This is a genomic window from Tatumella citrea (assembly GCF_002163585.1).
Lineage (GTDB): Bacteria > Pseudomonadota > Gammaproteobacteria > Enterobacterales > Enterobacteriaceae > Tatumella > Tatumella citrea.
This window is the reverse complement of record NZ_CP015579.1, coordinates 111785-169455: the sequence shown is the minus strand read 5'-3', so window position 1 is coordinate 169455 and position 57671 is coordinate 111785. Positions and strand designations below refer to the sequence as shown.

Below are 57671 nucleotides of genomic sequence, written 5' to 3'. Positions count from 1 at the left end.
AGTAATATCCACCTGGCCGCCACCAAAGTTAGGGGCATACAGGCCAAACTCCACACTTTCAATAATATCCTGTGGCGTGGATTGCCCTGCCAGCATATAAGTGTTGGTCATACGCGGCATCGGCAAATGAGCATATGATTCACGACGCCCGTTACCGGTTGGCGCAACGCCCATCAGGCGGGCATTGAGCTTATCCTGCATATAACCTTTAAGAATGCCGTTCTCTATCAATACATTATACTGACCTGGCACACCTTCATCATCGATTGCCAGCGAACCCCGGCGGCCAGACATCGTTCCGTCATCAACCACAGTACATAGTTCTGAGGCTACCAGTTGCCCGACTTTGCCGCTAAATACTGACGTTCCACGCCGGTTAAAATCACCTTCAAGTCCGTGACCCACCGCTTCATGTAACAGGACTCCTGGCCAGCCAGCACCCAGAACTACCGGCAATGCTCCGGCAGGCGCAGCAACCGCAGATAAATTCACCAGTGCCATACGCACCGCTTCTTTAGCCCAGGCATCGGCACGAACTTCGCCTGATTCATCAGCAAGGAAAAATTCATATCCGGTACGGGCACCGCCACCACTGGCGCCGCGTTCACGTTTACCCTGATCTTCCACCTGAACACTGACAGAGAGTCTGACGAGCGGACGAATATCTGCTGCCAGCGTGCCATCAGTGGCCGCAACCAGAATTTGCTCGTAAACCCCGCTCAGGCTGACACTGACTTCCTGTACCCGGGAATCTGCAGCACGCGCAGTTTTATCCACACGGTGCAGCAGCGCAATTTTGTCTTCACGGGTCAGGCTGTCTAACGGATTTAACGCCGGATACAAAGGTGTATGGGAGACTTCTGCCAGTGTTTTCACTTTCCCGTTACCGGATTCGCGAACAATACTGCGCGCGGCTTCGGCACTCTGATGCAGAGCTTTCAAAGTCAGCTGATCAGCATAAGCAAAGCCGGTTTTCTCACCGCTGATCGCCCGGATACCCACACCCTGATCAATATTCCACGAACCGTCTTTAATGATGCCATCTTCCAGGCCCCAGGATTCGTGGTAACTTGACTGGAAATAAAGGTCGGCATAATCCAGGCGGCGTTCTGAAAGCTGGCCTAACAGGGAAAATAAATCCTGCTGTTTAATATTATTAGCAGTTAGCAGGTGCTCACTTACCAGATTCAGTGTCATCATTTTTCACTCGTATAATCACGTTTAGATATAGCCTGCTGCAATTCTGCTCTGCCGTCAAATTTGTGTCATTCGGCGGTCCGCGGCTTGCGTAAAACCTCATGAATCTGCGGATCGTCCATGGTACCGTCGATGTGATAGCGCAGGAGGGAAATTTTATTCCACAGTGGCGCTAAAACCTTACTGGCAGCGAATACCGCCGCCCCGACTACCGGATTAATAACAAAAGCTGTCGCGACCCCTACTGATGCAGAAAGCTCAGGAGCCACTACTGCTTCAAAATCCAACCGGCGCCGGACGAAGTCGGCCTGTCCCTGCATAGCAATATCAGCTTCCAGCCCGTCAATCAGTAAATTATCTGTATGCAGGACGCCATTCTCTATCCAGGCGGTACCGTTTACAGAGTCAAAATAGAAACCTTTGTTACTAAAAGTATCTTTAAAATCAAAGCTTAACTTACGTAACAGCGCATCAACACTGACCAGCCGCAGCAGTTGCCCGGCCCGACCGGTACTGACATTTTCAATCACACCTTTACCAGTATGCAGTTTCAATATACCACTCAGTGTAGAGATTTCGGGCTTCCACGGCACATTTCGCCAATGCAAATCATAGTCAAGCTTTAGTGGCGCTTCTCTGACCGGAGTAGACGTACCAAACCACTGCGTCATCTGACCTATATCATCACTGATCAGTTGGCCTTTTAAGGCTGAACGTGTCGCTCCTGGAATATTATCCCATTCGCCGTTTACCTTAAGTGTGGCATGTCCGGTCTTAACCTCTCCATTAGTGAGTACTAACTTACTCCCTGACGGCGACAGATGGGCGGAGATCTTCCCAAAATTCTGTCCTGCGAACCAGCATTGCTGACAGTTCAGCTGTAATGCCGGCCACTGGTTAAAACTGAGCTTAGCAGGATCAGAAATTTGACCACTCAGTGCACTCCCCGAAGAGGATTGTGGGTTGTAATAGAGATAATCAAGATTCAGCCGCCACGGCTGATGATGATTTATATCCAGCTCACCACGAATTTCTTTGCCGGATGCAGTAACAGTAGTATTACCAGCCATCGACTCTGCCAGAGACACAGTTAAATCATTCCACTGCTGACCACCCAGGCTTAGCGAAGGTGTATGCAATTCGAAATCACCCGGCAATTGCACATGGTTCCCTGCACTACGTAACTCATTGCTGTCACTGTTATTATTACTTAACAGTCCCAGCCACTCTTCCCCGTTAATTACCGGTAAATTCACGACCATCGCGGCCTTGTCCGGAAGAGGCGGAGTCCGGGTTGTGTGGTCTTTCCAGGTCCCCCGTTCAAGTCTCAGTTGTGGCGTCAGCAACCAGCGGCTGACAAAATGCTGGTCGCCTTTAACACTGCCACTCAACATAAAGCTTTGCAGGTTACCATTTACATTGACCACAACCGGCAGATGCCCTCCGGCAGGCTTATCTAACGGAGATGGTAAGTGACTACTCACTCCACCAGCATCCCCGCTAATATTGACCTTATAACTTGCTTCGCCATGATATGGCAGGCTGATAGCCACATTACCGTTCCAGGGAAGATTACCCTTCAGACGTGAACGCAGCGCCGCAGGCAACACAGAAATAGATTCAGGATGCCATACAGATTGCAGACCGACATTCACCGCAAAATCATCTTTTTGTTCGAGCGTCGAGAAGTTAAACGTCACCGGCTGCCCATACCACTGCGCCTGAATAGGATCACTGGTCAGCGCACCATTAATGTAGCGGAAATTACCGTGAAGATTTTTTAGCGTAGTCTTTAATGGCTGGATAAACAGGTCGTTGTTATTAAAGGCAACATTCCCCGTGGCAGTCACCAACTGGCCATTCAGCGGGATATCCAGATTGAGATGCCCGCTGACCTTGCCTTTAATTTGTAACTCTGCCAGTGCCGCAGCCAGAGACTTAGCCAATGGGGTTTGTTTGAAATAATCATGAATATCAGTACCACTCCCCGTAACATCGCCATTGATAATCAGTTTTTCCTGCTGGTAGTCCGGAATGTCTGCAGTAACATTGGCGGCAGTCGCATTGCCCAGCTGTGCTACCGGCGCTTTCATCCACAATCCGTCATTCGCAAAATCCAGGTCGATATTCAGATGGTTAAGTGCAGGCCACTCTGGCTGAAAAGCATAAGTGGCATCCCGTAACGGAACACTCACCTGAAACATGCCTTCGTTATGGCGGAATGGGAAATCATGAGGATTACCGGCGAAAATCAAAGTCGCGTTACGGGTCATCCCCCCTTTAATTGCCCCGCTCAGATAATCTGTCAGGTTTTTGCCCATCAGGTGTTGCGGGAAATAGCGCCACGCATCACCGGCATCCGATACGTTAATACCAGCCAGAATATCCAACCGGGGTTTCCCGCCTTTTAGCTGCTGATAGCGAAAATCACCACGAGTATCCACGGAACGGGCACTGGCTTTCAGATTTTTACCTTCAAGGAGTAAATTACCGCCACGGGTATCCCATTCGAGATCACCGGAAAATTGTTGCATATCCAGCGGGGCCCGAAACTCATCCCCAACAGTAATATTTTGGGGTTCACCGGAGATAGTCAGCTGCCCATGATCAAAGCTACCACTCCCCGAACCAGACAAGCCCGTAATCGCCGGCACTGATTCCCAGTTTTGCCAGCTAAGATTATGCCAGTTAGCCTGGAAGCGGCTGGTTTGCGGATCCGACGGCGTAAAATCAATTGCCAGGCTGTCCACGGTACCTTGTGGCTGCAATGACTGCCAGTGATCGGCCAGTTCAGGTGCCAGTGGTGCCATAAGCGGCACCAGTGAAGCCATGCGCTGCAAATCAAGATGAGTCGCCCTGACTCTGATTTCGGAAGCATCAGCGGCACTCAGTAAATTATTCTGTTCAGGCTGCCAGTACAGTGACAATTGCCCCTGAGGCCAGCGCTGCTGATCTGTTTCGATACCGGTCTGGGGAATGGATAACGCCCATCCTTTACCTGCTTTTGAAAGATGAGCAGTTAAATTATCGACTGTTAACTGATGTTGCTGTTGACCGGCCTGCCAGCTGGCACTGCCCTTACTTAATAGCAGGTCACCTGAATCGACAGCACCGTCTTTCAGATTAATCCATGCCGTCAGGCTAAAATCAGCACTCTGCAAAGTCGTATTGTCATGTATCCAGCGACCAAGCCAGGGTTTCACATCCACCGCATCTGCCTGCAACCAGATACGACCACTGTCGATCAGCTGCTTTTCATCCTGCAGATCAAGCCGCACCTGAACAGCCCCATGCTGCCCGGTGAAACTGGTCAGCCCTACTTCACCTTCAGCCCTGTGGCGTTTCCGCTCATTAAACCAGGTCAGCTGTGGGATAGCTAACTGCACCTGCTGACCTGAAGGAGAAGGAAAGGTAATATTACTGTCGCGCAACACAAAGTGGTCAAACTGGCGGAGAAACAGACTCTGTAGCTGTTTGGGGGCCACATGCCCGTTACTGCTGGCAGAAGATTGTGGTAACGAAGGAAGGTCCAGATGCAGCTGCCAGAAAGTCAAATCGCGAAACTGCAATCGCGCGTGAAGCAAAGACTGCCAGACATCCAGCGCCAGCCGGACATGTGAAACTGTCAGGGTGGTACCGTCATCAAGTGTACTGTGCAGATCTTTAATTTCGACAGAAGGGCCAAAGGTTTCCCAACGACCTGAGAGCTCACTCGCCTGAATGTGGCTGTCAGTGGCCGACGAAACGGCCGACAGTATCTCAGTACGATACTGATTCATATAAGGCATCAGGATACGGAGGCCACTGATCAGCAACGCAACGATCACGATCAGCGTAGCAACTATCAGTGATAATATCCCCGGCAAACGCCTCACACACATCTCCTTGATTTACACTTATTACTCAGATCCGGATATACAGAACACAAAACTACCTGCGGCCGGGCCGCTGATATTGCATTATAGCCGATCGACAACTTAACATCCCTGTTAACGCGCAAGACTTTCCTCGTAAGATTCAGGAAGTCACATCATAACGACATCAAACTGTTCCTGGGTATACAATGGTTCCGCGTGTATTTTTACCGTTTTGCCAATAAAAATTTCCAGCTCTGCAAGCGCGTGCGACTCTTCACTTTTCAGAGTTTCGGCAACCCGCGGTGAAGTATAAACCAGGAAACGATCGGTATCGTATGCATGGTGGACCCGCACAATTTCTCGCATAATTTCATAGCACACTGTTTCGACGGTTCTGACTGAACCGCGTCCCTGGCAGGTAGGGCACTGGCCACATAACACATGCTCAAGACTTTCACGGGTTCGCTTGCGGGTCATTTCTACCAGCCCCAACGCAGAAAACCCATGGATTCCGGTTTTCACCCTGTCGCGGTTTAGTGCCGTTTCAAGCGAATGCAGTACCCGACGACGATGCTCTTCATCAGACATATCAATGAAATCGATAATTATGATCCCGCCAAGATTACGTAACCGCAGCTGCCGTGCAATCGCCTGGGTGGCTTCGACATTGGTATTAAAGATAGTCTCTTCAAGATTACGATGCCCGACAAACGCCCCGGTATTAATATCAATGGTGGTCATAGCTTCGGTCTGATCAATAATCAGATAACCGCCAGATTTCAGCTCAACTTTACGTTCCAGTGCCCGCTGAATTTCATTCTCAACATCGAACAAATCAAAAATCGGCTGCTTGCCGGAATAGAGTTCCAGTTTACGGGTGATTTCCGGCATATATTCAGCGGTAAAGTCCAGCAGCAACTCGTAAGTCTGCCGTGAATCAATACGAATACGATCCAGCTCTGCTTCAGCAAAATCTCTGAGTACCCGCTGGGCCAGGGCCAGCTCACCATAGAGTAACGAACGTGTCTGGTTGCGTTTTTTACGCTCAGAGACTTTACCCCATAATCGTTTCAGAAATGCGGCATCGCGGGCCAGCTCAGTTTCGCCCACGCCTTCGGCGGCAGTTCGGATAATAAAGCCACCGTTTTCGTCACAATAGTCCGCCACGACTTTTTTCAGCCGCTCTCGTTCCTGTTCACTCTCGATACGCTGGGAAACACCGACGTGGGAAGCTCCGGGCATAAAGACCAGGTAGCGGGAAGGTAGCGTGATATCGGTGGTCAGTCTTGCTCCTTTAGTCCCTAAAGGATCTTTCACCACCTGAACCATCAGGTCCTGTCCCTGGCGCACCAGCTCAGCGATATCACGGACATTGAATTTTTTCTGTTCATCACCGGCGACACATTCAGTGTGCGGCATGATGTCTGAAGCGTGGAGGAAGGCGGCTTTGTCCAGCCCGATATCGACAAATGCGGCCTGCATACCAGGTAAGACGCGGCTGACTCTGCCTTTGTAGATATTTCCGGCAATACCCCGGCGGGATTCTCTGTCAATATGGATTTCCTGCAGGATACCACCGTCGATATAAGCCACACGGGTTTCTGAAGGAGTGACATTTACAAGTAATTCAGCCGTCATGTTGATCCTTTTCCGCCGCTAAAAGTTGTAACTGATCGAGCAGCTCTTCTGTTTCCACCAGCGGCAGCCCAACAACTGCATGATAGCTGCCGTCGATAGATCTGACGAAGCGCCCACCTTTTCCCTGAATACCGTAGGCCCCCGCCTTATCCATAGGTTCCCCGCTGGCAATATATTGTGTAATGTCACGGGCATTCAGATGACGAAAAGTGACCCGGGTGGTCACACTGGTAGTAAGGCTGTGCTGGCGATTAGCAACTGTAACAGCAGTAATCACCTGGTGTGTTTTCCCCGACAGTTCGTTCAGCATCAGACGTGCATCCTCTTCACTACGGGGCTTTTCCAGCACTTTGCCTTCAGAGACAACGATAGTATCCGCACCAATAACCGGCAAGTTCCGGGGTGCCACCCTGACCCCTGCCAGGGCTTTCTCTGCTGACAGACGAGATACATATTCCTGCGGAGACTCACCTTCACGACGAAGCTCTTCAACATCGGTAATCAGACGTTCAAAAGCGAAGCCTAACAAGGCAAGTAATTCCTGACGACGCGGGGATGCAGAGGCAAGATATAAACTGTGCATGGATTCACTCACTGAACAGCAAACTGATAACGAATTTTTCGCATTAGCAGGAACAACCAGGGCCAGAGCACACCATTGACAACTCCGCCCCAGAAAATCTCTGGCCGGAAAGCCACATCACTGACCAAAAACTCCGCCCAGAACACCACAACATCCACGAATAACGATAAGACCGTCACCATGCAGGCTTGCTGCCAGAGTGCCAGATTGCGGAATAACTGAAATTTATATGCCACCAGATATGCCACCAGACTTAACGCCAGTGCCCTGACTCCCAGGGTTGAACCGACGATAAGATCCATCACCGCACCCAGAAAGAAACCGGTACCTACATTGACCCGGTGAGGTAATGCCAGTACCCAGTACAGCAGAATCAGCAATAGCCACGATGGCCGGAACATATAAATCTGTTCCGGCCAGGGCATAACTTCAAGAATCAGAGCAACAAGAAAAGATAACCAGATGACCCAGCGTCCCTGACTGCGATAACGACTACTCAAGGACGGTCTCCATGCACAGCTCCGGTCGCCGGTGGAGCTGTCGGGCCAGCTGCAGCGGCAGGGTAATCACTGGCGGGTGCTTTACCTGCTTCACCCGCCGGCGGCAATACCTGCGGCATCATTTGTAACAGCCGGTCATCGGCAGCCTGATGTACGGCTTCCGGGGTAACGGCAGCTCCGCCATTATTTCCGGTGTCCCACAGTAATAACAGGTAACGTAACCGCTGAAGTCCGGCGGTTGGTTTAGCCTGAATCACCGTCGTTGCTCGTCGGGTATCAACAGTCACAGAAGAAACCACGGCCACAGGATAACCTTCAGGGAAACGTCCTCCCAGCCCTGAGCTGACCAGAACATCTCCCACCCGGACATCCTGACTACCCGTCATGTTTTCCAGTTGCAGATCTTCTGAGCATCCGGCCCCTGAGGCAATAGCACGCACATCATTACGCAATACCTGAACTGGTAAAGCATTAGATGCATCGCATACCAGCATAACCCGGCTGCTAAATTTACCTACGGACACCACCTGACCAACGACCCCTTTATCGCTAATCACTGGCTGACCTTCATAAACACCGTTGTCACTACCACGGTCAATAATGACCTGATCACTGTACGGATCCGCTCCCGCAGAAATTACCTGGGTGATCATTTTTCGCTCACCAGGACGCAGCGGAGAACCCAGCAGCTCCCGCAGTCGAATATTTTCCTGCTTATATTGCCCCAGTAACAGCAGCTCACTGTTTTTCAGCATCAGTTCACGACGCAACGCATTATTCTGCTGTTCCAGCATTTGGCGCGACGCGAATGTCTCTGCAGCGCCATCCAGGAAACGTCTCGGGCCATCAGCCAGAAAGTAGAATGGACTCACAGAGGTATCAAGATAGCTGCGAATTTCGCGGAAAGAACCCACGCGGCTATCAGCAACGATGATCGCTATCGCAGCAATCACGGCTAAAACTAAGCGTAACTGCAGAGACGGGCCTCTGCTAAAAATCGGCTTCATAAATCCTGCGTGTTCCTCGACAAATATTAAGGGAGTGCGATTAGCCTGCACTCCCTTAGGCTGGACACGTCATCATTGGGTGTTCACAAGCAACGTGGCCGGCGGAGCCCACCAGCCATAACATTACAGTCCTGACAGCGATTATTCTTCGCTGAACAGATCCCCGCCATGCATATCGATCATTTCCAACGCTTTACCGCCACCACGGGCAACACAGGTCAGCGGATCTTCAGCTACCACAACCGGGATTCCGGTTTCTTCCATCAGCAGGCGCTCAAGGTTACGTAACAACGCACCACCGCCCGTCAACACCATTCCGCGTTCTGAAATATCAGACGCCAGTTCCGGCGGGCACTGCTCCAGCGCGACCATTACAGCGCTGACAATACCGGTTAATGGTTCCTGCAATGCTTCAAGAATTTCATTAGAGTTCAGGGTAAATCCACGCGGGACACCTTCAGCCAGATTACGGCCACGCACTTCAATTTCCAGCACTTCATCGCCCGGATAGGCTGAACCAATTCCATGCTTGATTCGTTCAGCAGTAGCTTCACCAATCAGCGATCCGTAATTACGGCGGACATAGTTAATGATAGCCTCATCAAAGCGATCACCACCAATACGTACAGAAGAAGAATAGACCACACCGTTCAGAGAGATCACTGCAACCTCAGTAGTACCCCCACCGATATCCACAACCATTGAGCCGGTAGCTTCAGAAACCGGCAAACCGGCACCGATAGCAGCAGCCATTGGTTCTTCAATCAGGAACACTTCCCGGGCACCAGCACCCAGTGCAGATTCGCGGATAGCACGACGCTCTACCTGAGTGGCACCTACCGGCACACACACCAGTACGCGCGGGCTTGGGCGCATAAAGCTGTTACTGTGAACTTGTTTGATAAAGTGCTGGAGCATTTTTTCGGTGACGAAAAAGTCAGCAATAACACCATCTTTCATCGGGCGGATGGCTGCAATATTACCGGGTGTGCGGCCCAGCATCTGTTTAGCTTCCTGGCCAACCGCTGCAACACTTTTTGGCGAACCGGCACGATCCTGACGGATAGCAACCACAGAAGGCTCGTTCAGCACGATGCCTTGCCCTTTTACATAAATCAGGGTATTGGCGGTACCCAGGTCAATGGACAAGTCATTGGAAAACATGCCACGAAATTTTTTAAACATACTAAGGGGTAATCCTGCAAGCTGGGGGCGGAAAATAAAATCCGCTTACTTTACCAACCACGCGAAGCCGCCACAAGGCGCAAAAACATTCTGCTTCGGTGAAAAAATAATCAATTGTACATTTGTGTTATTGCATGCTGCGGCGACACTCATCACAGCACTGTAAACCCGACATTTTTCGGCCAGGAGTCATAAGCGCAAACTAATGTCAGAAACAAAATCTAACATTTAGTTTTATAATTTTCTGGCTGCGACCATTCTGGTCCGATAGTGCGTTCTCCGGTTACGGAAATACACCATGACTCAGCCGCTTATTTCTCTATTTCGCCGGCAAATTCTGTCGGTGACCACTCTGTGCAAATTTAACCGGTAAGGTTGGCGCAATATAGTCACCTTGTCCACCGTTGACACCTAAATTTACCAACATCTGCCACTCTTCCCGGGTTTTAACCCCGGTAGCGAACACTAATGTCGAAGCCGAAAGGCAACTCTCTACCAGGCTGCTCACTAATAACTGGTTTTCAGGCCGGCGATCAATATTACGAACCAGCCCGGTATCCAGTTTGATCATCTCTATTTTCGCTTGCTGCAGATAATCACTGCTCACGAGGGTTTGCCCCGCATGACTGATAATAATCCGACAACCAAATGCGTTCAGTGCATGCAGTACAGGCAACAACCGATTGGTATGTTGACCTACATCTGCTTCAGCAAGTTCAAATAAAAAGTGTTTTCTTTGTGAACGGGGAATATCCAACAGCTTCTTATAAAGCCAACGGACAAATGGCCCCTGTAACAAAGCCTCGGTTGTCAGCGGAAAAGACCATGATCCTGACACTGATCCGGCGACCTGAGCAGTGATCTCCGTCAGCCACTGACGATCCCAGGGAGCTGCCAATCCCAGTGAACAAACTAATGGCATGTATTCTGCCGCTAAAATGTATTTATTGTCATCTTTAATTCGGCCCTGTAACGCGCGATGGTGAACATAGCTCTGACTATCGATTACCGCTTTCTGATAAAGCTCTGCTCCACCCAGTTGACAGGTTTTTTCCAGCAAAGTCCGCCAGCGTACGCTGCCGCGTCCTGTAATACTGATATTTCCCTCTTCTACTGCCCAGTTATTACCCCCTGATAAGGTCGCCCTGCGCATCGCCAGATCCAGACGTTCCATCACCGTGGATACCGACTGACCACGTTGCCAGTCACTGATAGCAATATGGATAAAATCCTCTTTATCGTAGTTATGCAGGGGGGACAGCCCATCCGCAGCAGTAATTAATTTCGCCGCAATTCCTTCAGCTTCTTTTAGTGAGCGATGGGGAAGCAGTACTGAAAAATCCTGCTGAAAATAGCGCGCCAGCAATGCCCCCGGGTAACAGGAAAGCATCGCCGACAGACTATGAACCAGCTCAAATAACTGTGAGTTATCAGCGTGCTCTTTGGAACCTCTCCCTCCGGAGGCAGACTCAGTGAAACGAATCATCATGATGCAACCATGCTCACTGGCATCTTCCTGCTCATCAAGCAATGTCGAAAATCGGGATTCAAAGAACATACGATTATTCAGGCCACTTTCTGTGTCCACTGAAGCAAACTCGCGGATTAAGGTTTCAATCCTCGCCCGCCTGACACCTGCCAGCTCAACCTCCTGCAACAAACTGTCCAGAGCCTGCCCAACCTGCAATGGCCACTCCTGTTGCTGTGATCTGACCCCGGATGATCTTTCTCCACGCAAGATCCGCTCAGTGCGTGCCTCCAGCAGTGCAATGCCTATTGACTGACGGTGCATCCAGAAATGCAGCAATACCAAAAGCACTGACATCGCCAGTACAACGAGCGCCATAAAAATAAACGTTGAGATTCCAATAAATGATCGCAGCCAGGTTAAAGCAGGGTTCAGAATGGCAATGCGCACGGTCAGAGAGGGGTGATGCAATAACGTGGCGGAAAAATGGTAGAACTGATTCGGGGTATCTTCTATTAACGGCACTTCATGGCGGGTCAGAGAGAGCACCACCTGGCGGCCATCATAGAGTTCAAGCCTTTCGATGTTCACTACCGGCATAATTCCGCGCAGCCAGTGTTCCATATCCTGCGGGCGGTGGGTGAACAGAGCCTGATCCAGTGAAGTGGTCAGGGTATTAAACTGATGCTCAATTCGTTGTTTATTCAGCCAGAGAAAACTGGCAATACATCCGGATAACATCAGTAGCATTGCCAGCATGCTGGTAAAAGTAATGATAGCCGTGAGGCGGGCAGTTGAACGCATCCTTGTTCTCCCTGAAATATTCTCTAAGCAATGCCACTCCCCTTGTGACAATCCGGTCAAATTAACATAAGCCAACAAACCAGACAGTGCCAACTCGTGGCAAATACGTTTTTTTACGTTATTCCGATATCAGAACAAATCTTCGCCGGATATGATGAAAGCATGTCACTAAGACGTTTCTGATAAATACGAGACAACGTCAGATATTCAGCACACACACGGAATGGAGCCTGCTAATGAGTAAGCCGTTAAAAGAATCCGATGTTACCCCTGAGCAGATCTTTAATCGTTCCCGACGCGATCTTCTGAAGTTACTGGGGATCAGCGGTGCTGCCGCTGCACTGACACTACCAGATACAGCTAATGCCGGGTTTACTGACTGGCTGACTGGCTCTTCAGGCGGCCCTGCGCCGGCCAGCGGAACGCACCCGCTTCAGTTCAGCTCTCCTGCTGAGTGGCAGGCTAAACTGACAATGACTCCGGAGAACAAAGTTGAAGGCTACAATAACTTCTACGAGTTCGGAATGGATAAGGCGGACCCTGCTGCTAATGCCACACATTTCAAAACCGAACCCTGGCAAATCAGTATTGATGGTGAAGTCGCCCGACCGCTGACACTTAGCATGGAAGATATTTTTAAAAAGTTTCCTATGGAACAACGTATTTACCGGATGCGTTGTGTCGAAGCATGGTCAATGGTAGTGCCGTGGATCGGTTTCAGTCTGGCATCATTACTGAAAATGGCCGAGCCCACCAGCAATGCACGCTATGTTGCTTTTCAGACTCTGTATGATCCACAGCAGATGCCAGGACAACAGGAGAGTCTGAACAGCGCCGGCCTGCATTATCCATACGTTGAAGGATTACGGCTGGATGAGGCTATGAATCCACTGACTCTGATGACCACGGGTGTTTATGGTAAGAGTTTGCCACCACAAAATGGTGCTCCACTAAGGCTGATTGTGCCGTGGAAATATGGCTTCAAGGGTATCAAATCGATAGTAAAAATCAGTCTGACCAGCGAACAACCCCCTTCCACCTGGAATCTGCTGGCCTCAAACGAATATGGTTTCTATGCCAACGTTAATCCACATGTTGATCACCCACGCTGGTCACAGGCTACAGAACGATTTATTGGCGCCGGTGGGTTATTTGATGTCAGTCGCCAGCCGACACTGATGTTTAACGGCTATGCCGACCAGGTGGCTTCTTTATATAAAGGCATGGACTTACGGAGAAACTTTTAATGGCAGCACAGAACAACCGGACACCACGGTTACTGGTGGTATTCAAATGTCTGCTGCACATTCTTGCTTTCAGTCCGTTTGTTTATCTGGTGCTCGCAGTACGTGCTGGTGAATTTAGTGCCGATCCTGCCAAAGATATTCAGCACTTCACCGGCCTGATTGGGTTAAAACTATTACTGCTGACACTGCTGGTCAGCCCGCTCTCACGCTGGCTGCATCAGCCATTGCTCATGCGTTGTCGCAGACTGATTGGTTTATGGTGTTTTGCATGGGCAACACTGCATTTGCTGAGCTACTATTTCCTGGAATTGGGGGTACATAATATTTCGTTGCTGGGCCAGGAAATTGTCCGTCGCCCCTATCTGACTCTCGGTATGATCAGTTGGGTAGTGCTGTTTTCTCTGGCAATCACCTCATTTCGTCGCATACAGATCCGAATGGGACCGCGCTGGCAAAAACTGCATAATGGTATTTATTTGCTGGCCATTCTCGTTCCGGTACATTATCTGTGGTCTGTAAAGGCATATTCCCCACAACCTTTTCTCTGGTTTGCTCTGGCATTACTGTTATTTGGGCTCCGTTACAAAAAATTGCTGCGAAAAAACGGCTTCTAAATTTATCTGATTGGCTTCTGCCGTTAAATTCTGTTAAAAAACTCCACAGGCGTATAAGTGATAAACTTCGCAGATAAATTGACTAACCTGCGGCGAAATGCGACGAAACAGGTATAATTAAAAAACACTCCCCCTCTCAAACTGTCTTTTTCATCAGAATGGGTGACAAATGATGGCAGGGAGAGTATTTTACGCGATGTCTTTATTATTGCAGGAGATAGCCACACGATGGCTGATAACTTTCATATTTTAGTTCTGAATGGTCCGAACCTTAATTTACTGGGTACCCGTGAACCGGAGACCTATGGTCACACCACATTGCAGGATATTACCAGTGGATTGAATCAGCTCGCACAGGAACTAAATGTGAGGATTAGTCACCTGCAATCGAATGCGGAATATCAGCTGATTGACCGTATTCACGAGGCACGAGGCAATGTGGATTATATTATTATTAATCCTGCCGCATTTACGCACACCAGCGTAGCCCTGCGTGATGCATTGCTGGCGGTTAGCATTCCTTTCATCGAAGTGCACCTGACGAATGTGCATGCTCGTGAACCTTTCCGCCACCATTCTTATCTTTCGGATGTTGCCGCCGGCATTATTTGCGGACTAGGCCCCGACGGATACACATGGGCTTTACATACGGCAGTTAAACGCCTGTCAAATTCAAATTAAACAGAGTACGGAACCACACTCATGGATATTCGTAAAATTAAAAAACTGATCGAACTGGTTGAAGAATCCGGCATCGCTGAACTCGAAATTTCAGAAGGTGAGGAGTCAGTTCGTATCAGCCGTACCCCTGCTAACATGGGTTACCCGGTTATGCAGCAGGCTTATGCTGCACCAATGGTACAAGCTCCGGTTGCTGCTCCGGCCGCCGCAGCTCCTGCAGCAGAACCTGCAGCTGCCAGCAAAGAGCTGAGTGGTCACATCGTTCGTTCACCAATGGTTGGTACTTTCTACCGTACCCCGAGCCCGGATGCTAAAGCATTTGTGGAAGTCGGACAAAAAGTGACTGCCGGTGAAACACTGTGCATCGTTGAAGCAATGAAAATGATGAACCAGATCGAAGCCGATAAATCTGGTGTTGTCAAAGCGATCCTGGTAGAAAGCGGCCAACCTGTTGAATTTGACGAGCCACTGGTCGTCATCGAATAACGAGGCAACCATGTTGGAAAAAATAGTTATTGCTAACCGTGGTGAAATTGCCCTGCGTATTTTGCGTGCCTGTAAAGAACTGGGCATCAAAACTGTAGCTGTGCATTCCACCGCGGATCGTGACTTAAAGCACGTACTGTTGGCAGATGAAACCGTCTGTATCGGTCCTGCCCAGTCGGTTAAAAGCTATCTGAACATTCCTGCTCTGATTTCAGCCGCAGAAATTACCGGTGCTGATGCTATTCACCCGGGATACGGATTTTTATCTGAAAACGCCGATTTTGCCGAGCAGGTTGAACGCTCAGGCTTTGTTTTCATTGGCCCGAAAGCCGATACCATCCGTCTGATGGGTGATAAAGTTTCTGCTATCCACGCGATGAAAAAAGCAGGTGTTCCTTGCGTACCAGGATCTGACGGATTCCTGGGCGATGACATGGACAAAAACCGTGAAATCGCGAAACGCATCGGTTATCCGATCATCGTTAAAGCCTCAGGCGGCGGCGGCGGACGCGGTATGCGTGTAGTCCGTGGCGAAAAAGATCTTGAGCAATCCATTACTATGACTCGTGCGGAAGCTAAAGCGGCTTTCAACAACGATATGGTTTATATGGAAAAATACCTGGAAAATCCTCGCCATGTGGAAATCCAGGTAATGGCTGATGGTCAGGGTAATGCTGTTTATCTGGCAGAACGTGACTGTTCAATGCAACGCCGCCATCAGAAAGTGGTTGAAGAAGCGCCTGCACCGGGAATTACTCCGGAACTGCGTAAATTTATCGGTACCCGCTGTACTCAGGCATGTATCGATATTGGTTACCGTGGAGCAGGTACGTTTGAGTTCTTATTTGAAAATGGCGAGTTCTATTTCATCGAAATGAACACCCGTATTCAGGTTGAGCATCCGGTGACTGAAATGATCACTGGCGTGGATCTGATCAAAGAACAATTACGTGTTGCTGCTGGTCAGCCGCTGAGTATTAAACAGGAAGATGTTGTGGTACGCGGCCATGCGATTGAATGTCGTATTAATGCCGAAGACCCGAATACCTTCCTGCCAAGCCCGGGGAAAATTACTCGTTTTCATGCACCGGGTGGCTTCGGCGTTCGCTGGGAATCACATATTTATTCCGGCTATTCCGTACCGCCGTATTACGATTCAATGATTGGTAAACTGATCACTTACGGTGAAACCCGTGAGGTCGCCATCTCCCGCATGATCAATGCGCTGGGTGAGCTGATTATTGACGGTATTAAAACCAACATCGATTTACAGTTAAAAATTATGGCTGACGAGCATTTCCAGGCGGGTGGAACCAATATCCACTATCTGGAGAAAAAGCTGGGTCTGCAGGAAAGATAATTTTTTCTGGATTTACCCCAAGGCCGGATTATCCGGCCTTTTTATTTGTCTGATCGTTGAGGTTTGCGATGGATTCTCGCTTTATTCAGGCCCATAAAGAGGCTCGCTGGTCATTATTTCTGACTATTTGCTGGCTGGTTACCTGGTCTGTAAGCGCATATCTGGGAGGAAATACTGCTGGTATCACCGGTTTTCCCCGATGGTTTGAATTATCCTGCCTGTTTGCACCGCTGTTATTTCTGTTTTTATGTGCTCTGATGCTGCGTTTTATATTTCGCGACATCCCGCTGGAGGATGACGGTGAACACTAAAATAATGATCCCTCTTCTGGCCTATCTGCTGGTCGTTGCTGCCCTGTCACTGTTTGCCATGTGGCAGCAAAAACGAGCCAAAGGTTCTTTTCTGAGCGAATATTTTCTTGGTGGCAGAACACTGGGCGGTTTTTTACTGGCAATGACACTCACCACTGCCTATGTCAGTGCCAGTTCATTTGTCGGAGGTCCAGGGGCTGCTTATAAATACGGACTGGGTTGGGTGTTTCTGGCAATGGTACAGGTGCCCACGGTCTGGCTGTCATTAGGTGTACTCGGTAAAAAGTTTGCCATTCTGGCCAGGCATTATAACGCCGTCACCCTTAACGATATTCTGTATGCTCATTTCCGCAGCTCACTGGTCGTCTGGCTGGCCAGTATTACGCTGTTGCTGGCCTTTATTGCCGTAATGACGGTACAGTTTATTGGCGGGGCCAGATTACTGGAAACGGTGGCAGGTGTTCCTTACACCCGTGGATTGTTGATTTTTGGTGGCGTAATCGCTCTCTATACAGCACTGGGAGGTTTTCGGGCCAGTGTACTGAACGATGCCATGCAGGGCATTGTCATGCTGGCAGGGACTGCCCTGTTACTGATTGCGGTGCTTCATGCCGCCGGAGGTCCGTCGCAGGCAGTGGCAACCCTGAAATCCATCAATCCGTTGCTGACCGAACCGCAAGGCGCCGGTAACATTATCAATGGTCATCTGCTGGCCTCATTTACTGTGCTGGTTTGCTTTGGAGTGCTTGGACTGCCAAATACCGCGATTCGCAGCATTGCATATCGCGACAGTAAAGCAATGCATCGTGGGATTTTCATTGGCACCCTGATGATGACACTACTGATGCTGGGAATGCACCTGGCCGGCGCATTAGGCCGCGCAGTCATTCCAAATCTGACGGTACCTGACCTTGTCATTCCAACTCTGATGATAAAAGTGCTTCCGCCGTTTGCTGCCGGAGTATTTCTTGCAGCTCCAATGGCTGCAATTATGTCGAATGTGAATGCTCACTTACTTCAGGCGTCTGCGACGATTATTAAAGATCTGTACCTGAGAATATCGCCGCAACGATCTACTGATGAGCGCCATTTACGCCGCCTGTCTACTTTGTTGACACTGGCGTTAGGGCTGCTTCTGATACTGACGGCATGGCGTCCACCAGATATGATTATCTGGATGAACCTGATGGCATTCGGAGCGCTGGAAACGGTATTTCTCTGGCCATTGCTACTGGGTTTATACTGGAAGCCGGCAAATGCAGCAGGTGCTATCTGCAGTATGGTGTGCGGGGCGGTGAGCTATGCCCTGCTGGCCAGTTTTAATATTCATTGGTGGAATTTCCATCCAATAGTTCCGTCACTGTTACTAAGTCTGGCCGCGTTTCTGATTGGGAACCGGCTGGGTAAACCGACACCCCGCGCCCTGTTGCCGGGTGTGAAGAGATAAAGAGATACGTTATGCCTTGGATCCAAATCAAAATTAACACCTCTGGTGCTCATGCTGAAGAGACGGGTGATGCACTGATTGAAAGTGGTGCAGTGTCTGTCACTTTTCAGGATACACACGACAATCCGGTGTATGAACCACTGCCAGGAGAGACACGGTTGTGGGGAGATACGGATGCCATAGGCTTGTTTGATGCTGAAACCGATATGCAGCAGGTGATCGGCATGTTGGAGCAGCAACCACAACCGGGCCCGGGTTTCCGTTATAAAATTGAACAGATTGAAGATAAAGACTGGGAACGTGAATGGATGGATAATTTCCATCCAATGTGTTTCGGCAAGCGACTGTGGATTTGCCCAAGCTGGCGGGATGTTCCGGACCCGGATGCAGTCAATGTCATGCTGGATCCCGGACTGGCCTTTGGTACCGGCACCCATCCGACGACTTCGTTGTGTCTGAGCTGGCTGGATAGTCAGGATCTGACCGGAAAAACAGTGATCGACTTCGGTTGTGGTTCGGGGATCCTGGCGATCGCCGCACTTAAACTGGGCGCCCGTCATGCTATCGGTATCGATATCGATCCTCAGGCTATTCAGGCAAGCCGTGATAATGCGGAACGTAACGGAGTCTCCGATAAACTGGATCTCTACCTGCCGCATCAGCAGCCAGCCGAATTAAGTGCCGATGTCGTAGTGGCTAATATTCTGGCGGGCCCGCTTCGCGAGTTGGCTCCGTTAATCGGTGTGCTACCGGTCAGTGGCGGTAAACTGGCACTTTCTGGTGTTCTGGCAAGCCAGGCCGACGATGTTTGTGCAGCCTATACTGACAAGTTTGTTCTGGATCCGGTTGCTGAGAAAGAAGAATGGTGCCGGATTACTGGTCAGCGGAAATAAGCCTGCTGAATGCCAGAGAACCGGCCGCCTGATTTTCGGCCGGGTTCTCATCACTAAAAGTGCTGGTCTGCGATCACCGGCTGGCAATTTTTTAGCGGGCATCTGCCCTTTTATGACAAATTTTATACTGTAGATATGCTGTAAATTGTCCTTCGGGCTATTTTTTATCTGGTATATCAGGGCGAAAGAAAGAATTTTTTCAAGCCACCAGACCAAAGATTTAATATAAGTTATTGATATTTTTACTTATGTTAAATTAGTCGTTCGGGAAAGATGAAATTACGTGATCAATGACGGTATATTGTTCAAAGTTTGGCCTTTCATCTTCGCAAAAAAATGCGTAATATACGCCGCCTTGCGAACATATAAGGTCATCTCTTTTCCATGCGCATTGGATCATACCAGCTCCGAAACCGACTGATAGCTGCGCCAATGGCCGGTATTACCGACAGGCCATTTCGTACGCTTTGTTTCGAAAACGGTGCAGGTATGACGGTATCAGAGATGATGTCATCGAACCCGGAAGTTTGGGCCAGTGACAAATCCAGATTGCGTATGGTGCATAGTGATGAGCCGGGTATTCGCTCAGTACAAATTGCCGGTGGTGACCCTGATGAGATGGCTGCGGCTGCACGGATTAATGCAGAATCCGGTGCTCAGATCATTGATATCAACATGGGATGCCCCGCCAAAAAAGTGAACCGAAAGATGGCTGGTTCTGCATTGCTTCAGCATCCGTCGCTGGTAGAGTCTATTCTGCGGGCGGTAGTGAATGAAGTTGATGTGCCGGTGACTCTGAAGATTCGTACTGGCTGGGATACCGAAAATCGCAATTGCATAGAAATTGCCCAATTGGCTGAACGTTGTGGCATTCAGGCGTTAACTATTCACGGACGAACCCGGGCTTGTCTGTTTAACGGTAACGCAGAATACGACAGCATTCGGACAGTTAAGCAGAACGTGTCCATTCCCGTCATCGCGAATGGAGACATTACTGACCCGCATAAAGCCAGGGCTGTGCTCGACTACACCGGAGCTGATGCTCTGATGATAGGCCGTGCAGCTCAGGGAAGACCGTGGATCTTCCGGGAAATCCAGCATTATCTGGACACAGGGGAGCTGCTTGCGCCAAAGCCACTCGCTGAGGTGAAGCAAATGCTGATTGGACATATACGGCAGCTGCACGACTTTTACGGTCATGGCAAAGGATACCGTATTGCCCGAAAACACGTTTCCTGGTACCTGCAGGAACATGCTCCTGATGACCAGTTTCGGCGCACATTCAACGCCATAGAGGATGCCAGTGAACAACTGGAGGCGTTGGAGGCATACTTCGAAAATCTTGCGTAAACGAAAAAAAGAGCTGAAAGAACTATGTTCGAACAACGCGTAAATTCTGACGTACTGACCGTTTCTACCGTGAATTCACAGGATCAGGTAACTCAAAAACCACTTCGTGACTCGGTTAAACAAGCACTGAAGAACTATTTTGCTCAGTTAAATGGTCAGGATGTTAATGACCTGTATGAGCTGGTATTGGCTGAAGTTGAACAGCCTTTGTTGGACATGGTGATGCAGTACACCCGTGGCAACCAGACCCGTGCAGCGCTGATGATGGGTATTAACCGTGGTACTCTGCGTAAAAAACTGAAAAAGTACGGCATGAACTAATCGTTCATACCTGACAGTTTGAAAAGAAAGGCACTATCCTGACGAGGACAGTGCCTTTTTATTTATGGGCGTCGAGCAGGCTTTTCTCTGGACCTTCACCAAAGCGCGGCATCTGGCGTTTATGTTCATAATTTTTTTCGCACCTTGCCTTATAGCAGCCATACACTGCGACTTCACTTCATCTGATATGGCAATTCAAATCACAAGGCGACCACCAACTCTCCGGAATGGCTACGGGAACAACACAGGGCAATGTGCTGTTGTTCGGCAGATTTTTCCGTTTCTGACTGAACTGTATCCCGGTGATCCACATTGCCGGACACCACTGGTGTCAGACAGGCTCCACACATGCCCATTTCACAGGAAAGAGGCACATCGACACCATTTTCCAACAGCACGACAGCAATGGTTTTATCCGCCGGTACCATAAACTGTTCACCGGTTGAGGCCAGCGTGACGGTAAACGCACCACTATCATCGGCAGATTGCGGGATTTCCGGTGGGCGGAAAGCCTCGGTATGGATATTGTCTGCCTGCCAGCCCTGTCGGAGAGCATTTTCAGTCATCTTTTGCATAAACCCTTCCGGGCCACACAAATATATATGAGTATCCGCAGAAGGGGTCAGTAGCTCTTCAGGGATATGCGTTCTTGGTGAATGCCCGTCACTGCTGTACCAGAATCCGCATTGCCCATGCTGCAGCGGCCGGGAAAGTTCACGGGAAAATGCTGCGCTACTTCGGGTTTTCAGATAGTAATGGAGTGCAAAGGGTACACCCGTTGCCTCAAGTGTTTCTGCCATCGCATACAGCGGTGTAATTCCAATACCGGCAGCCAGTAAAATTACCTTTTTCGCCGGGACCAGCGGGAACAGATTTTTTGGCTCAGAAATTGTTACCACCTGACCTGGACGTAACACATCGTGTACATAGGCAGATCCTCCCCGGGATGTTTTTTCCCGTGCGATACAGATTTCGTACTGCAAGGGGTTATCTCCCCTGCCAGTCAGAGAATACGGGCGGATCAGGTTGTTGTGCAGATGAAGGTTGATATGCGCTCCCGGAGTCCACCCGGGAAGCGGCTGCCCATCCCGGGACACCAGAGTTACCCCGAGATTATTGTCTCCCTGGCGGTACAGTGCATCGACAATTACTTCAACGGATATCGTCATCACATGACTCCCTAGACCAGGAAAAACTCGCCGAAGCCCATTTTTTTCAGGCTACGGCGATAGGCAATTGAGCTTCTGTCTGCAGGGATGTGCGCTTCCATGGTCAGATCCAGCGGCAGATTCTCAGGCATTTGTGTTTCTACCATCAGCCGGTCCTCTTCAAACACCCGCTGATTAAAGTCATACACATCCTGAACCGGGATATGCAGATCAAAATTTCTGGCAATTGGAGCAAACATGCGGGTCTTCCTGGCTGAGACCGGAGAAGCTGCATTCATAATGACCAGTCGGGATTCTCCCGGAAAATGGATAGTCAGCGTAGCGGTGAAAGGCAGGTGCATTTCAAAATGCCGTAACCATGAAAAACCTTCCGGAGCCTGATTCTCAGAATCAGCGGCATAGTTGCTGACGCTACTCCAGTAATCAACACTGAAGCCATATCCGGTATCGACCGGGTTATACGCCGGTACCAGCTGATTTGCAGGATCAGCAAAAGTATCAGTGTGAATCCATGCAAAATGCGCCACATCAAGAAATCCTTCCACCTGACGCCCTGCAAATCCGTTGACATCAAAACCCGGGCAGTTGATCTGTTGAAAACCGGGTTCATCCCACAATGGCATAACAGGCAGGCTGACCGGATTTTCCGGGTCAGGTAGCATGCAAACCCAGACCAGTCCATAGCGTTCTTCTACGCCAAATGTAGTGAGATTAAGCTTTGCAGGAATAGCCTGATCCGGGCTAGAAGGAATACGATTACATTTCCCGCCAGCACCAAATCTCAGGCCGTGGTAGGGGCAAACAATGCCACCTTCGTCGGCAAAACCCAGGCTAAGAGGAACACCCCGATGCGGGCAAATGTCTTTAGCCACCACCACCTCCTCACCGGTTCTGTACACCACCAGCTGTTCATCCAGCAACACAGTTTTGTAAGGCGAAGTAGTGACATCAACCGAACGGGCAACCGGATGCCAGTGACGTGCCAGACGCATCCAGTCATCCGGTTCAAACGTACAATGTGCAGGAGGTAAAATTTTATTCATAGCAGCGTCCGATTCAGTCAGGTGTAATGGCTTAGATATTGTCAGGACATTCTGTGTGAACTAAGGTGTATCAGTCCATCAGCATTAATGCAGGTATGTGTTGCAAAAAACAGTACAGGTAACTCATGACTCCTTTCTCACGTTTCGCCGTTTATTTCGCCGAAGTTGCCCGTAGCGGCAGCCTGCGCAAAGCCGCCGAGAAGCTGCATGTTTCAGCATCGGCGATCAACCGCCAGATTCTGCAGGCAGAGGACAGTTTTGGGATTGCCCTGTTCGAAAGGCTGCCCGAAGGGATGCGTATGACTACAGCAGGGGAGTTGTTGTACAGCGACCTGCTCCGCTGGCAACGTGATTTCAGCCTGACGCAGCAACGTTTTGATGAAATCCAGGGCCTGAAGCGTGGCAAGGTGACCGTCGGATTAGTTCAGGCTCTGACCGAAGGTGCATTATGTGGAGAAATTTCAGCTATCGCCCACGAACAGGAGTGGCTTAATCTGCAGTTGCTGGTTGAAAGTAGTGCAGTGGTCACAAGAATGGTCAGAGATTCAGAAGTTGATTTCGGTCTGATTCTCGATCCGGGAGCAGTGAGTGGGATCGAAGTGATCGCATTCGCTGAGCTTGAAATGGGTGTGATCCTGCCTCCACAACATCCACTCAGCTCAGGCCCTGTAATTTCTCTTTCTGAACTGCGTGACGAGCGGCATATCATTCCTGGCAGTGGACTGGTCGTGCATGAACGGGTCCAGTCACTTTACAACCGTTCAGGGCAGGCACCGGAGTCAGTAATTTCATGTAATGATATTCGTCTAATCCGTAGCCTGGTCGCTCGTGGAGCAGGTATTTCCGTCCTCAGCCGGCTGGATGTTATGGAAGATATTAGCCTGAAGCGGTTGTGCTTTATTCCACTTAAAAATAGTGAGATGAGACCTATCACTCTGGGATTATGCACGGCACCTTCCCGCCAACTCTCAAGAGCAGCCCAGCATGTCATCCAGCGACTGTCAGGAATTATCGAAACAATGAACAACGGTCTTCATCACTGAAGACCGTTTCAGTTATCTGTCAGAAGATCTCAGAGTAAGTAACATACAGATAGCCGCTTGTACTCTGAAAAAAATACACGCCATCTCACAGCGACTAATAAAGGCCAAATTTATACTCTGCCACCAGCTCACCAGCAAAGCTGTTGGCTCGTTGAAAACGGCCTTCTTTCAGCACAGGTGTTTTACCACTGCCCGTTTTATAAGACCATCCCGGACCGAACATTGTTGAAACTGACAGATTGCTCAGCAACTTCCTTGCAGGATTCCAGCGTGTAAAAAAGTTAAGCTCGCCGGTAGTTACAGGTACTGACTGGTAACTAAATCTGGCCACCGTACCTATAAATCCTGAATTGATCTCCGGTGTTAACTGGTATCCCACCATGCCTGAAAGAACAGTTTCCCGATCACGGTTATAATCATTCCCGGCCTTCGACATTCCGTTGAAGGTTCCGCGGGAATTTTTGCTCATATGATACGGGTAAGTCCCTACCTTGTCCCGTTTAGGCGCCGAGGTATAACTGACCGACCAGCGCGTTTGCCAGTCGTTACTATTAGTCAATGCTTCAAGCGTGTAATGCTGCGCCTGCCCGTCAAAGTCACGGTAGACAGCAGGCATCGCCCGGTATTGCGCTAACGCCCTTGTCAGATAGACCTGCGCGTTCAGAGCAAGTGAGTCTGTCGGTTTCAACGTTCCCTGTAAAATATGCCGTGAGAGGTAATTCCTGCTTTCTCCCCAGGCATAACTCAGTTCAAGCTGTTTATCAAACCGGCGCAGATCAATCGTACTTAATGAGCGAATAGTCTGCCGGTCATTTCCCATAAACTGCACATTTTCAGGGGAACTTCTGCTCATGGATTTCTTCATGATTCCCCCCTGTAGCCAGTAGTTGTTATAACTAATGTCTCCATACCATCCGGAATAAGAGGTCAGTGACAACCGACGGGAGGCGGTGATGACCCCAAAGTTTTTCAAAGGCATCCATCCGACTCTGGCTTTGAGATCAGTATCAGCAAACTTGTATTGGAGTCTGAGATTACGCTGAGTAAATTTTTGATAACCTGCCGCACTACGTTTATTACTCTGGTGCCGGGAGTCGTATAATACGCCACGAGTATCGAAATAATCACTGGCGGCCAGTTTTACAGCCTTTGTCCAGGTCACGTCAGCGCCTAAAATACCGGCAATATCCCCGGAATGAAAAGAGACTTCGGCCCCCTGCCCCCAGGCATTATGTACTTTTCTGGATTCAGTCTCGTCTTCAGAAAGCCTTGCCCAGTAATTTTTTAACGATAAAGTCATTTCCGACTGGTCAAGAAAATCGTACCACGGTTGCGTATATACCCTGTCAGCCCCTGCAACTGCAGACTGGATACCAGGAATAAAAATAAGTGTAGCTATCCAGCCTCTGAATCTTATATCCATATTTACCTCCCGGCCAGGAGAACCCCCGGTTACGGTAGTGTATTTTCCTGATGACTAACTTTCCTTAGGTCAGTCGGCCAGTAACAACTTCCCGTTATTAACATAACGAAGCGTTCCTGGCTCAATAACTTTATATTTCCCATTGCTATAAGTTATTTTCACTACTGCCGCATTAGATAATGGTTTTATCTGTAGTGGTTTATCTGTCAGTTCATAAACCAAATTCATTATGGTCATCCCGGATGTTACAATAAGAATATTTCTGTCTTTATTTTCCCTGGCTGAGTTGATAATTTCGCTGACGGTGGTATGAGTACGCGTCTTAACCTGTTGATAGTTTTCTGCCATCCTTTTTGGGTCAGCGGCGGCAATGGCATCCTGCATTTTTTTAATCGACACTTTGCCAGCCACCATATCTGCCAGCAAAGCTTTGGTATCTGGTAAACCTAATACCTGCGCACTGGCCTCAAACATCTCTTCAGCACGTAACCCTTCAAAACTCCCAAAAAATGATTCCCTTAATCCTGAAAACTCTTTAAATTTTGTTTCCGGCAGATGGCCTGTCTGACTAAGAATAATTTTAAGTGTGTCACGCTGCCGGCCAACATCACCAGAATAAAACTGGTCGAACGGTATCTTTTTTAGCCCCTCGCCAAGATAACGGGCGACTTTCCGACCCTCATCTGTAAGGGGAGCGTCAGCCCAGCCTTGCACGTGCTCCAGATTATTCAGCAATGTTTCACCGTGGCGGGCAAAATAAAGTGTTATTTCATCACTGTTATTCTCAGAAGCAGAGCACGCTGAAGCCCCTAACATCATGATGATACATAGAAATGATTTACTCATATTAATTCCTTTTATCAGATTAACTTTCCGGAAGGGCAATGATTGACTTTCTCCGTCCACGAATAAAGTAAACCAGAATTCATTTCTCTGATAAATGGTTGGTTTTAATATGTGAAAATGCTCATAATGATATTAATTGCATACAGAAACACGCATTAACAAACATGTATTCGATCATAAAAACGCCAGAGTTAATAACTGCTTGCGTAACACTACTGTTTAATATAATTCACAGAAAAAGAAAAACAAGCGGGAAGAATCAGAAATGAGGCTCACATTGTTAATTCTGATTTTTAATTCCAGTCGTTAATAAATTTCCATTACTATAAATACACGACCAGTCACAGTGAGACATTATTTTTATTTACCCCTGTTGACTGGTTAACATGGCCAGCCAGTGTCCGGGTGTCTGTTTCATACAATTTTTAAACATGTTGATGAATGCCGTCGCAGAATCATAACCTAAGCGGGAAGCCGTTTGCTGAACACTCTCACCTTCCAGCAAATATTCTATTGCCAGAATCAGCTGTAATTGCTGTTTCCAGCGGCGAAAATTCATTCCAGTTTCGCGAATCACTAACCGTGATAAATTACGCTCGCTCATCCCCAGAGTGGCAGCCCAGTAATGCTGAGACTGCATATTTTCCGGAGTCTTTCTCATAAATTCCACCATCCGCCGCAGACGTTTATCCTCAGGATAAGGAAGGTAGTACTGGTTATTTGGTGTTTGTGGCAGTTGATCGAACAAAACCTGAACCAGTCGCTGTCTGGCGGCATCATCCGGCTGAGAGACAGTGGTGCACAGATGGAGAATAACTTCTCTCACCAGAGCTGGTAGTGCCAGGGTACAGCAATAATCCGGCATTACTGTCGCATTTGGTTCAATGAAGACAAAGCATAATCGTGCGTTCCGGGTGACATGATTGGAGTGTTCTATTCCTCCCGGAATCCACAGCGCATAATTTTTCGGGACACTCCACAATGCATCCATAACACGGCAGGTGACCCCACCATGCAATGCCAGAATCAGCTGGCCTTTGCGATGGCTGTGACGCGGGGACTCACTCTGATTATCTGAACCAGCAATACGAAAAGCAGTCGCAGGTGAATGATCTTCATTAGCATTGTATCCATCAAGCATTAATTCAAATTGCATAATCTGTCCGAATTCAGCGATTGATTGTCAATTTAGCCTGATTTAACACAGCCGGGCAACGGCTATTATGGCTGTAACTGATAGTGTGACTGACAGAGGCTTCTTTTGAATAAAACGACTTCTACCTTGCTACTGGCAGGTATTTTTCTGATTGCGGGGTGTCTGCGGGTAACTTTTACCGGCGTATCTCCATTACTCCATCCGATAGCGCAGTCGTTCTCGCTGAGCGATGTGAGTATTGGTATTCTTACTACTCTGCCCCTTCTGGCATTTGCCATTATCTCCCCTTTGTCGGCAGGGTTGGCACATCGCTTTGGTGCTGAACGGGTACTTTTTGCAGCCCTGCTCATCATTCTTCTGGGGATTGTTTGCCGTTCTCTGGGTAGCGTATTCACACTTTATCCAGGCACCGCCATTATTGGTTGCGGTATTGCTTTAGGGAATGTGCTATTACCCTCTCTGGTAAAGCGTCACTACCCGCAACGAGTCGCTGAGGTCATTGGTAAATATTCGTTGGTTATGGGGCTGTTTGCCGCGGCAGGTTCTGCGGCAATGGTTCCTTTAACTCATCTTGGCATTGGCTGGACGGGTGCATTGCTGACGTTGGGTATTTTCCCTCTGGTCGCTCTGATAGTCTGGCTACCTCAGTTGAAGGCTTCCGCACCTGCAGCTGTGGTCGCCGGAACAGGCAATGCCCACCATCTGGTGTGGCGATCAAAAATCGCCTGGCATGTTACGTTATTCATGGGTTCTAACTCACTGATTTACTATGTTATTGTCAGCTGGCTTCCGGCGATTCTGACGGCTCAGGGATATAGCAACGAACAGGCAGGATCGCTGCATGGTTTAATGCAGTTAACTTCAGCTATTCCCGGTCTACTGGCTGGTATTGCACTGCGCAAGCTGAAAGGCCAGCAAGGTATCACCGTGATTCTGGTATTGCTGTGTACCCTGAGCCTACTTGGGCTGCTCATATTTCCCGGGCTATCAGGGCTCTGGGTATCGCTATTTGGCTTTAGCTGTGGAGCAGTCATTATTCTTGGCCTGACATTTATCGGGTTACGCTCCGGTTCGGCATTACAGGCGGCAGCACTCTCCGGCATGGCCCAGTGCGTTGGTTATCTGTTGGCGGCGTCAGGACCACCTCTGATGGGGAAATTGCACGATTTGTCCGGTAACTGGCACTCGCCACTGATAATTCTGATATTACTGTCATTGCTGATGGCTTATTTTGGTTATAACGCGGCACAACACAGGGCTCTGGACCATCACTGATAATTGCCGGGCGCGGAGAATCCGTGCCCTGGCAGCCACGCCGTAACCCGATGGATTCTGACGATGGCAACTTATTCTTCTGTTACCTTTTGTGCATATCCTATGCCGGTTCGGTTCAGTAGCTCCGCTAAATATCCGTAATGTGAGCCTATTCTCATGTTATGGGGTAAATACACAAAAATCGGCCTGAAATCACATCCATTTTAGTTATCCTGCACATAGCTCCTTCAGGCTAACAATGCCAGAATAAATCCCACGATTTCAGCATTTCTGCTTCTGTTTTGTCATGTGGTGCGGTGCATATCCTTAGCAATTTTTCGCTGTAATTTTTATTCTGCACTGCCGGTTTTTGCCTTGTTCATTATTACCCGCTGCGCTGATACCGCGACGATAAGCCACCTGTCCTGCATTGAACCCGGAAATCTTAATCGCGGCAGGCATAGAAAATTAAGTAATCTGAAATTTAACGATTAAACAGCGTTTAACCAGTTGCCTGAAAAGGTGCAGACAACGGTACCATGGTTATCGTGGCCGCTTTATTGTGTGGCTATCAGGTCTGAGAAAGGATGACGATATGAATACCAGAACTTTTGTTTTAGCCCCGGACTCCTTCAAGGAAAGCATGACAGCAAAGGAAGTTTGTGTGGCTATGGAACGTGGTCTGAGAGCTGTTTACCCGGATGCCCATTATATTCATGTTCCTATGGCAGACGGAGGAGAAGGCACAACACAATCTCTGGTTGATGCGACCGGCGGCACACTTTTTACAATGACAGTAACCGGCCCTTCCGGCACACCAGTCGAAGCCTCTTATGGTATCAGCGGTGATGGTTATATCGCTATTATAGAGATGGCTTCAGCCAGTGGTATTCAACATACCCGGGCGGGTGAGCGTAATCCTTTGCAGACCACAACTTATGGTACTGGTCAGCTAATCCGCGCCTGTCTGGACAAAGGTATCCGACAGATTATCTTAGGGATTGGAGGAAGTGCGACCAATGATGGCGGAGCCGGGATGGCAGAAGCACTGGGAGCAAGGTTTTATGGTAAGGATAATCAGCAACTACCCGCCGGAGGTGCTGCCCTTGGCGCACTCCAAAGGATTGATGTTTCAACACTTGACCCTCGCCTGTCGACAGTAAATATCCTGGTGGCCTGTGATGTCACGAATCCTTTATGTGGCGAGCAAGGAGCTTCCGCTATTTTCGGTCCTCAGAAGGGAGCCACTCCGGAAATGGTCAGGCTGCTCGATCATAATCTGGCCCATTACGCGCAATTAATTCATCAGCAACTGGGTAAGGATATTGCCAGCCAGCCTGGTGCGGGTGCAGCAGGAGGCCTGGGGGCCGGCTTACTGGCATTTACCAACTGTGAACTCCGTAAGGGCATTGATATTGTTCTGGAATATAGTGGGTTACGGCAGCACCTTTCTGGCGCCGATTACTGCTTCACAGGTGAAGGCCGCATTGATCATCAGACTCGTTTTGGAAAAACGCCATTTGGGGTAGCGCAAGCGGCAAAAGCGGTCGGTGTTCCGGTTATCGCGGTTGCAGGAAGCATTGGTAGTGGCACAGACGTACTCTATGACAAGGGAATTGATGCCATTTTTGGAATTATTCCGCAGGCCGATAATATCGATAATTTGCTCTCCAGTGGGCCTGAAAATATCCAGCGTACCTGCGAAAATATCGCAAGATTGTTAAAGCTGTCGGCAGTCTGACAGGTAATATGGGGCAGTTAATCTGCTTCGGATAATAGCGCACACTGGTTAGTTAAGAGGTCTGAACCACTCATTATTCAGGCTACAAAGATAAAACAGGAGGCAATGTCGCCTCCTGGATGCATCATAAAAGCTTATTTTAAACGGGCAGAAATACTGGCGACCCTGGTGCCATACTGGCGTGCAGTAGCCAGATCACCGGAAGGAATAACATCAGCTCCGGCATCAGAAGGTGACTGGATTAATGGCCCGGCAGACCCTCCCAGATTATTGAGATCTTCACGGGTTGCAGCAGAAGTATTAGCAGGCAGCAGACCCAGACTCACCCAAATCCCGCCATGTTGTGCGGCCAGCGTCTGGAAGAAAATCAGGGTGTTTTGCTTATCCCCGTTCAGGCTGGCACTGTTAGTGAAACCACCAAAAACTTTATCCTGCCATTGGCGGGTAAACCAGGCCTTCGAACTGGCATCGGCAAACTTTTTGAACTGCCACGGAGCACTTCCCATATAAGTTGGTGCACCAAAAATAATAGCATCAGCACTGTTCAGCTTTTCCCAGTCCTGCTCAGTAATTTCACCGTTGTTATCGATAGCGATTAATCCGGCCTGAGCCCCATCAGCAACACTCTCAGCTACTCGCTGTGTATGACCATAGCCTGAAAAGTAGACGACATAAATACCTGACATGTAAACCTCTCTGTTGAGTTAACCGCCAGACTTGCACGGTAATTATTCAGAATACTTCGTTGTCTATCATGGGCGGTTTTTGATGAATAATCACCCCCCTGTTATCTGATAAACCCCTGTTGAATAGTAAAGCTGATCATGAACATGGTCGTAAAAGCAGCCGTTTCCTCTGTGATACTCATCGCACAGCAAAGTCCTCACAACGCACCATACCGGTTCAATATTTTCAGGTACGGCCCATAAATGATAATAGAACCGTCTCACAAATAAAAATAAGCATATGAAAATAAATATTTTTTAATCCTGCCGTTTGTGAATGGTATGAAATTTGCACACCTGGTATACCAGTGGTAACCCTGAGGGAAATTTTATGGGAAATGATGCTTATTCACGCTTGCGTCAGATGATTATCGATAAGGAATTGCAGCCAGGAGAAGTGCTTTCGGAGCGAGGAATCTCATTGCAGTTCGGTGTAGGCCGAATGCTGGTGCGTGAAGCTATTCGTATGCTGGCTCAGGAAGGGTTGCTTGAAGTTTCTCCGATGCGAGGCACTTTCGTTCGTCAGCTTTCACTGACTGATTTACAGGAAATTCATGAAGTCAGGCTGGCACTGGAAGGTATGGCGGCCAGTCTTGCCGCTCAAAAAGGAAACCCTGACAACCTGATGGCAATTGCCAAAAAAATGCGCCAGTTACTCAGTCAACCTTATCCCGATACTGCACAAGCACAGGAACTGGGTTGGCAGTTTCATGATGAGATGTTTCGGATGACCGGCAATCTCAGGCTGATCACGATGTACGCCAATCTGCGTTTACAGAGCGGTCTGGTCTTGCAGGGAATTAAGAATTATGACCCGGAACGTACCCGCCGGGCGATTAAAGAGCATATCGAAATCATTGAATGTATTTGCAATGGTGAAGCTGAAATCGCCCGGCTGAAAATTCAGGATCACCTGCAGGATGCTATGAGCACCCGACTGATGATGCTTATCACCCCTTAAATTTACCGGAGAATACTCAATGCAACACGCTCAACTTCCCGCCAGGAAGTCGCTGAGGAAGCGTTTCCCCCTCCCCCTGCAAATGCTCTGTGGTCTGATACTTGGTGCACTCACTGGTCTGCTTTTTCCCAGTTTTTCCTCGACCCTTCAACCCGTGGGCACGGCTTTTATTCAGGCTGTAAAAATGATTGTGGTTCCGTTGGTCTTTACTGCAATCACTCTTGGCATTTGTCAGATGGGTAAAAAAGTTGGTCAGCTCGGTAAGGTCTCGCTGATCAGTATGATTTATTTTTTTGCTGCAACAGTGGTTTCGGTCATTATCGGACTGGCCCTCAACCAGATTTTTCACCCCGGCGCAGGGGCTGATTTGTCCCAACACGCTTCCCTGCCCGCACATATTGCGGTTTCAGTGGACTGGACGAAATTCTTCCTCGATATGATTCCGTCCAACATCGTTGTTGCTATGTCCGGAGGGAATCTGTTACCCGTGCTGGTCTTTGCAGCCTTATTGGGTGTGGCTTTAGCCGTTACCGGTGACAGAGCTAAACCTTTGATCGATGTATTAGATGCATTGATGGGCGCTGTGTTTAAAATTACAGACTGGATCATTGCCCTGTCTCCGGTCGCCATTTTCGCTATCATCTCATGGTTGCTGGCCACTAAAGGTGTCGGAACCCTGATAGCTCTGGCAAAACTGGTTGGTGTGATGTATCTGGGACTGGGAATTTTATTACTGGTATTTGCACTGCTACTGTTAATGATAGGTGAGCGACCGGTCAAAGCATTTCGTGAGGTAAGTGAGCCTTTCTTACTGGCTTTTGCCACACGCTCTTCAGAAGCAACCTTGCCCTTGCATATTGAAAAACTGATAGCTCACGGGGTCCCCAAAAGCATCGCGTCTCTGGTCCTTCCACTTGGCTATGCCTTTAACAGAGATGGCTCAATCCTCTATTTCGGTCTGGCTGTAGGCTTCCTGGCCGATGCTTACCATGTGGCATTAAGCTGGCCAAATCTGCTGTCAATCATCATTGTTACCACTCTGGCCAGTAAAGGCAGTGCAAACGTGCCTTCTGGTGGGCTGGTTGCCGTGGCAATGGTCCTCAGTACTATAGGCGTTCCCATCGAAGCTCTGGCGGTAATTGCCGGGGTAGATGCATTTCTGGATATGGGAAGAACGGCTTTAAATGTCATTAGTAATACTGTCGCCGTTAAACTGGTTATGAAATGGGCTAAACCGGAAAGTAGTGAAGAAGTTTCTGAGTTTCAGCCTCTTAACACATCACAGGAACACCAATGATTGATTTACGTAGTGATACCGTTACTTCACCCACAGAGGCAATGTGGCAGGCGATGAGAGAGGCCACTCTGGGTGATGATACTCTGGAAGGAGACCCAACCGTTGCCCGACTGGAAACTTTAGCGGCTAAACTTACCGGCAAGCCCGCCGCATTATTTGTCACCAGCGGCACTATGGGTAACGTTATTTCAGCGTTAACTCATAATCAGAGAGGCGGTCTTGAGGCGATTGTTGATAGCCAGGCCCATATGCTGCTTTCTGAAGCGGGGGGCTTATCTTGCCTGGCAGGTCTGTTTTGTAACGCTATCACCTCTCACCGTGGAGAGATGGACCTGCAACAGCTCAAAATTAAACTGCGTGGGAGTTATTCCCGGTACGGAGGCCCGACAGCATTAGTCTGTATGGAAACCAGCCACAACCACTCGGGAGGCAGCGTATTGTCTAATGACTATCTGCATGAAGTATCACGCCTCAGCAGAGAATCGGGGGTGCCGGTTCATATTGATGGAGCAAGAGTCTGTAATGCTGCTGTCGCCAGTGGCCGATCCCTGGAAGAAATAGCCTCCTGTGCAGACAGTATCACCTTTTGTTTATCTAAAGGGCTCAGTGCACCGATGGGTTCTGTACTTGCAGGTGATGAAGCATTTATTCAACGAGCCAGGACATTCCGAAGAATGGTCGGTGGAGGATTACGACAGGCTGGAATTATGGCCGCTGCCGGTATTGTTGCACTTGAACAAGGTATCCCGCGACTGGAAGAGGATCATAAAACAGCACAAATGATCTGGCAGGAATTACGACACTATAATCCATCGCTGGTCAGCGAGTTTCCGCCGCAGACCAATATACTGCAGGTAACTCTGTGCACCGAAAGTCAGGATGAAACCGAACAATTTATCCGCAAACTGGAGCGGAATAATGTGCTGTGTCGTGCAGCAAGGCCTGGCGTTCTCCGTCTGGTGACTCACCGGCATATCAACCTGCAACAGGTCCCACAGATTGTTGCGGCTTTCAGGCACTGCCTCGAAATGTCACACTGATGCATCAGTCTGCAAAAGCTGATTGCAGGCTATCTTGTCCGCCGGAAGGAGTCTGACTCTTTCCGGCTGATTTATCCCGATTTCCGTTATTCAGCTTTCAGACGATGATAATGGCGGGCAATTTCTCCGGGAGTTGTCAGCCAGAATTCATTCTGTCGCAACATCAGATCAGTCAGCGTTTTCTTTAACCGGTAAAAACGGAAGGGTTGTCCAACAATATAAGGGTGCAGAGCAATTCCCATCACCTGAGGAGAAAATTTACTCCTTTCCAGCAATTCTGCAAACTGATCCTCAATCATCTGGCAGAAGGTGTCGATCGAGGTTCCGTTCGGGATGATTGTAGGTATATCGTTGATTTCCTGAGGATAAGGAACCGAAAGTAGCTCTCCATGACCGGTATTCATTGTGACAGGTTTATCATCATGGGCCCAGTTAAGGGTATATTCGAAATCATGTTGCTTCAGCAAATCCGGCGTATCATGACTTTCAGATATCCAGGGTGACAGCCAGCCGGAAACTTTTTTCCCCTGGTAGCTGCTCAGTTGTTGCTGACAGTAACTGATCAATCTGGATTCATCTTCTAAGCTCAGATCACCTTGTCTCTGCGAATTTGTATGGCCGTGACCAATCAATTCGCTGCCCGGCAATGCAGTCCAGCGTTGTAGCAATTCCGGGTAATGTTCCAGCAGTGAGGTATTGGCGATGACTGCCGGCGGTATTCCCAGCCGTTCAAACAGGTCAGCCAGATGCCAGCCTCCAACGCGATTTCCGTAATCACGCCAGCTGTAATTCAGAATATCCAGTGAGTTTGCAGCTTGCGATATTTTGGCCCCCTCTGTACATCCAAAGGAGAAATGCTCAAGGTTCATCGCAACATAGACCGCAAGGCCTTTTCCTTCCGGCCAGCTAAATGACTGTGACTCTCCACCTGTAGAATCATAACGGCGATGCTCATTTAACGTCAGTATAAGGTCAGCTTTCTGTGTCATAGTGCAATGTCTTATCCGGTCAGTGAAAATAGAGATAATTAAGCAATCACTATGCCAGTCTGTCAGGACGATGAGCAACAGACTTTAGCGATTATGAACGCATACAGATAGTCAGAGTGGCAGGACAATCACGGACGGGTCGTTTATTATGGCAACAGATAAGTTCAGGGAGACTCTAAAATGCGCATTCTCGGCATACTATTTTTTACGATCATACTGGCTGCCTGTGCAGCTAAAAAGCAGAAACCACAGGAAACCGTAGTGATTCATAACGGGGATTGTTCTGCGAGTAAGCAAACTATCAGCTGTCAGTGGCAGGATGTCCCGGCTAATAATATGCATTAATTTCCTGCCCAGAGCTCTCTTTCTGAGGCTGCTGAGTCAGTATTAGCTATGATTAATCAGGAATTATTCGTTTGCCGATAATCTCTGCAAGCTGTTGCTTGTCGATTCAGAGCTACTGCACAGAGCTACTGCATTGTATCGCTGCTTCTGCCAGGGTAGCCCTCGCAAAACCAGCGGCGCAGTAGCTTTTCACTGTGCCGGTCTGTTGTCTGATGAACAGTTTTCGGAAGTACAAATGCAAAAAGGCCATCCGTCAGGATGGCCTTTCTGTCTTGTTGGATGCCTGGCAGTTGACGGCTCACTCCGTGAACCGCCCTCCGGGCCGCTGCCGCAGGCAGCGTTCAGAAGCTCTGCTTCTGTCCTGCTCCCGCCCGGGGAGACCCCACTCTGCCACCGGCGCTGCGGCGTTTCACTGTGCCTGTTTGTTGTCTGATGAACAGTTTTTGGAAGTACAAATGCAAAAAGGCCATCCGTCAGGATGGCCTTTCTGTCTTATTGGATGCCTGGCAGTTCCCTACTCTCGCATGGGGAGACCCCACACTACCATCGGCGCTACGGCGTTTCACTTCTGAGTTCGGCATGGGGTCAGGTGGGACCACCGCGCTCTAGCCGCCAGGCAAATTCTTGTGCCGTGTCCTGTGTCTTTTTCACTGATACTGCGTTGACTGCCTTTGTGCTGTTCAGTCACATACTCATGTATGCTCCTTCTCATCACGCAGTTGCCGCCTTGTCTCAGCGCAAAATCCTTCGGACGTTCGTCCGCAGAACACTGCTAATTTTTTAATTTAACTATCAGGAACTCGCTGAAAATTCTTTTGCGTCTCTGCAAAACGCCTCTGGCGTTGTAAGGTTAAGCCTCACGGGTCATTAGTACCGGTTAGCTCAATGCATCGCTGCACTTACACATCCGGCCTATCAACGTCGTCGTCTTCAACGTCCCTTCAGGACTCTCAAGGAGTCAGGGAGAACTCATCTCGGGGCAAGTTTCGTGCTTAGATGCTTTCAGCACTTATCTTTTCCGCACTTAGCTACCGGGCAATGCCATTGGCATGACAACCCGAACACCAGTGGTGCGTTCACTCCGGTCCTCTCGTACTAGGAGCAACCCCCCTCAATTCTCCAGCGCCCACGGCAGATAGGGACCGAACTGTCTCACGACGTTCTAAACCCAGCTCGCGTACCACTTTAAACGGCGAACAGCCGTACCCTTGGGACCTACTTCAGCCCCAGGATGTGATGAGCCGACATCGAGGTGCCAAACACCGCCGTCGATATGAACTCTTGGGCGGTATCAGCCTGTTATCCCCGGAGTACCTTTTATCCGTTGAGCGATGGCCCTTCCATTCAGAACCACCGGATCACTAAGACCTGCTTTCGCACCTGCTCGAACCGTCACTCTCGCAGTCAAGCTAGCTTATGCCTTTGCACTAACCTCACGATGTCCGACCGTGATTAGCTAACCTTCGTGCTCCTCCGTTACTCTTTGGGAGGAGACCGCCCCAGTCAAACTACCCACCAGACACTGTCCGCAACCCGGATGACGGGTCTACGTTAGAATATCAAACATTAAAGGGTGGTATTTCAAGGATGGCTCCGTACGAACTGGCGTCCGTACTTCAGTGCCTCCCACCTATCCTGCACATCAAGGCTCAATATTCAGTGTCAAGCTATAGTAAAGGTTCACGGGGTCTTTCCGTCTTGCCGCGGGTACACTGCATCTTCACAGCGATTTCAATTTCACTGAGTCTCGGGTGGAGACAGCCTGGCCATCATTACGCCATTCGTGCAGGTCGGAACTTACCCGACAAGGAATTTCGCTACCTTAGGACCGTTATAGTTACGGCCGCCGTTTACCGGGGCTTCGATCAAGAGCTTCTCCTTGCGGATAACCCCATCAATTAACCTTCCGGCACCGGGCAGGCGTCACACCGTATACGTCCACTTTCGTGTTTGCACAGTGCTGTGTTTTTAATAAACAGTTGCAGCCAGCTGGTATCTTCGACTGGCTTCAGCTCCGGGAGCAAGTCCCTTCACCTACGCGCCAGCGTGCCTTCTCCCGAAGTTACGGCACCATTTTGCCTAGTTCCTTCACCCGAGTTCTCTCAAGCGCCTTGGTATTCTCTACCTGACCACCTGTGTCGGTTTGGGGTACGATTTCGTGTTACCTGGAGCTTAGAGGCTTTTCCCGGAAGCAGGGCATTTGTCACTTCAGTACCGTAGTACCTCGTCATCACGCCTCAGCCTTAAGAAGTTCCGGATTTGCCTGGAACCTCAGCCTACACGCTTAAACCGGGACAACCGTCGCCCGGATGACATAGCCTTCTCCGTCCCCCCTTCGCAGTAACACCAAGTACAGGAATATTAACCTGTTTCCCATCGACTACGCTTTTCAGCCTCGCCTTAGGGGTCGACTCACCCTGCCCCGATTAACGTTGGACAGGAACCCTTGGTCTTCCGGCGAGCGGGCTTTTCACCCGCTTTATCGTTACTTATGTCAGCATTCGCACTTCTGATACCTCCAGCAGACCTCACAGCCCACCTTCAACGGCTTACAGAACGCTCCCCTACCCAACAACACATAGTGTCGCTGCCGCAGCTTCGGTGCATGGTTTAGCCCCGTTACATCTTCCGCGCAGGCCGACTCGACCAGTGAGCTATTACGCTTTCTTTAAATGATGGCTGCTTCTAAGCCAACATCCTGGCTGTCTGAGCCTTCCCACATCGTTTCCCACTTAACCATGACTTTGGGACCTTAGCTGGCGGTCTGGGTTGTTTCCCTCTTCACGACGGACGTTAGCACCCGCCGTGTGTCTCCCGTGATAACATTCTCCGGTATTCGCAGTTTGCATCGGGTTGGTAAGCCGGGATGGCCCCCTAGCCGAAACAGTGCTCTACCCCCGGAGATGAATTCACGAGGCGCTACCTAAATAGCTTTCGGGGAGAACCAGCTATCTCCCGGTTTGATTGGCCTTTCACCCCCAGCCACAGGTCATCCGCTAATTTTTCAACATTAGTCGGTTCGGTCCTCCAGTTAGTGTTACCCAACCTTCAACCTGCCCATGGCTAGATCACCGGGTTTCGGGTCTATACCCTGCAACTTAACGCCCAGTTAAGACTCGGTTTCCCTGCGGCTCCCCTATACGGTTAACCTTGCTACAGAATATAAGTCGCTGACCCATTATACAAAAGGTACGCAGTCACACCATAAAGGTGCTCCCACTGCTTGTACGTACACGGTTTCAGGTTCTTTTCACTCCCCTCGCCGGGGTTCTTTTCGCCTTTCCCTCACGGTACTGGTTCACTATCGGTCAGTCAGGAGTATTTAGCCTTGGAGGATGGTCCCCCCATATTCAGACAGGATACCACGTGTCCCGCCCTACTCTTCGAACTCACGATGTGTGCATTTTCATGTACGGGACTTTCACCCTGTATCGCGCGACATTCCAGACGCTTCCACTAACACACACACTGATGATGGTTCAGGGCTGCTCCCCGTTCGCTCGCCGCTACTGGGGGAATCTCGGTTGATTTCTTTTCCTCTGGGTACTTAGATGTTTCAGTTCCCCAGGTTCGCCTCGTTAACCTATGAATTCAGTTAACGATGATGCACTGAGTGCACCGGGTTTCCCCATTCGGACATCGCCGGCTGTATCGGTTCATATCACCTTACCGGCGCTTTTCGCAGATTAGCACGTCCTTCATCGCCTCTGACTGCCAGGGCATCCACCGTGTACGCTTATTCGCTTAACCTCACAACCCACAGACGTCTTGCAACGACTATGAATCGTAAAAGTTTTTGAGAGACTCTGAATAACTTTCGTCATTCATTGTTTTCAAATTTTCAGCTTGTTCCGGATTGTTAAAGAGCAATATCTTAAACATGACTCGTAAGTCATCTTTAAGATAATTCGGTCGGTGACTTTCACTCACATACCAGCAAGTGGCGTCCCCTAGGGGATTCGAACCCCTGTTACCGCCGTGAAAGGGCGGTGTCCTGGGCCTCTAGACGAAGGGGACACTGAAGTCTGCTTCGGCAAGACGCCTTGCTCATACTTTCTATCAGACAATCTGTTGTGGACACTTCACGGGAACGTATCTTCAGGTAAGGAGGTGATCCAACCGCAGGTTCCCCTACGGTTACCTTGTTACGACTTCACCCCAGTCATGAATCACAAAGTGGTAAACGCCCTCCCGAAGGTTAAGCTATCTACTTCTTTTGCAACCCACTCCCATGGTGTGACGGGCGGTGTGTACAAGGCCCGGGAACGTATTCACCGTAGCATTCTGATCTACGATTACTAGCGATTCCGACTTCATGGAGTCGAGTTGCAGACTCCAATCCGGACTACGACGCACTTTATGAGGTCCGCTTGCTCTCGCGAGGTCGCTTCTCTTTGTATGCGCCATTGTAGCACGTGTGTAGCCCTACTCGTAAGGGCCATGATGACTTGACGTCATCCCCACCTTCCTCCGGTTTATCACCGGCAGTCTCCTTTGAGTTCCCGACCGAATCGCTGGCAACAAAGGATAGGGGTTGCGCTCGTTGCGGGACTTAACCCAACATTTCACAACACGAGCTGACGACAGCCATGCAGCACCTGTCTCAGAGTTCCCGAAGGCACCAAAGCATCTCTGCTAAGTTCTCTGGATGTCAAGAGTAGGTAAGGTTCTTCGCGTTGCATCGAATTAAACCACATGCTCCACCGCTTGTGCGGGCCCCCGTCAATTCATTTGAGTTTTAACCTTGCGGCCGTACTCCCCAGGCGGTCGACTTAACGCGTTAGCTCCGGAAGCCACGCCTCAAGGGCACAACCTCCAAGTCGACATCGTTTACGGCGTGGACTACCAGGGTATCTAATCCTGTTTGCTCCCCACGCTTTCGCACCTGAGCGTCAGTCTTTGTCCAGGGGGCCGCCTTCGCCACCGGTATTCCTCCAGATCTCTACGCATTTCACCGCTACACCTGGAATTCTACCCCCCTCTACAAGACTCTAGCCTGCCAGTTTCGAATGCAGTTCCCGGGTTGAGCCCGGGGATTTCACATCCGACTTGACAGACCGCCTGCGTGCGCTTTACGCCCAGTAATTCCGATTAACGCTTGCACCCTCCGTATTACCGCGGCTGCTGGCACGGAGTTAGCCGGTGCTTCTTCTGTCAGTAACGTCAATGCATAGCCGTATTAAGACTACACCCTTCCTCCTGACTGAAAGTACTTTACAACCCGAAGGCCTTCTTCATACACGCGGCATGGCTGCATCAGGCTTGCGCCCATTGTGCAATATTCCCCACTGCTGCCTCCCGTAGGAGTCTGGACCGTGTCTCAGTTCCAGTGTGGCTGGTCATCCTCTCAGACCAGCTAGGGATCGTCGCCTAGGTGAGCCGTTACCCCACCTACTAGCTAATCCCATCTGGGCACATCCGATGGTGTGAGGCCCGAAGGTCCCCCACTTTGGTCTTGCGACGTTATGCGGTATTAGCTACCGTTTCCAGTAGTTATCCCCCTCCATCAGGCAGTTTCCCAGACATTACTCACCCGTCCGCCACTCGTCACCCAAGGAGCAAGCTCCTCTGTGCTACCGTTCGACTTGCATGTGTTAGGCCTGCCGCCAGCGTTCAATCTGAGCCATGATCAAACTCTTCAATTTAAAGTTTGATTTGCTTAAACGAGTTAAGCGATGCTCAAGTGTAAAACACTCATAATGAATTTCATTATGTGTTCACTCTTAAGACTTGATATTTTTTACGTCCGGAGACGCTGATATCAATCCTGCGAGTGCCCACACAGATTGTCTGATAAATTGTTAAAGAGCGTTGCAACTCAACCGTTTAGGTTGTCGCTGCGAGGTGGCGTATATTACGCTTTTCACCTCAGGAGTCAATCACTATTTCGTGATTTTTTCTCCGGACCGAATCGCTTCAGTCCCTGTCACGCCTTGGCGCATCGCGCTTTACCGTGTCAGTGGGAGCGCATTATAGGGAGATAATTTTTTCTGACAAGGGTTTATTTTAAAATAATTACTGAATGGCGTTTTTTTATGCCGATCGCCGTACAATTCAACGATAAATGTATGGTTAGTAATCTTTTTGCGCTAAAACTCCCAAAACTGTGAGATGCACTGGCAGCGAAAAAGCGGCATTGAAGGATAATGGCTGGCATTTTACCCCACCAGCCAGCTGCTGGTTTTTAGGGCCAGACGTCATCAATATCAGGAAAAAGGGTATTTTTCAGGATGAGCATGTCGATGTTAATAAATAACGATGAGGGAATTTCAGTTATGGCCGTAAATCCGTTACGCCCTTTTGCCGGTATCTTTCCACAAACCGGAACGAATGTGATGGTAGATCCCTCCAGCGTAGTCATTGGTAATGTTGTGATTGGTGATAACACTAGTATCTGGCCATTAGTCGTTGCCCGGGGTGATGTAAACCGAATAGAGATTGGCTCGCGCACAAATATCCAGGATGGTTCAGTTTTACATGTCAGCCATTGCTCAGAGAAAAATCCGCAAGGACACCCTTTACTAATAGGCAATGATGTTACTGTCGGACATAAAGCCATGCTTCATGGCTGCACTATTAAGGACCGGGTGTTAGTTGGTATGGGATCGATTCTGCTGGATGGAGCTTATATAGAAGAAGATGTAATGATTGGGGCCGGTAGCCTGGTGCCTCCGGGTAAGCGGCTGACCAGTGGTTATCTATATCTGGGCAGCCCGGTAAAACAGATCCGCCCGCTGACTGAAGAAGAAAAACAAGGGCTGCTGGTTTCTGCAAAAAATTACGTAAAGTGGAAAGATGACTATCTTTCAGAGGATAACCAGAACCATCCATCCTGATCATCATGATCAGCAGCGATGACCGACTCCATCTCTTCTTCTATATCCCAGCGATATTCACGGAACAGATCTAATGCAGGGCCATCGCCAAATCGCCGATACAGTTCTGTTGCGCTGACAGCACACTGGAGCTGCATGCCATTAGACAGCGCCGGAAAACATACCGCTTTCCGGACGTCATCCCATTCTTCACGATCAGGGAACTGAATTGACTGGTTCATGACTTCAGAGACTGACTGACAGCTTCAGTTACCGGTCCAATTTCCGGCATCACACCATGCCAGAGAAAGAATGCATGTGCCGCCTGTCCCACCAGCATTCCGACACCATCAGCCAGACTGGTAACACCATGCTGGGCTGCCAGAGAAAGAAACGGTGTTTTTCCTTGTTGATAGAACATATCGTAGCAGTGAGTATTTGCGGTAAAGATACTCCCTGGTAACGCAGGCACTTCACCTGTGACTCCGCTGGAAGTTGCATTAATAATCAGATCATAGTGTTGATCTAACTTACCATGCTCACTGGCCAAAATAGTCCCTGCATGCTGGTAAGTTTCCACCAGCGTTTCAGCTCTGGATAAAGTGCGGTTGGTTATCGTGATCCTGCAGCCGAATGCCAGTAATGGCAAAATAACGCCTCTTGCTGCACCACCAGCGCCGACCAGGAGAACATGAAATTGCGGAGTAATCATCTGCAGGCGTTGCAAATCATTCAGCAAACCGATTCCGTCAGTATTATCACCGAGCAATTTCCCGTCAGGCAGCAATTTGAGCGTATTTACCGCTTTGGATAATGACGCTCGTTCAGTCAGTTCATCAGCCATTGCACAAGCATCCTGCTTAAAGGGTAAGGTCACATTGGCCCCCTTCCCCCCCTGGCGGAAAAACTCTTCCACGATCGGTTCAAATTCTCCGAGAGGAACAAGAACCCGCCCGTACCGATGCTCAATGCCCGTTTGCATGGCAAACAGCTGATGAATAAATGGTGATTTACTGTGATTTATCGGATTGCCAAAGACAACAAACGGTTCCATTTTCTACCCCTGCCGGACAAGCTCACCGGTAATGACGTTACGGATCTCAGAAGGATTATTTCTCCCGCCGGTGACTCCACGCAATACAGGAAAATCAGCACCAAACTGGCTGATAACTTCCTCTACATTCCGGCAGGGCTCCTGACCGGACAGATTTGCGCTGGTTGAAACCAGAGGTTTACCAAAAGAAGCACAGAGTTTTTGAACATCAGGATGATCACTGACTCTGATTGCCAGAGAATCAAATTTACCGGTCAGCCAGCGAGGAGCTGCGGATGGCACAACAAACGTCACGGGCCCCGGCCAGTGGGAAAACATGCGATCCCGCTGTTCTGCAGTCAGATCTTCATCACGGATATACGGCATCAGTTGCTGGTAACTGGCTGCAATGAGTATCAGGCCTTTTTCTACCGGACGCTTCTTAATTGCCAGCAGTGCCATTACCGCCTGCTCACTGTCCGGATCACACCCCAAGCCAAACACTGCTTCAGTAGGATAAGCAATAACTGAATTTTTGCGTAATTGCTCAACGCAACGCTGTAAAGACTCTGATACTGAATCGCTGGACATAGTAGATGCTATTCTTCCTGGTTATCTTCGGGAACAGGTTTCCCGCATAATTTATTGGCGCAGATTAAACGCGTTCCCCTGGCTGTCTTCTTTTCTGTTAACAACGGAAAATGACAGGTCAGACATTCCCCTGCAACCGGGAGTGTATTTAAGGCAAATTGACAATCAGGGTATCGACTGCAGGAATGAAAAGACTTCCCGTAACGGGAACGGCGCTGGACTAAGGTCCCCTGATAGCACTGCGGACAGGCAATACCGGTTTCATCTGGCTGATCAATAGTCTCAGTATGAGGACACTCCGGATAATTACTGCAGCCGATAAACATTCCATATCGCCCCTGCCGCAGCGCTTTATCAGCTCCACATTCCGGACAGGCAATACCTTCCAGAATTTTAATAATATGAGCATCGTTCCGTGGTCCCAACGGACGAATATACTCGCAGGCAGGGTGTGCAGAACAACCTGCAAACGGACCATGTTTACCTGAACGTATAACTAACTCTGCCCCGCAGACGGGGCAGTTTTCCTGATGACGCACAGCAAACAGTGCTGTTTTATTCATAATTTGGCTACACAGAAGACAATATCAGTGCAGGATACTGTCATTGGCATCGAAAAGTAACTCTTCCATTTGCTGATAAGCATCCTCACATCCCGGAATGTTAAACAGTACCATCAGCACAACCCATTTAAGATCATCAAGCTCAAATTCCTGGGTATCGAGAGCAGTGACACGTTCTATCACCATTTCACGAGTTTCCAGGTTCAACACCTGAACCTGCTCAAGGAATAACAAGAATCCACGGCAGTCAGCATCCAGTTTCCGGCACTCTTCTTCAGTGTAGATACGCATTGATAGCGGATCACACACCATCTGGATCGGTTCTACCAGTCCTTCCTGATAATCCGCCAGTTTCTCAAGCCACTTTAACGCATTCGCAATATCTTCCTGATCAAAACCGGCTTCGGTTAAATCATCTGTCAGCCTGTCCTGGTCAACCTGCGAATCTGCCTCGGTATGGATATAGGTCTCAAACAAGTACATAAGTACGTCGAACATGGCATGCCCTCCTTAAACGGACATAGCCGCCGGGTACAGCTGCGATCCATCCTGCTAACTCCAGTTCTAACAATATGGCTGCAATCACTGGCACAGGTTGGCCGGCACGTTCAGCGACGACGTCAACAGGTGTAACCTCATCTTCTACGTTAGCCAACACACCAGCAAATGGCAATGGAACAGTGCCATACTCTGACGAATTTATTTGTTCAGAGACCGAAAACCGCAACGAATGATAACCAATCTGCAAATCTTCCAGGATGTCATTCGGGTGAGAGACCAGTAAAGCACCTTGCTGAATAAGCCAGTGCGGACCTTCACATTCAGGTTTCGCAACCGGTCCCGGCAAAGCATAAACATTTCGGTTTTGCTCGAGAGCGTAGCGAGCAGTAATCAGTGAGCCACTTTTCATCCGGGCTTCAGTCACCAGAACCCCCAGACTCAGGCCACTGATAATACGGTTACGACGAGGGAAATGACCGGGATGTGCCGTCGCATTCAAAGGGAATTCAGAAACGAGAGCCCCGCCTTGCCTGATAATCTCACGGCTGAGTTCCCGATGTTGTCGGGGGTAGATATTTAGCAACCCGCTACCTAACACAGCAATGGTTTTACCACCTGAAACTAAAGCGGCACGATGTGCCACACTGTCAATCCCTAATGCCAGCCCACTGGTGAGGGTAAAGCCGCTAACAGAGAATGCTCCGGCAAAAAAGTCAGTCCAGTGCTGACCATAGCGGCTACATTGCCTGCTTCCAACAATAGCTATCTGCGGGGATGAAAGTACTGCCGGGTCACCTGCAACAAACAGATACAGCGGGCAACCGCTGGCTTCGGCCAACAAACGTGGATAGCAGGGATCATTGAGGGTTAAAAAATGATGCTCATCTGCTTCAAGCCATTTACGGGTAAGGGTAATCTGAGACGTATCACTGTTCAGAAACTGCCGGCACTGCTGGTCAGAAAACGACATTGATCGTAAGAAAGAGTGCGTCACTGTCGTCTGCTGTTCCAGACGGTTAGCCACTTCGACTCTCAGGGAATATTTCAGTCCGTGAACCGCACCAAGGCGCAGCCATTTTTCCATGGTATCCACATGCAGCTCCTTCTGCCTGTCGCTTTTATCCCGCCTGCAATACTGTCAATCGCTTAACGAAACGTCTACAATATAAGGCAGTCAATTTAAATATCATGAATAAAGATCCGGAAATCTATGTCAGTTTTACAGGTATTACATTTCCCAGACGAGCGACTCCGTACAGTTGCTGCGCCAGTTAAAGAAGTAAACAAAGATATTCAGCGCATTGTTGATGACATGTTCGAAACAATGTATGCGGAAGAAGGTATCGGGCTGGCCGCTACACAGGTTGATATCCATCAGCGAATTATCGTTATCGATGTTTCTGAAAACCGCGAACAGCAGCTGGTACTGATAAACCCTGAGTTGCTTGAACAAAGCGGTGAAACCGGAATTGAAGAGGGATGCCTTTCTATTCCGGAACAACGAGCATTAATCCCACGTTCTGAGCGGGTAAAAATTCGGGCGCTGAACCGCGAAGGTGAAACTTATGAACTGGAAACAGACGGCTTACTGGCTATCTGTATTCAGCATGAGATGGATCATCTGATGGGCAAATTATTTGTCGATTATTTGTCTCCATTAAAACGTCAGCGTATCCGTCAGAAACTGGAAAAACTTGCCCGGCAAACGACCAGAGCTTCCTGAAACAAAAATAAGGGATGATTGTGTCCGACTCCTTAAAAATCATTTTCGCCGGCACCCCTGACTTTGCAGCGCGTCATCTTGACGCGCTGTTTGCTTCTGAGCATCAGGTCGTGGGTGTCTTTACTCAGCCGGACCGTCCGGCAGGCCGTGGAAAGAAGCTGGTAGCAAGCCCGGTAAAAACGCTTGCCGAAGCACATCAAATTCCTGTATTTCAGCCGGCCTCATTACGTCAGCCTGAGAACCAGCAACTGATTGCTGATTTGGATGCCGATATCATGGTGGTGGTTGCCTATGGCTTATTGTTGCCAGAAGTAGTCCTGAATATGCCACGACTCGGGTGTATTAATGTCCACGGCTCACTGTTACCACGTTGGCGGGGAGCGGCTCCTATTCAGCGCGCACTCTGGGCCGGAGATCAACAGACAGGCGTTACCATCATGCAGATGGATGTCGGCCTGGATACCGGAGATATGCTGTACAAACTCACCTGCCCGATAGGCCCTGATGATACCAGCGCGTCACTCTATGATGCTCTGGCACAACTTGGACCGCAGGGGATGTTACAGACACTACAGCAGTTGGCTACCGGAACCGCTCACGCCGAAAAACAGGATGAAGCTCTGGCAACTTATGCCAGTAAGCTGAGTAAAGAAGAAGCAAAGCTGGACTGGTCATTACCTGCTGTGCAGCTGGAAAGATGTATTCGCGCCTTTAACCCCTGGCCGGTCAGCTACTTAATGATTGAAGATCAGCCAGTAAAAGTCTGGAAAGCTACTGTTCTGCCACATCAGGATGCCAGACCGGGAACAGTGGTACAGACAGATAAGCACGGAATCCAGATCGCCACGACAGATGGTGTATTGCAGCTTGAAATACTCCAGCCGGCCGGCAAAAAACCCATGCCCGCAAAAGATCTGCTGAATTCACGCCAGGAGTGGTTTACCCCTGGTACTGCTCCGGGTTCAGGCAGTTAAAAATTTGCCAGTGATGCTGGCTAATTGAAGATATCTCATGAAAAAAACAACAAATCTGCGCAGTCTGGCTGCCAGACTGATTGAGCAGGTGGTCGATAAAGGCCAGTCACTCAGCGCAATATTGCCTGCGGCCCAGAAAGGGCTGAGCGATAAAGACAGCGCATTGCTGCAGGAAATTTGTTTCGGTATCGCCCGGACATTGCCACAATTAGATGCACTTATTGGCAAACTGATGGAACGACCGTTAACCGGTAAGCAAAGAACTCTGCATTATCTGTTGATGGTCGGTATCTATCAGATGCTATACACGCGAATTCCGGCCCATGCCATTCTTGCTGAAACCGTAGAAGGCGCGGTTGTTCTGAAAAGGCAAAGCCTGAAAGGACTGATAAACGGAGTTTTACGCGAATTTCAGCGGCGCCAGACAGAGTTGCTGGACAGTCTGGAAGGACAAAGCGTGACTCTGCTGCATCCCTCATGGTTAATCAAACGGTTGCAGTCAGGCTGGCCAGAGCAATGGCAACAAATTATTGATGCAAATAATCAACGCCCACCAATGTGGCTGAGGGTAAACCGCCAGCATCATAGTCGGGATGAGTGGCTGGCACTTCTGAATGAAGAAGCAATGACAGGCCATACTGATCCATTGTCGACTGATGCTATCCGGCTTGAAAAACCTGCGGGTGTGAGCCAGCTACCCGGTTTTGCTGATGGCTGGGTAACAGTGCAGGACCTTTCGGCACAACGCTGTGCACAGTATCTTGAGCCACAGGATGGTGAAGATATTCTGGACTTGTGTGCTGCACCTGGTGGTAAAACGACTCATATTCTTGAAATTGCGCCAGACTCACGAGTGATGGCCGTGGATGTTGATGCACAGCGCCTGAGTCGGGTCACCGAAAATCTGGCCAGACTTCGCATGAAAGCAGAAGTAAAGCAGGGTGATGGCAGAACACCGTCAGAATGGTGCGGAGATCGCCAGTTTGACAGGATTTTACTTGATGCCCCTTGTTCTGCAACGGGTGTTATTCGTCGTCATCCGGATATAAAATGGCTCCGGCGCGATAATGACATTGCTGAACTTGCAACCCTGCAGGCAGAAATTCTGGAAGCTGTATGGCCACATCTTAAAGCTGGCGGCACAATGATTTATGCAACCTGCTCAGTACTGCCACAGGAAAATCACCTGCAGATTTCCGCATTTCTGCAACGCCACCCGGAGGCTCAGGCAGTTACGTTGCCCGGGGGCGAAAAAAATGGATTGCAGGTATTCCCGGAACAGAACGGCGGCGATGGTTTTTTCTACGCTAAACTAATCAAAAGCGCTTAACCGAAAAGAGTGAAACAATAATGAAGATTATTATCCTTGGTGCCGGACAAGTCGGCGGAACGCTGGCAGAGAACCTGGTAGGGGAAAATAACGATATCACTGTTGTGGATACAGATCCGGGAAGGCTGCGCCAGCTGCAGGATAAATTCGATTTAAGAGTCGTCAATGGTCAGGCATCTCATCCGCGGATTTTACGGGAAGCCGGTGCTGAGGACGCTGATATGTTGGTGGCAGTGACCAGCTCTGACGAAACCAATATGATTGCCTGTCAGATAGCCTATTCACTGTTTAATACCCCAAACAGAATTGCACGTATCCGTGCAGCTGAGTATCTACGGGATACTGAAAAACTGTTTATCCCGGAAGCGATCCCCATTGATCATTTGATTTCACCGGAACAGCTGGTGATCGACAATATTTATCGTCTGATCCAGTATCCGGGCGCGTTGCAGGTAGTTAACTTTGCAGAAGGTAAAGTGAGCCTGGGCGTGGTAAAAGCGTATTACGGCGGGCCGCTTATCGGAAACCCTCTGTCCGTAATGCGCGAGCATATGCCACATATTGAAAGCCGCGTAGCTGCGATTTTTCGCCAGGATCGCCCAATTCGCCCCCAAGGCTCAACGATTATTGAAGCGGGAGATGAGGTATTTTTTATCACGGCGAATCAGCATATCCGCGCCGTAATGAGTGAAATGCAGCGTCTGGAAAAACCGTACAAGCGCATCATGCTGGTTGGTGGAGGGAATATCGGTTTTGGTCTGGCACAACAGCTGGAAAAACAGTACAGCGTTAAACTGATCGAACGAAACGCCCAACGTGCAGCAGAACTAGCTGAGCTGCTCAACGATACTATCGTATTCTATGGTGATGCATCAGATCAGGAATTGCTGGCCGAAGAGCATATTGACCAGATTGATCTGTTTATTGCCGTCACTAACGACGATGAAGCAAACATTATGTCAGCAATGCTGGCTAAAAAAATGGGTGCTAAAAAGGCGATGGTACTTATACAACGCCGCGCATACGTCGATTTAGTGCAGGGCAGCGTGATTGATATTGCAATATCACCTCAGCAGGCAACGATTTCAGCATTACTTGGCCATGTACGTAAGGCTGATATTGTCGGAGTCTCATCCCTGAGACGGGGCATTGCAGAAGCCATTGAAGCTATTGCTCATGGCGATGAAACAACATCCCGTGTAGTAGGCCGTTCAATCAGCGAAATTAAATTACCACCAGGAACAATCATTGGTGCTGTGGTTCGTGGCGAAGAAGTAATGATTGCTAACGACAACATCCGGATTGAGCAGGGTGACCATGTGATCATGTTCCTCACCGATAAGAAATTTGTCACCGACGTAGAAAAATTATTCCAGCCAAGCCCGTTCTTCCTGTAGAAACAAAAGGACAGCCAGTTTATTCCGATGAGCTCGCTGTCCTGGTCAAACTAAAGTCCCCGGCTCTCTCATATACACAGGTACACTATAAAACAGGTTATGCATCTCAACTCTCTGTAAAAATACGTAAAAGAGTTGCATGCAGGAAGTGGAAAAAATAGCACTAATTAACTACTATCATAGTTAACTAAAACATAGTTAACTTAGTGTGTAATCAGGGGATAATATGAGTTTGTTTAAAGAGTTTCGCGACTTTGCGATGCGTGGGAATGTTGTTGATCTGGCTGTCGGTGTCATCATCGGTGCAGCTTTCGGCAAAATTGTTTCCTCATTAGTCGCGAATATCATTATGCCACCATTAGGATTACTAATAGGTGGAATCGACTTCAAACAGTTTAAATGGGTTTTGAAAGCAGCTGACGGCACCACCCCTGCAGTAGTGATGGAATACGGTGTCTTCCTGCAGTCTGTTTTTGATTTCGTAATCGTTGCTTTTGCTATCTTTATGGCGATTAAACTGATGAATAAACTGTATAAGAAAGCAGAGCCTGCACCTAAAGGACCTTCAGCAGAAGAAACCCTGTTAGCAGAAATCCGTGATTTACTGAAAGAAAAACAATAAGTTATTACATTAATGACCGTCATATCAAAGATATGGCGGTTTTTTTTATGACCGAAAAAAGGGCAATGAAAATGTTATTTTCATTGCCCTCTCCTCCCTGCCGGTTGTCACGTGATTTACGACGATAACTACCTTTACCTTTCTTGTTTTGCTCGACTCTTTGCCTGAATAATGAGTCATACAAAATTGCCTGCAACGCATTATCATTAATAACGCCTTTGCTGTGCCGGTAACGGTTCATATTAATTCCTCATTGGTTATAACTTACTATTTAGACGGCGCTTAGCCTGTTCTCCGTAGCGATTATCGTAGAGAAAATCAGTACTTAAACCAGACTGGCGCAATTTAAGTTCCAGTACTCTCAACTGCTTTTGATACTCAGCGGCCCGATGATCATCAGGATCGAGTTGTTGTAAAAGATCAACCAGAGCCAGGGCTTCCCGGCGAGATTCCAGTTCAGGCGGTAAAAAACCTGAATTTTTTAACAAACGATAGGCAGTTCGAAGTTCAGCAGGAACCTGACTATCATCATCAAGTACCAGAGGTTTACCTTCGCCCCGTAAGCCGGAGAGCTCACCCCTTTCAATCGAAGAAAGTATATGCTGTTCTGCCAGTTGGTCAATTAACCACATAAGATATTCCCTCCGAAGTCGTCATTCTTAGTGTTGCAACTCACTTTTCTTCAGGCAATAAAAAACCCGCCGAAGCGGGTTTTTTAATTTCTGCAAATTACTCTGCAGTTGTTTCTGCCTGAACTTCTGGACGATCAATCAGCTCGATGTATGCCATCGGAGCGTTGTCACCAGCGCGGAAGCCACACTTCAGAATACGAGTGTAACCACCTGCACGGCTCGCGAAACGCGGGCCCAGTTCATTAAACAGTTTTGCAACGATCTCGTTATCACGAGTGCGTGCGAATGCCAGACGACGATTAGCTACGTTGTCGGTCTTGGCAAGAGTAATCAGCGGCTCAACTACACGACGCAGCTCTTTGGCTTTCGGCAGAGTCGTCTTGATGATCTCATGACGAACCAATGAACCAGCCATGTTACGGAACATAGCCTGGCGATGGCTGCTGTTACGGTTCAGTTGACGACCACTCTTACGATGGCGCATGACCTTATCCTTCTCAGTGAAACCTTAACCTGTGATCCGGTTACTCATCAGCAATGCTTGCTGGTGGCCAGTTTTCCAGGCGCATGCCCAGTGACAGTCCACGCGAAGCCAGCACGTCTTTGATCTCGGTAAGAGATTTTTTCCCAAGGTTAGGCGTCTTAAGAAGCTCAACCTCAGTACGTTGTACCAGATCACCGATGTAGTGGATAGCTTCTGCCTTAAGGCAGTTAGCAGAGCGGACAGTCAATTCCAGATCGTCAACAGGGCGCAGCAGGATCGGATCGAATTCTGGTTTCTCTTCTTTAACTTCTGGCTGACGTACATCACGTAAGTCAACAAAAGCGTCCAGTTGTTCTGCCAGGATGGTTGCCGCACGACGAATCGCCTCTTCAGGATCGATTGTGCCGTTGGTTTCCATTTCGATGACCAGCTTGTCCAGGTCGGTACGTTGCTCAACACGAGCTGCTTCAACATTGTAGGCAATACGATCTACAGGGCTGTAGCAAGCATCGACTAATAAACGACCAATCGGGCGCTCATCTTCTTCCGAATGAATTCGGGCAGAAGCCGGCACATAACCACGACCACGCTGAATTTTGATACGCATACTTACAGAAGCGTTTTCATCAGTCAGATGGCAGATCACGTGCTGTGGCTTGACGATTTCGACATCACCATCATGGGTAATGTCGGCTGCAGTCACAGGGCCAATGCCAGATTTATTCAGGGTCAGGATGACTTCATCTTTACCCTGAACTCTCACCGCCAGCCCTTTCAGGTTGAGCAGGATTTCCAGGATATCTTCCTGTACTCCCTCTTTGGTGCTGTACTCGTGCAGTACACCATCAATTTCAACCTCGGTCACCGCGCAACCCGGCATGGAAGAAAGCAGAATACGGCGCAGTGCATTACCCAGAGTATGGCCAAAGCCACGCTCTAAAGGCTCAAGGGTCACCTTGGCGTGCGTCGAACTCACTTGCTCGATATCTACCAGGCGCGGTTTTAGAAACTCTGTCACAGAACCCTGCATTGTGTCCTCTCTTTGGTACTCAAGCTTTATTTAGAGTAAAGCTCGATGATCAGGTGCTCGTTAATGTCCGCAGACAGATCTGTACGCTCAGGCTGACGCTTGAACACACCTTCCATCTTCGCTGCATCAACTTCCAGCCAGGTTGGCTTTTCACGCTGTTCAGCCAGCTCCAGAGCGGCTTTCACGCGAGATTGCTTTTTGGCTTTCTCACGGATGCTAACAACATCATTCGGAGAAACCTGATAAGAAGCGATGTTAACAACGCGGCCATTTACCATAATAGCTTTATGGCTAACCAGCTGACGTGCTTCAGCACGAGTGGCACCAAAGCCCATACGATAAACTACGTTATCCAGACGGCCTTCCAGCAGAACTAACAGGTTTTCACCAGTGTTGCCTTTCAGACGAGCTGCTTCTTTATAGTAGTTACGGAATTGACGCTCAAGAACACCGTAAATACGACGAACTTTTTGTTTCTCACGTAACTGACCGCCGTAATCAGACAGACGCGGTTTACGCGCACCATGCTGACCAGGGGCTTGTTCAATCTTACACTTGGTATCGATCGCGCGAACGCCAGACTTAAGGAATAAGTCGGTGCCCTCACGACGGCTCAGCTTGAGCTTAGGACCCAAATATCTTGCCATTTTCTTTCTCCAACTAACCTAAAAAACGGGGCGTTATACGCGGCGTTTTTTCGGCGGACGACAACCGTTGTGAGGAATCGGAGTCACATCAGTAATATTAGTGATGCGGAAACCAGCGGCGTTCAGAGCACGAATAGTTGATTCGCGACCTGGACCCGGACCCTTAACCATAACTTCCAGATTCTTAATACCGTAATCTTTCACTGCTTCTGCACAGCGCTCTGCAGCAACCTGAGCAGCGAACGGTGTAGATTTACGAGAACCGCGGAAACCGGAACCACCGGCAGTTGCCCAACCCAGTGCGTTACCCTGACGATCAGTAATAGTAACGATGGTGTTGTTAAAAGACGCATGGACATGAGCCACGCCATCTGAGACTTGTTTTCTTACACGCTTACGTGCACGAACTGGTGCCTTTGCCATTATTTACCCACCCCGATTATTTCTTGATCGGTTTGCGCGGACCCTTACGGGTACGTGCATTGGTCTTGGTACGCTGACCGCGAACCGGAAGACCACGACGATGACGCAAACCACGGTAGCAACCAAGGTCCATAAGACGCTTGATGCTCAGGGTAACTTCACGACGCAGATCACCTTCAACAACGAACTTGCCAACTGCTTCACGCAGTTGCTCAATCTGTTCTTCAGACAGCTCACTGATCTTAACATCTTCGGCAATACCCGTAGAGGCACAAATCGCCTTGGAACGAGTTTTACCGATACCGAAAATCGCAGTTAATGCGATGACAGTGTGTTTATGATCAGGAATGTTAATGCCTGCTATACGGGCCACTATGCACTCCTATTACTAATTAACTGCGCACCATTCTGAAAAGCCCGTTTTCAGGATACTCAAATGGGAGCGCATTAACATACAAAAGATTGGCTGGCTAATCTAGCCAGCTCAACCCGACTTTGCAAGAAAAATATGCGAAAAAATCAGCCTTGGCGCTGTTTATGCTTAGGCTCGGCACTGCAAATCACACGTACAACACCGTCGCGACGGATGATTTTGCAGTTACGACATAATTTCTTGACGGAAGCACGAACTTTCATTTTTACTCTCCGTAACTTCTCAAGCTCCTGAATTAACGGCCGTAGCCTTTCAGGTTTGCTTTCTTCAATGCAGACTCATACTGACTTGACATCATCAGAGTTTGCACTTGAGCCATAAAGTCCATGATGACGACAACTACAATCAGCAGTGAAGTACCGCCGAAGTAGAAGGGGACATTCATCGCCTCACGCATGAACTCCGGGATCAGACAGATAAAAGTAATATATAAGGCGCCAACCAAAGTTAAACGCGTCATTACCTTATCGATATACCTGGCCGTTTGCTCTCCCGGACGAATTCCCGGTACGAATGCACCAGACTTCTTCAGGTTATCTGCTGTTTCACGTGGGTTGAAAACCAACGCCGTATAGAAGAAACAGAAGAAGATGATTGCAGTCGCATAGAGTAGCACATAAAGCGGCTGACCTGGCTGTAAATACATCGAAATAGTTGTCAGCCAGTTCCAACCGGTACCGCCCCCGAACCAGGACGCAATCGTCGCCGGAAACAGGATAATGCTGGAAGCAAAGATAGCAGGGATTACACCAGCCATATTTACTTTCAACGGTAAATGTGTGCTCTGTGCAGCGTATACACGACGACCTTGTTGACGTTTAGCGTAGTTCACCACAATGCGGCGTTGACCACGTTCAACGTAGATAACAAAGAATGTCACTGCAAATACGAGAACTGCAACCAACAGCAACAGGAGGAAGTTCAGGTCACCTTGCCGCGCTTGCTCGATAGTGTGGCCAATGGCCTGCGGTAAACCCGCGACAATACCGGCAAAGATAATGATCGAGATACCGTTACCAATACCTCGTTCAGTAATCTGCTCACCCAGCCACATCAGGAACATCGTCCCGGTCACCAGGCTCACAACAGCAGTAAAGTAGAATGCAAAGCCCGGAGTGGTTACCAGACCTTGCATACCTGGCATATTCGGCAGACCGGTGGCAATGCCCACAGCCTGGAATATGGCCAATACTAACGTACCGTAACGGGTATACTGGCTAATCTTACGACGTCCAGCCTCCCCTTCTTTCTTAATCTCTGCTAACGCCGGATGAACCACCGTCAGCAGCTGGATAATAATAGATGCCGAAATATACGGCATAATACCCAGAGCAAAGATTGAAGCACGGCTTAAAGCACCACCAGAGAACATGTTAAACATTTCAATGATGGTGCCACGCTGTTGTTCAAGCAGTTTGGCAAGGACTGTGGCATCAATACCGGGGATCGGAATAAAAGAGCCAATACGGAAGACGATCAGTGCACCTATTACAAACAACAGTCTGCGTTTTAGTTCACCTACTCCACCCTTGGCACTTTGAAAATCTAATCCCGGTTGTTTAGCCATCAGCTCACTTATTCCTCAATTTTACCGCCAGCAGCTTCGATTGCAGCACGAGCACCTTTGGTGACACGCAGGCCGCGAACCGTTACCGGAGCAGAAACTTCGCCAGACAGAATAACTTTCGCAAATTCAATCTGAATTCCGATAATGTTAGCTGCTTTCAGCGTATTCAGGTCAACCACGCCGCCTTCTACTTTCGCCAGATCAGACAGACGAACTTCGGCTGTGATCATTGCTTTGCGAGAAGTAAAACCAAATTTAGGCAGACGACGGTATAAAGGCATCTGGCCACCCTCGAAACCGCGACGTACGCCACCGCCAGAACGTGAGTTCTGACCTTTGTGACCACGACCACCGGTTTTACCGAGACCGGAACCAATACCACGACCCAAACGTTTGGAAGCGTGCTTAGACCCTTCGGCCGGAGACAGAGTATTTAAACGCATCTCTTACTCCTCCACTTTAACCATGTAGTAAACCGCGTTAACCATACCGCGAACCGCAGGAGTATCCTCACGTTCTACAGTATGACCAATGCGACGCAGACCCAGGCCAAGCAGTGTTGCCTTATGTTTAGGCAGACGACCGATTGCACTACGGGTTTGAGTAATCTTAATAGTCTTTGCCATGATAATTACCCCAGAATTTCTTCGACGGTTTTACCACGCTTAGCAGCGACCATCTCAGGAGAATTCATGTTGCTCAGGCCATCAATAGTTGCACGAACCACGTTGATCGGGTTAGTAGAACCATATGTTTTAGCCAGAACGTTATGAATTCCTGCGACTTCCAGAACAGCACGCATTGCACCACCGGCAATGATACCCGTACCTTCTGAAGCAGGCTGCATGAATACGCGGGAACCAGTGTGAACACCTTTAACAGGGTGTTGCAGGGTACCGTTATTCAGCGCGACATTTACCATGTT

General features: G+C 49.0%; 55 protein-coding genes, 1 tRNA gene and 3 rRNA genes (2 of these 59 running past the window's edge). 22 read left to right on the top strand and 37 right to left on the bottom strand.

Going from position 1 to position 57671, the window contains the following annotated elements; translation table 11 throughout:
• The 8 genes from tldD to A7K98_RS00905 form a co-directional block, all read right to left on the bottom strand.
• On the bottom strand, positions 1 to 1197 hold the 5' portion of the coding sequence (tldD, locus tag A7K98_RS00940; protein WP_087490312.1) for a metalloprotease TldD. The gene continues 249 nt to the left of window position 1, outside the view; 1197 of the gene's 1446 nt are visible here — the first part of the coding sequence; the start codon lies at positions 1195 to 1197; its stop codon lies off the left edge, out of view.
• A gap of 68 nt (positions 1198 to 1265) precedes the next feature.
• Positions 1266 to 5072 carry an AsmA2 domain-containing protein YhdP gene (gene yhdP, locus A7K98_RS00935; RefSeq protein WP_087486872.1) on the bottom strand — a complete coding sequence of 1269 codons (3807 nt, stop codon included), beginning with the start codon at positions 5070 to 5072 and terminating at the stop codon, positions 1266 to 1268.
• A 150-nt stretch (positions 5073 to 5222) separates the two neighbouring features.
• Entirely contained in the window at positions 5223 to 6692 is a 1470-nt protein-coding gene (gene rng / locus A7K98_RS00930) for a ribonuclease G (protein WP_087486871.1), read from the bottom strand.
• Positions 6682 to 7275 (bottom strand): Maf family protein, encoded by a 594-nt coding sequence (locus A7K98_RS00925; protein ID WP_087486870.1) that lies wholly within the window; start codon positions 7273 to 7275, stop codon positions 6682 to 6684. Before A7K98_RS00925 ends, rng begins: the two co-directional genes overlap by 11 nt.
• 8 nt (positions 7276 to 7283) lie before the next feature.
• Positions 7284 to 7775, bottom strand: coding sequence for a rod shape-determining protein MreD (gene mreD, locus A7K98_RS00920; RefSeq protein ID WP_087486869.1), 492 nt, complete (start codon positions 7773 to 7775; stop codon positions 7284 to 7286).
• Positions 7772 to 8782, bottom strand: a complete 1011-nt coding sequence (gene mreC / locus A7K98_RS00915; RefSeq protein WP_087486868.1) for a rod shape-determining protein MreC — start codon at positions 8780 to 8782, stop codon at positions 7772 to 7774. Before mreC ends, mreD begins: the two co-directional genes overlap by 4 nt.
• Before the next feature lie 141 nt (positions 8783 to 8923).
• The gene (gene mreB, locus A7K98_RS00910) at positions 8924 to 9967 is read right to left on the bottom strand and encodes a rod shape-determining protein MreB (protein WP_025903794.1); all 1044 of its coding nucleotides are present in this window, start codon (positions 9965 to 9967) and stop codon (positions 8924 to 8926) included.
• A 319-nt stretch (positions 9968 to 10286) separates the two neighbouring features.
• Positions 10287 to 12239 (bottom strand): EAL domain-containing protein, encoded by a 1953-nt coding sequence (locus tag A7K98_RS00905; protein ID WP_087486867.1) that lies wholly within the window; start codon positions 12237 to 12239, stop codon positions 10287 to 10289.
• Between the two features lie 236 nt (positions 12240 to 12475).
• Here A7K98_RS00905 and msrP point away from each other — a divergent pair, with 236 nt between their 5' ends.
• From msrP to fis, 10 genes are all read left to right on the top strand, one after another.
• The gene (gene msrP / locus A7K98_RS00900) at positions 12476 to 13486 is read left to right on the top strand and encodes a protein-methionine-sulfoxide reductase catalytic subunit MsrP (protein WP_087486866.1); all 1011 of its coding nucleotides are present in this window, start codon (positions 12476 to 12478) and stop codon (positions 13484 to 13486) included.
• Positions 13486 to 14100, top strand: a complete 615-nt coding sequence (gene msrQ, locus A7K98_RS00895) for a protein-methionine-sulfoxide reductase heme-binding subunit MsrQ (protein WP_087486865.1) — start codon at positions 13486 to 13488, stop codon at positions 14098 to 14100. The genes msrP and msrQ overlap by 1 nt, the downstream gene beginning before the upstream one ends.
• A 228-nt stretch (positions 14101 to 14328) precedes the next feature.
• Complete coding sequence (aroQ, locus tag A7K98_RS00890) at positions 14329 to 14781, top strand: type II 3-dehydroquinate dehydratase (RefSeq protein ID WP_087486864.1); 453 nt, start codon at positions 14329 to 14331, stop codon at positions 14779 to 14781.
• Positions 14782 to 14802: 21 nt separating this feature from the next.
• Positions 14803 to 15267, top strand: a complete 465-nt coding sequence (gene accB / locus A7K98_RS00885) for an acetyl-CoA carboxylase biotin carboxyl carrier protein (RefSeq protein WP_087486863.1) — start codon at positions 14803 to 14805, stop codon at positions 15265 to 15267.
• A gap of 10 nt (positions 15268 to 15277) precedes the next feature.
• On the top strand, positions 15278 to 16627 hold the full coding sequence (gene accC / locus A7K98_RS00880; protein ID WP_087486862.1) for an acetyl-CoA carboxylase biotin carboxylase subunit: 1350 nt from the start codon (positions 15278 to 15280) through the stop codon (positions 16625 to 16627).
• 68 nt (positions 16628 to 16695) lie between these two features.
• On the top strand, positions 16696 to 16938 hold the full coding sequence (locus tag A7K98_RS00875) for a YhdT family protein (RefSeq protein WP_087486861.1): 243 nt from the start codon (positions 16696 to 16698) through the stop codon (positions 16936 to 16938).
• Positions 16922 to 18385, top strand: coding sequence for a sodium/pantothenate symporter (gene panF / locus A7K98_RS00870; protein WP_198361126.1), 1464 nt, complete (start codon positions 16922 to 16924; stop codon positions 18383 to 18385). Before A7K98_RS00875 ends, panF begins: the two co-directional genes overlap by 17 nt.
• Positions 18386 to 18396: 11 nt before the next feature.
• Complete coding sequence (gene prmA / locus A7K98_RS00865; RefSeq protein WP_087486859.1) at positions 18397 to 19278, top strand: 50S ribosomal protein L11 methyltransferase; 882 nt, start codon at positions 18397 to 18399, stop codon at positions 19276 to 19278.
• A gap of 384 nt (positions 19279 to 19662) precedes the next feature.
• A complete protein-coding gene (dusB, locus tag A7K98_RS00860) occupies positions 19663 to 20628 on the top strand; it encodes a tRNA dihydrouridine synthase DusB (protein ID WP_038016779.1) in 966 nt (321 codons plus the stop codon).
• A gap of 24 nt (positions 20629 to 20652) precedes the next feature.
• Positions 20653 to 20949, top strand: a complete 297-nt coding sequence (fis, locus tag A7K98_RS00855; protein ID WP_000462905.1) for a DNA-binding transcriptional regulator Fis — start codon at positions 20653 to 20655, stop codon at positions 20947 to 20949.
• 200 nt (positions 20950 to 21149) lie between these two features.
• Here fis and A7K98_RS00850 read toward each other — a convergent pair whose 3' ends face one another.
• Positions 21150 to 22118 (bottom strand): PDR/VanB family oxidoreductase, encoded by a 969-nt coding sequence (locus A7K98_RS00850; RefSeq protein ID WP_087486858.1) that lies wholly within the window; start codon positions 22116 to 22118, stop codon positions 21150 to 21152.
• An 11-nt stretch (positions 22119 to 22129) separates the two neighbouring features.
• Positions 22130 to 23161, bottom strand: coding sequence for an aromatic ring-hydroxylating oxygenase subunit alpha (locus A7K98_RS00845; RefSeq protein WP_087486857.1), 1032 nt, complete (start codon positions 23159 to 23161; stop codon positions 22130 to 22132).
• A 125-nt stretch (positions 23162 to 23286) separates the two neighbouring features.
• Here A7K98_RS00845 and A7K98_RS00840 point away from each other — a divergent pair, with 125 nt between their 5' ends.
• Positions 23287 to 24204, top strand: coding sequence for a LysR family transcriptional regulator (locus A7K98_RS00840; protein ID WP_087486856.1), 918 nt, complete (start codon positions 23287 to 23289; stop codon positions 24202 to 24204).
• Positions 24205 to 24298: 94 nt separating this feature from the next.
• Here A7K98_RS00840 and A7K98_RS00835 read toward each other — a convergent pair whose 3' ends face one another.
• The 3 genes from A7K98_RS00835 to A7K98_RS00825 form a co-directional block, all read right to left on the bottom strand.
• Positions 24299 to 25627 (bottom strand): OprD family outer membrane porin, encoded by a 1329-nt coding sequence (locus A7K98_RS00835; RefSeq protein ID WP_087486855.1) that lies wholly within the window; start codon positions 25625 to 25627, stop codon positions 24299 to 24301.
• A gap of 69 nt (positions 25628 to 25696) precedes the next feature.
• Positions 25697 to 26473: a histidine phosphatase family protein gene (locus A7K98_RS00830; RefSeq protein ID WP_087486854.1), complete on the bottom strand. Its 777-nt coding sequence runs from the start codon at positions 26471 to 26473 to the stop codon at positions 25697 to 25699.
• A 364-nt stretch (positions 26474 to 26837) separates the two neighbouring features.
• Positions 26838 to 27629 carry an AraC family transcriptional regulator gene (locus tag A7K98_RS00825; RefSeq protein WP_087486853.1) on the bottom strand — a complete coding sequence of 264 codons (792 nt, stop codon included), beginning with the start codon at positions 27627 to 27629 and terminating at the stop codon, positions 26838 to 26840.
• Positions 27630 to 27734: 105 nt separating this feature from the next.
• Between A7K98_RS00825 and A7K98_RS00820 the strand changes: the two genes are divergently transcribed.
• On the top strand, positions 27735 to 28904 hold the full coding sequence (locus tag A7K98_RS00820; protein WP_087486852.1) for an MFS transporter: 1170 nt from the start codon (positions 27735 to 27737) through the stop codon (positions 28902 to 28904).
• A gap of 574 nt (positions 28905 to 29478) precedes the next feature.
• On the top strand, positions 29479 to 30624 hold the full coding sequence (locus A7K98_RS00815; RefSeq protein ID WP_087486851.1) for a glycerate kinase: 1146 nt from the start codon (positions 29479 to 29481) through the stop codon (positions 30622 to 30624).
• A gap of 134 nt (positions 30625 to 30758) precedes the next feature.
• On the opposite strand, the gene A7K98_RS00810 is transcribed toward A7K98_RS00815, so the two are convergent.
• Complete coding sequence (locus A7K98_RS00810; RefSeq protein ID WP_087486850.1) at positions 30759 to 31310, bottom strand: flavodoxin family protein; 552 nt, start codon at positions 31308 to 31310, stop codon at positions 30759 to 30761.
• A 370-nt stretch (positions 31311 to 31680) separates the two neighbouring features.
• Between A7K98_RS00810 and A7K98_RS00805 the strand changes: the two genes are divergently transcribed.
• Genes A7K98_RS00805 through A7K98_RS00795 form a run of 3 tightly spaced genes read left to right on the top strand, consistent with a single transcriptional unit; the run spans position 31681 to position 34647 of the window.
• On the top strand, positions 31681 to 32310 hold the full coding sequence (locus A7K98_RS00805) for a GntR family transcriptional regulator (RefSeq protein WP_087486849.1): 630 nt from the start codon (positions 31681 to 31683) through the stop codon (positions 32308 to 32310).
• 19 nt (positions 32311 to 32329) lie between these two features.
• Positions 32330 to 33607, top strand: a complete 1278-nt coding sequence (locus tag A7K98_RS00800) for a dicarboxylate/amino acid:cation symporter (protein ID WP_198361125.1) — start codon at positions 32330 to 32332, stop codon at positions 33605 to 33607.
• The gene (locus A7K98_RS00795; protein ID WP_087486847.1) at positions 33604 to 34647 is read left to right on the top strand and encodes a threonine aldolase family protein; all 1044 of its coding nucleotides are present in this window, start codon (positions 33604 to 33606) and stop codon (positions 34645 to 34647) included. Before A7K98_RS00800 ends, A7K98_RS00795 begins: the two co-directional genes overlap by 4 nt.
• Before the next feature lie 86 nt (positions 34648 to 34733).
• Here A7K98_RS00795 and A7K98_RS00790 read toward each other — a convergent pair whose 3' ends face one another.
• The 5 genes from A7K98_RS00790 to A7K98_RS00765 all read right to left on the bottom strand — a co-directional run bounded on the left by A7K98_RS00790 (position 34734) and on the right by A7K98_RS00765 (position 41626).
• Positions 34734 to 35636, bottom strand: a complete 903-nt coding sequence (locus A7K98_RS00790) for a polysaccharide deacetylase family protein (RefSeq protein ID WP_087486846.1) — start codon at positions 35634 to 35636, stop codon at positions 34734 to 34736.
• A gap of 846 nt (positions 35637 to 36482) precedes the next feature.
• Positions 36483 to 36598: ribosomal RNA gene (gene rrf / locus A7K98_RS00780) — 5S ribosomal RNA — on the bottom strand.
• 229 nt (positions 36599 to 36827) lie between these two features.
• Positions 36828 to 39731 (bottom strand): 23S ribosomal RNA (locus A7K98_RS00775).
• A gap of 191 nt (positions 39732 to 39922) precedes the next feature.
• Positions 39923 to 39998 (bottom strand) — tRNA-Glu (locus A7K98_RS00770).
• An 86-nt stretch (positions 39999 to 40084) separates the two neighbouring features.
• A 16S ribosomal RNA gene (locus A7K98_RS00765) occupies positions 40085 to 41626 on the bottom strand.
• The 16S, 23S and 5S rRNA genes sit together here with 1 tRNA gene alongside, the layout of an rRNA operon.
• Positions 41627 to 42223: 597 nt before the next feature.
• On the opposite strand from A7K98_RS00765, the gene A7K98_RS00760 reads away from it, so the two are divergent.
• Positions 42224 to 42817, top strand: a complete 594-nt coding sequence (locus A7K98_RS00760) for a gamma carbonic anhydrase family protein (RefSeq protein ID WP_407703131.1) — start codon at positions 42224 to 42226, stop codon at positions 42815 to 42817.
• Here the strand turns inward: A7K98_RS00760 and A7K98_RS00755 are convergent.
• From A7K98_RS00755 to dprA, 6 genes are read right to left on the bottom strand one after another with little or no spacing between them, the layout of a single operon-like run.
• Positions 42781 to 43038, bottom strand: coding sequence for a DUF1488 family protein (locus tag A7K98_RS00755; protein WP_087486844.1), 258 nt, complete (start codon positions 43036 to 43038; stop codon positions 42781 to 42783). The two genes, A7K98_RS00760 and A7K98_RS00755, sit on opposite strands and share 37 nt — an antisense overlap.
• Positions 43035 to 43850, bottom strand: a complete 816-nt coding sequence (gene aroE, locus A7K98_RS00750; protein WP_087486843.1) for a shikimate dehydrogenase — start codon at positions 43848 to 43850, stop codon at positions 43035 to 43037. Before aroE ends, A7K98_RS00755 begins: the two co-directional genes overlap by 4 nt.
• Positions 43851 to 43853: 3 nt before the next feature.
• Positions 43854 to 44420: an L-threonylcarbamoyladenylate synthase type 1 TsaC gene (gene tsaC / locus A7K98_RS00745; RefSeq protein WP_087486842.1), complete on the bottom strand. Its 567-nt coding sequence runs from the start codon at positions 44418 to 44420 to the stop codon at positions 43854 to 43856.
• Between the two features lie 8 nt (positions 44421 to 44428).
• Positions 44429 to 44983 (bottom strand): DNA topoisomerase family protein, encoded by a 555-nt coding sequence (locus tag A7K98_RS00740; protein WP_087486841.1) that lies wholly within the window; start codon positions 44981 to 44983, stop codon positions 44429 to 44431.
• Between the two features lie 24 nt (positions 44984 to 45007).
• Positions 45008 to 45481 (bottom strand): DUF494 family protein Smg, encoded by a 474-nt coding sequence (gene smg / locus A7K98_RS00735; protein WP_038016655.1) that lies wholly within the window; start codon positions 45479 to 45481, stop codon positions 45008 to 45010.
• Positions 45453 to 46577, bottom strand: a complete 1125-nt coding sequence (gene dprA / locus A7K98_RS00730; protein ID WP_087486840.1) for a DNA-protecting protein DprA — start codon at positions 46575 to 46577, stop codon at positions 45453 to 45455. The genes smg and dprA overlap by 29 nt, the downstream gene beginning before the upstream one ends.
• A 117-nt stretch (positions 46578 to 46694) precedes the next feature.
• On the opposite strand from dprA, the gene def reads away from it, so the two are divergent.
• From def to mscL, 5 genes are all read left to right on the top strand, one after another.
• The gene (gene def / locus A7K98_RS00725) at positions 46695 to 47207 is read left to right on the top strand and encodes a peptide deformylase (RefSeq protein WP_087486839.1); all 513 of its coding nucleotides are present in this window, start codon (positions 46695 to 46697) and stop codon (positions 47205 to 47207) included.
• A 20-nt stretch (positions 47208 to 47227) separates the two neighbouring features.
• Complete coding sequence (gene fmt, locus A7K98_RS00720) at positions 47228 to 48181, top strand: methionyl-tRNA formyltransferase (protein WP_087490310.1); 954 nt, start codon at positions 47228 to 47230, stop codon at positions 48179 to 48181.
• A 37-nt stretch (positions 48182 to 48218) separates the two neighbouring features.
• Positions 48219 to 49511 carry a 16S rRNA (cytosine(967)-C(5))-methyltransferase RsmB gene (gene rsmB / locus A7K98_RS00715; RefSeq protein WP_087486838.1) on the top strand — a complete coding sequence of 431 codons (1293 nt, stop codon included), beginning with the start codon at positions 48219 to 48221 and terminating at the stop codon, positions 49509 to 49511.
• A 20-nt stretch (positions 49512 to 49531) separates the two neighbouring features.
• Entirely contained in the window at positions 49532 to 50908 is a 1377-nt protein-coding gene (trkA, locus tag A7K98_RS00710; RefSeq protein WP_087486837.1) for a Trk system potassium transporter TrkA, read from the top strand.
• 226 nt (positions 50909 to 51134) lie between these two features.
• The gene (mscL, locus tag A7K98_RS00705; protein ID WP_087486836.1) at positions 51135 to 51530 is read left to right on the top strand and encodes a large-conductance mechanosensitive channel protein MscL; all 396 of its coding nucleotides are present in this window, start codon (positions 51135 to 51137) and stop codon (positions 51528 to 51530) included.
• A 19-nt stretch (positions 51531 to 51549) separates the two neighbouring features.
• Here the strand turns inward: mscL and A7K98_RS00700 are convergent, their stop codons facing one another.
• The 12 genes from A7K98_RS00700 to rpsE form a co-directional block, all read right to left on the bottom strand.
• On the bottom strand, positions 51550 to 51771 hold the full coding sequence (locus tag A7K98_RS00700; protein WP_087486835.1) for an alternative ribosome-rescue factor A: 222 nt from the start codon (positions 51769 to 51771) through the stop codon (positions 51550 to 51552).
• Positions 51772 to 51787: 16 nt separating this feature from the next.
• Complete coding sequence (locus tag A7K98_RS00695) at positions 51788 to 52162, bottom strand: DnaJ family domain-containing protein (RefSeq protein WP_087486834.1); 375 nt, start codon at positions 52160 to 52162, stop codon at positions 51788 to 51790.
• A gap of 97 nt (positions 52163 to 52259) precedes the next feature.
• On the bottom strand, positions 52260 to 52646 hold the full coding sequence (gene rplQ / locus A7K98_RS00690; RefSeq protein ID WP_087486833.1) for a 50S ribosomal protein L17: 387 nt from the start codon (positions 52644 to 52646) through the stop codon (positions 52260 to 52262).
• A 40-nt stretch (positions 52647 to 52686) separates the two neighbouring features.
• Positions 52687 to 53676, bottom strand: a complete 990-nt coding sequence (locus tag A7K98_RS00685) for a DNA-directed RNA polymerase subunit alpha (RefSeq protein WP_038016634.1) — start codon at positions 53674 to 53676, stop codon at positions 52687 to 52689.
• 26 nt (positions 53677 to 53702) lie between these two features.
• Positions 53703 to 54323, bottom strand: a complete 621-nt coding sequence (rpsD, locus tag A7K98_RS00680) for a 30S ribosomal protein S4 (RefSeq protein ID WP_038016631.1) — start codon at positions 54321 to 54323, stop codon at positions 53703 to 53705.
• 33 nt (positions 54324 to 54356) lie between these two features.
• Positions 54357 to 54746 carry a 30S ribosomal protein S11 gene (rpsK, locus tag A7K98_RS00675; RefSeq protein WP_004160563.1) on the bottom strand — a complete coding sequence of 130 codons (390 nt, stop codon included), beginning with the start codon at positions 54744 to 54746 and terminating at the stop codon, positions 54357 to 54359.
• A gap of 16 nt (positions 54747 to 54762) precedes the next feature.
• The gene (gene rpsM / locus A7K98_RS00670) at positions 54763 to 55119 is read right to left on the bottom strand and encodes a 30S ribosomal protein S13 (RefSeq protein WP_038016625.1); all 357 of its coding nucleotides are present in this window, start codon (positions 55117 to 55119) and stop codon (positions 54763 to 54765) included.
• A 146-nt stretch (positions 55120 to 55265) separates the two neighbouring features.
• Positions 55266 to 55382 carry a 50S ribosomal protein L36 gene (gene rpmJ, locus A7K98_RS00665; RefSeq protein ID WP_004160566.1) on the bottom strand — a complete coding sequence of 39 codons (117 nt, stop codon included), beginning with the start codon at positions 55380 to 55382 and terminating at the stop codon, positions 55266 to 55268.
• 32 nt (positions 55383 to 55414) lie between these two features.
• Positions 55415 to 56746: a preprotein translocase subunit SecY gene (secY, locus tag A7K98_RS00660; RefSeq protein WP_087486832.1), complete on the bottom strand. Its 1332-nt coding sequence runs from the start codon at positions 56744 to 56746 to the stop codon at positions 55415 to 55417.
• A gap of 8 nt (positions 56747 to 56754) precedes the next feature.
• A complete protein-coding gene (rplO, locus tag A7K98_RS00655) occupies positions 56755 to 57189 on the bottom strand; it encodes a 50S ribosomal protein L15 (RefSeq protein WP_087486831.1) in 435 nt (144 codons plus the stop codon).
• A gap of 3 nt (positions 57190 to 57192) precedes the next feature.
• Complete coding sequence (gene rpmD, locus A7K98_RS00650) at positions 57193 to 57372, bottom strand: 50S ribosomal protein L30 (protein WP_038016616.1); 180 nt, start codon at positions 57370 to 57372, stop codon at positions 57193 to 57195.
• 5 nt (positions 57373 to 57377) lie between these two features.
• A protein-coding gene (gene rpsE / locus A7K98_RS00645) for a 30S ribosomal protein S5 (RefSeq protein ID WP_025902035.1) crosses the window boundary here: on the bottom strand, positions 57378 to 57671 show its 3' portion. It continues 207 nt past the right edge of the window; the window shows 294 of its 501 coding nt (coding positions 208–501); its start codon lies off the right edge, out of view; it ends in the stop codon at positions 57378 to 57380.

Excerpts from the sequence above, each read along its gene's own strand:
- A7K98_RS00845 (WP_087486857.1), bottom strand. The coding sequence starts at position 23,161 with ATGAATAAAATTTTACCTCCTGCACATTGTACGTTTGAACCGGATGAC.
- A7K98_RS00790 (WP_087486846.1), bottom strand. The coding sequence starts at position 35,636 with ATGACACAGAAAGCTGACCTTATACTGACGTTAAATGAGCATCGCCGT.
- A7K98_RS00760 (WP_407703131.1), top strand. The coding sequence starts at position 42,224 with ATGTTAATAAATAACGATGAGGGAATTTCAGTTATGGCCGTAAATCCG.
- aroQ (WP_087486864.1), top strand. The coding sequence starts at position 14,329 with ATGGCTGATAACTTTCATATTTTAGTTCTGAATGGTCCGAACCTTAAT.
- A7K98_RS00810 (WP_087486850.1), bottom strand. The coding sequence starts at position 31,310 with ATGTCAGGTATTTATGTCGTCTACTTTTCAGGCTATGGTCATACACAG.
- A7K98_RS00875 (WP_087486861.1), top strand. The coding sequence starts at position 16,696 with ATGGATTCTCGCTTTATTCAGGCCCATAAAGAGGCTCGCTGGTCATTA.
- A7K98_RS00755 (WP_087486844.1), bottom strand. The coding sequence starts at position 43,038 with ATGAACCAGTCAATTCAGTTCCCTGATCGTGAAGAATGGGATGACGTC.
- msrQ (WP_087486865.1), top strand. The coding sequence starts at position 13,486 with ATGGCAGCACAGAACAACCGGACACCACGGTTACTGGTGGTATTCAAA.
- trkA (WP_087486837.1), top strand. The coding sequence starts at position 49,532 with ATGAAGATTATTATCCTTGGTGCCGGACAAGTCGGCGGAACGCTGGCA.
- A7K98_RS00740 (WP_087486841.1), bottom strand. The coding sequence starts at position 44,983 with ATGAATAAAACAGCACTGTTTGCTGTGCGTCATCAGGAAAACTGCCCC.
- rng (WP_087486871.1), bottom strand. The coding sequence starts at position 6,692 with ATGACGGCTGAATTACTTGTAAATGTCACTCCTTCAGAAACCCGTGTG.
- rsmB (WP_087486838.1), top strand. The coding sequence starts at position 48,219 with ATGAAAAAAACAACAAATCTGCGCAGTCTGGCTGCCAGACTGATTGAG.
- A7K98_RS00685 (WP_038016634.1), bottom strand. The coding sequence starts at position 53,676 with ATGCAGGGTTCTGTGACAGAGTTTCTAAAACCGCGCCTGGTAGATATC.
- A7K98_RS00840 (WP_087486856.1), top strand. The coding sequence starts at position 23,287 with ATGACTCCTTTCTCACGTTTCGCCGTTTATTTCGCCGAAGTTGCCCGT.
- mreB (WP_025903794.1), bottom strand. The coding sequence starts at position 9,967 with ATGTTTAAAAAATTTCGTGGCATGTTTTCCAATGACTTGTCCATTGAC.
- rpmD (WP_038016616.1), bottom strand. The coding sequence starts at position 57,372 with ATGGCAAAGACTATTAAGATTACTCAAACCCGTAGTGCAATCGGTCGT.
- rplQ (WP_087486833.1), bottom strand. The coding sequence starts at position 52,646 with ATGCGCCATCGTAAGAGTGGTCGTCAACTGAACCGTAACAGCAGCCAT.
- secY (WP_087486832.1), bottom strand. The coding sequence starts at position 56,746 with ATGGCTAAACAACCGGGATTAGATTTTCAAAGTGCCAAGGGTGGAGTA.
- rpsD (WP_038016631.1), bottom strand. The coding sequence starts at position 54,323 with ATGGCAAGATATTTGGGTCCTAAGCTCAAGCTGAGCCGTCGTGAGGGC.
- rpsK (WP_004160563.1), bottom strand. The coding sequence starts at position 54,746 with ATGGCAAAGGCACCAGTTCGTGCACGTAAGCGTGTAAGAAAACAAGTC.
- A7K98_RS00835 (WP_087486855.1), bottom strand. The coding sequence starts at position 25,627 with ATGGATATAAGATTCAGAGGCTGGATAGCTACACTTATTTTTATTCCT.
- A7K98_RS00795 (WP_087486847.1), top strand. The coding sequence starts at position 33,604 with ATGATTGATTTACGTAGTGATACCGTTACTTCACCCACAGAGGCAATG.
- fis (WP_000462905.1), top strand. The coding sequence starts at position 20,653 with ATGTTCGAACAACGCGTAAATTCTGACGTACTGACCGTTTCTACCGTG.
- A7K98_RS00925 (WP_087486870.1), bottom strand. The coding sequence starts at position 7,275 with ATGCACAGTTTATATCTTGCCTCTGCATCCCCGCGTCGTCAGGAATTA.
- A7K98_RS00830 (WP_087486854.1), bottom strand. The coding sequence starts at position 26,473 with ATGAGTAAATCATTTCTATGTATCATCATGATGTTAGGGGCTTCAGCG.
- mreC (WP_087486868.1), bottom strand. The coding sequence starts at position 8,782 with ATGAAGCCGATTTTTAGCAGAGGCCCGTCTCTGCAGTTACGCTTAGTT.
- A7K98_RS00815 (WP_087486851.1), top strand. The coding sequence starts at position 29,479 with ATGAATACCAGAACTTTTGTTTTAGCCCCGGACTCCTTCAAGGAAAGC.
- tsaC (WP_087486842.1), bottom strand. The coding sequence starts at position 44,420 with ATGTCCAGCGATTCAGTATCAGAGTCTTTACAGCGTTGCGTTGAGCAA.
- A7K98_RS00800 (WP_198361125.1), top strand. The coding sequence starts at position 32,330 with ATGCAACACGCTCAACTTCCCGCCAGGAAGTCGCTGAGGAAGCGTTTC.
- mscL (WP_087486836.1), top strand. The coding sequence starts at position 51,135 with ATGAGTTTGTTTAAAGAGTTTCGCGACTTTGCGATGCGTGGGAATGTT.
- smg (WP_038016655.1), bottom strand. The coding sequence starts at position 45,481 with ATGTTCGACGTACTTATGTACTTGTTTGAGACCTATATCCATACCGAG.
- rplO (WP_087486831.1), bottom strand. The coding sequence starts at position 57,189 with ATGCGTTTAAATACTCTGTCTCCGGCCGAAGGGTCTAAGCACGCTTCC.
- accB (WP_087486863.1), top strand. The coding sequence starts at position 14,803 with ATGGATATTCGTAAAATTAAAAAACTGATCGAACTGGTTGAAGAATCC.
- A7K98_RS00805 (WP_087486849.1), top strand. The coding sequence starts at position 31,681 with ATGGGAAATGATGCTTATTCACGCTTGCGTCAGATGATTATCGATAAG.
- prmA (WP_087486859.1), top strand. The coding sequence starts at position 18,397 with ATGCCTTGGATCCAAATCAAAATTAACACCTCTGGTGCTCATGCTGAA.
- aroE (WP_087486843.1), bottom strand. The coding sequence starts at position 43,850 with ATGGAACCGTTTGTTGTCTTTGGCAATCCGATAAATCACAGTAAATCA.
- A7K98_RS00850 (WP_087486858.1), bottom strand. The coding sequence starts at position 22,118 with ATGACGATATCCGTTGAAGTAATTGTCGATGCACTGTACCGCCAGGGA.
- rpmJ (WP_004160566.1), bottom strand. The coding sequence starts at position 55,382 with ATGAAAGTTCGTGCTTCCGTCAAGAAATTATGTCGTAACTGCAAAATC.
- A7K98_RS00825 (WP_087486853.1), bottom strand. The coding sequence starts at position 27,629 with ATGCAATTTGAATTAATGCTTGATGGATACAATGCTAATGAAGATCAT.
- dusB (WP_038016779.1), top strand. The coding sequence starts at position 19,663 with ATGCGCATTGGATCATACCAGCTCCGAAACCGACTGATAGCTGCGCCA.
- A7K98_RS00700 (WP_087486835.1), bottom strand. The coding sequence starts at position 51,771 with ATGAACCGTTACCGGCACAGCAAAGGCGTTATTAATGATAATGCGTTG.
- accC (WP_087486862.1), top strand. The coding sequence starts at position 15,278 with ATGTTGGAAAAAATAGTTATTGCTAACCGTGGTGAAATTGCCCTGCGT.
- A7K98_RS00905 (WP_087486867.1), bottom strand. The coding sequence starts at position 12,239 with ATGCGTTCAACTGCCCGCCTCACGGCTATCATTACTTTTACCAGCATG.
- msrP (WP_087486866.1), top strand. The coding sequence starts at position 12,476 with ATGAGTAAGCCGTTAAAAGAATCCGATGTTACCCCTGAGCAGATCTTT.
- def (WP_087486839.1), top strand. The coding sequence starts at position 46,695 with ATGTCAGTTTTACAGGTATTACATTTCCCAGACGAGCGACTCCGTACA.
- A7K98_RS00695 (WP_087486834.1), bottom strand. The coding sequence starts at position 52,162 with ATGTGGTTAATTGACCAACTGGCAGAACAGCATATACTTTCTTCGATT.
- panF (WP_198361126.1), top strand. The coding sequence starts at position 16,922 with ATGACGGTGAACACTAAAATAATGATCCCTCTTCTGGCCTATCTGCTG.